Here is a 57671-nt window from a genome sequence, read left to right on the forward strand (position 1 = left end):
AGTCAAGAATTGCAAATTACTCATCGGCGTTTTGCTCGGACTCAACAAGTTCACACCAGTATCTGTCGCTAACGACCAGTTGTTGTGTTTTCCAGAACCGTTTACTCCTTTAAATGGCTTTTCGTGAAACAACACTTTTAAGTCATGACGTTCGGCAATTTTTTGCATAATGTCCATCAATAAACAGTTGTGATCCACTGCTAAGTTGGTTTCTTCAAAAATAGGAGCCAATTCAAATTGATTTGGCGCTACTTCGTTATGTCTTGTTTTTACTGGAATTCCCAGTAACATACACTCTTGTTCCAAGTCTCTCATATACGTCAAAGCACGAGTGGGAATTGAGCCAAAATAGTGATCGTCTAATTGTTGTCCTTTGGCAGAAGTATGACCCAATAGCGTTCGACCGGTCATCATTAAATCGGGACGGCTTTGCGCTAGTGACTTGTCAATCAAAAAATATTCTTGTTCCCAACCTAAAGTTGCGGTTACTTTTTTTACATTTTTATCAAAATATTTACAAACCTCCGTTGCAGCATCGTCAATTGCTGATAAAGCACGCAATAGCGGAATTTTATTATCCAAAGCTTCTCCCGTGTAAGAAATAAAAACAGTTGGAATGCATAAGGTAGTTCCAAAAATAAATGCTGGCGAAGTTGGATCCCAAGCCGTATAACCTCTTGCTTCAAATGTATTTCTAATTCCACCATTAGGGAAACTAGAAGCATCTGGTTCTTGTTGTACCAATTGCGCGCCACCAAATTTTTCTACAGGATCTGATCCATCATAAAAAGTTTCAAAAAAAGCATCGTGTTTTTCGGCAGTGATTCCCGTAAGTGGTTGAAACCAGTGCGTATAATGGGTTACTCCTTTAGCCATCGCCCATTCTTTCATTCCCATTGCTATATAATCGGCTAACTTTCGGTCAATTTTACTACCGTGTCGTATCGAATCTCTAACTCCTTTAAAAGCATCTGAAGTTAAATACTGTTTCATTGTTTTCTCATTGAAGACATTGGAGCCGAATAATTCCGATTTTTTTCCTATTTCTTCAAATTGTACAGGAGTTCTATTTGAGGCTTCTCTTAGTGCTTGAAAACGTAATGTCGACATTATTTATTTTTTTAATTAATACTTCTCGAGTTTCGAGTTTTACAAATATAAAGAATAAATATACATTTAAATGGAGATATAGGTCGCTTACAAAACAGTATCAGCAACTAAAGTTGATTTTAGTGAACAAAAATGCATTCAGATCACAATAATTTAACAAATTTTAATCTTTTACAGTTCAACTCTAACGATACAACAAAAATGAAACTATTTTTGACCATCGGTTTTTTTAGCAGATTATTTAAAAAACGTCTTATTTATATCAAATTTATTATCGCACCCCCCTTCAAATTACGGTGTTCCTAAAAATAAAGATTAATAAGTAAATCGTACCCCCTAATTTAATCTAATAAAAAAAATAAATTTATATTTGTCGTGTTGAAACAGCACACTAAAAATCAATCAATTCAATATTGTTATGGCTAAAATAAAATTAGAATACCTGTGGTTAGACGGATACCAACCAACTCAAAATCTTAGAAGTAAAACTAAGGTAGAAGATCATGAAAATTTTGAAGGCACTTTGCAAGAAATTGGAAATTGGTCTTTTGACGGTTCGTCTACAAAGCAAGCTGAAGGCGGTTCTTCTGATTGTCTTTTAGTTCCTGTAGCTATTTATCCAGATCCTACTCGCATTAATGGCTATTTAGTGATGTGCGAAGTAATGCATGCAGATGGAACGCCACACCAATCGAATGGCAGAGCAACGATTGATGATAATAATGATGATTTTTGGTTTGGTTTTGAGCAAGAATATTTCATCATGGACAATAAAACACAATTGCCTTTAGGTTTTCCTGTTGGAGGATATCCAGCGCCACAAGGTATGTACTACTGCTCTGTTGGTGGAAAAAATACCCACGGAAGAAAATTGGTCGAAGAGCACGCGGACTTGTGTATTGCTGCTGGACTTAATTTTGAAGGCATCAATCAAGAAGTTGCTTGCGGACAATGGGAATACCAGTTGTTTGCAAAAGGTGCTAAAAAAGCAGGTGATGAAATTTGGGTTTCTAGATATTTATTAGATCGTTTAACCGAAAAATACGGTTATTATATTGAATACCATCCAAAACCTTTAGGGGACACGGATTGGAATGGCTCTGGAATGCATGCTAACTTTTCTAACGAAGTATTGAGAACTTGTGGCTCTCAAGAAATTTTTGAAAAAATATGTGAAGCATTCCGTCCAGTAACTGCCGAGCACATGGAAGTTTATGGCGCTTATAACGACCAACGTTTGACAGGCAGACACGAAACGGCTTCTATTCATGATTTCTCTTATGGCGTTTCAGATAGAGGATGTTCGATTAGAATTCCGTTAATGGCGGTTCAAAAAGGTTGGAAAGGTTGGCTGGAAGATAGAAGACCAGCATCAAACGGTGATCCATACAAAATTGCAGCACGAATTATTAAGACAGTTAAGTCGGTTTTGTAATGCAACACTATATTTCATTTTTAAAAGTGTCTTCAGTATTTGAAGGCACTTTTTTTATGCATTAGGGTTAAAAAATAAATTTCAAAAATAAAATGCATCGACTATCTTTGTTAAAACCGTAAATAAAAAATCATGATAGTCTGGATTCTCTTTTTTGTCTTAATAGTAGCAATTCTCGCATTGGATTTAGGTGTTTTTAATAAAAATCCACATATTATTAGTACAAAAGAAGCTAGTAAATGGACGCTTATTTGGGTTACATTATCTTTTTTATTTTCGGGAGTAATTTATTGGTTGTACACTACCGATTTTATAGACAATCCAGACCATTTAAAACCAATGGCAGCTTCGATGAAGTTCATTACTGGTTATTTAATCGAATTGTCTTTAAGTGTTGACAACATATTTGTGATCGCCATTATTTTTGCATCGTTTAAAATTCCGCAAAAATACCAGCATCGTGTTTTATTTTGGGGAATTTTGGGAGCTGTTTTTTTTAGAGGAATAATGATTTTCTTCGGAGTATTATTGATCAACAAATTTACTTGGACCACTTATGTTTTTGGAGCTTTTTTACTATTCACGGCGATAAAAATGTTGTTTTCTGAAGAAGATGAAGATTTTCATCCAAAGGATTCTTTTGTTTACAAAGCGTTGGGCAAAATAATACCCATTACCTCTGAAACGGATAAAGAGAAATTTTTTATTATAAATCATAAAGGAACAAGAGCGGCAACACCTTTGTTTGTGGCCTTAATTGTTATTGAAGTTATGGATGTTTTGTTTGCTGTAGACAGCGTTCCCGCAATTTTAGCCATTACCTCTGATCCTTTTTTAGTTTTTAGTTCGAATATTTTCGCTATTTTAGGTTTGCGTTCGATGTATTTCTTCTTAGCTAATATGCTACAAAAATTCGGTTATCTAGAATACAGTTTGATTGCAATTTTGAGTTTTGTAGGTTTAAAAATGCTTTTGCATGATTATATTGAAATTCCAGAATGGGGTTCTTTAGCCTTCATTGCATTATCCCTAAGCGTTGGAATTATTGTTTCGTTGAAATTTAGCACGGATACTTCAAAGTAAAAATATTAAAAACAAAAAAAGGAAATCTTTCGATTTCCTTTTTTATATATTCTAATTTTTAAATCTAGAATTGAATATTTTGTACTTTACTTTCATTCAAATTCAAAGCTTTTATAACTTCCAAGTAACTACTATTTTTCAACGTTGACGAAAAGTATCCTGGAACAATTACAATTCTAAAAACCTGATTCGATCTGTACTCGCCAGTAACAGAATTTAAGTCATCACCCAACATATAAACACTTATGTTATTTTTACTAAATTCAAAATTATAACTGAAACTTAAAGTACCATCATCATAATAATAAGTATGAGGTACTGGAGTCCATATTGGATTACCATTTAATTGTCCCGACAATCTGTAAACTAGTACTACATCAGAATCAAATATTGCTTCTTTCAGGTTTATCATAGTTTCAAATCCATTTCCAGAATTAAAAGAAACATTCTTTACCTCGAAAACTTCACTGATTGTATCCGTATCTGTGTCTACATAATTTGAATCATCATTCGTTGTACAACCTTGCACAACCAACATTCCAACAACTGCAAAAAGGGTAAGTATCTTTTTCATAATATTTATTTTTTAAGGTTTATAAAGGTATTCCAAAAACCAAACCAAAAAAATAGAATTTTAATTAATTCTCTAAAAATTTATTTAAAACGCTATTTATCAGTACAATTTTTTTTTATTTCTATTTTAATTTATTCAAAATTTTGCTAAAAAACAACAGTTGATACGGTAGTGCATTTTCCCAGTACGTCCAAGTATGCGCTCCAGGTCGTTCGGTGTAATCATGAGGAATTTTTGCATATACCAATCGGCGGTGCAATTCTCGATTGGACTCTATTAAAAAATCATCCACTCCGCAATCTATAATTAAAGATATGTTATTAATTTTCATTCTCCCAACCATTTGAAGAACCGCATGTTTCTCACACAACTCTTGTGTTACTCCATTTGCACCAAAAACCGGCTCGAACAATTTTATAATATCTGCTTTCGGTTCTCTGTTCAACATTGTTCCCATATCGACTGCACCACTCATACTTCCTGCCGCGCAAAACAACTCTGGATGTTTGGTCGATAAATACAATGCGCCATGTCCTCCCATGGACAGACCAGAAATGACACGACCTCTTTTTTCTGCAATTGTACGATACGTTTGATCAATTTTCTCAACGACTTCTTGCGTAATATAAGTCTCAAACTGACTTCCTTTGTTAACAGGACTGTCCAAATAAAAGCTAAACGTTTCTCCTTCGGGCATGACGATTATAATATCGTACTGATCTGATAAATTTTTAACTAGGTTTTTGTTTGGTGTATTTTTTAACCAATCTCCAAAATGACCGTATGCGCCATGCAGTAAATATAAAACAGGATAAGTAGTTTTGCTTTTTGCATACGAATTAGGTAAAACCACCGCTGCCTTGTATGTTTTATGCATTGCTGCACTTGCAATCTGCAGGGTATCAACTTTGGCCGCTTGTGCGCAAATAGAGAACAATACAAATAAAAGTAGAAGTTGTCTTTTCATTACTTTCTCATTTAGTTCAGATTATAAATTTAGTAGAAATACTAGAACTAAAGTACGAAATAAAAAACCCACAGTATGCATTACAATACTGTGGGTTTTAAAAATTTATTAGAAAGTGTTAATCGAATAACTCATTCAACCAGTGTTTTTTCTTTTGTTCTCTATAATACCCTTGCTGTGGCTGGCTGCCAAAAGATTGTTGCGTTGGCTGATAAGTACTTTTTGGCTCATTTACCGACCGTTCTATTATTTTATCAAGTTCGCCTCTATCTAGCCAAATACCGCGACATTCAGGACAATAATCAATTTCAATTCCTTGTCTATCTGACATTACTAATGGAACTTTACAAGTGGGACAATTCATCGTTTATATTTTTATTTATTAATTAAATTTTCATTTTTTGGAAAAGCAACAGAAAGTAGCACCGAGATAAAAAGTATACCGGTAATTACTAGTAATGAATAGACAATCGGAATTTTAAAGAGATCGACAATCGCCATCTTTACCCCTACAAAAACTAATATTGCAGACAATCCGTATTGTAAATAATGAAAGTATTTAGTAATTCCTGCCAAAGCAAAATATAAAGATCGTAAACCTAATATTGCAAAAACGTTAGACGTAAAAATGATAAAGGTATCGTCTGTTATAGCAAGAATTGCCGGTATGGAATCGACGGCAAAAATTAAATCGGTGAATTCGACAATAAGCAGTACCACAAATAATGGTGTTGCCATCGTTTTACCATTTAATTTCACAAAGAATTTACCTCCATGCGTCTCTTCGGTAACTGGAAAAAATTTCTTAAACAAGCGTACTAATGGATTCTTATCTGGTTCAATATTTTCATCTTTATGAAATAACATTTTAATACCAGTAAAAATCAGTAATGCGCCAAATACATAAATAATCCAATGAAATTTATTGATGAGCGCAACACCTGCAAATATAAAAATGGCTCGCATTACTAAAGCCCCTAAAATCCCCCAAAACAAAATTTTGTGTTGGTACTTGGTTTCTACATTAAAATAGGTAAAAAGCATAATAATTACAAACAGATTATCGACGCTTAAAGATTTTTCGAGAACATAACCCGTTAAAAACTCCACAGCTTTTTCATTACCCATAAAAACGTAAATTCCGTAATTGAAGAGTAACGCAAGCCCAATCCAAACCGCGCTCCAAATTAGCGCTTCTTTAATTTTAACCTCATGCGACTTACGGTGAAAAACCCCTAAATCTAATGCTAACATTGCTAGGATAAAGCCCAAAAAGCATATCCACACAAAACTATCTACTACCATATAATTTTAAATTATTTATTTGATTGAAACGAAATCACTCGAGATTTGACGCAATGATTTCAAAAGTTTAAGTATATAAAATACTCTGAAAAACATTCTAAAAGATTTGAAAAATGACCATGGCATAAATCACAAATCGCACATATCTGAATAACGCCCACAAGAGATAGTGCTTAAAATTGTACTTGATGAGTCCACAAGCCAAACTAACAATGGAATGTGGCAGCGGCAACATGGCTCCGATAAAAACAAAAAGCCCGCCCCATCTTCGCAAATTTGAAATGTGCAGTGCTATTTTATTCTCTATATGATTTTTAACAGCCGGTATCAAAAACAAACGATTCCCAATAAAGTAAGTGATGATACCACCAACATATGACATCGTTGCTAATGTGAATAAGAACAACCAAGGAGTTCCTGCTTTCGACGCCCATGCTATAAAAATTTCTGGTGGCACCAATCCTAAAACGGTCTCTGACAACAAGAAAAAAGAGAAGATTATTTTTGGTGAATAAGTTGCTACTAGCGTATTAAGAAGGGAATTAAAATCTAAGAAAAAGTATTCTAACGCCAGCAATACTGCAACGAAAATCACGATAACAATTCCGCCTTTAATCGCCGTACTCTTTAAAAAAGAATAAAAATGTGTTATTTTATAATACCTATTCAGTACTGACAACTTTGTAATTCCGCTTTGATTCGTGATTGCTTTGTTATTTTGAGCCATTGCTTATTTCGTTTATAAAATTTATGTTGAAATCCACGATCTTGATACTAGTTAGAATTTGAACTCCTCTTTTATAATTTGTTCATTTTCATTAAAAGATATCAAAACCCATCAGTAAGAATTTTAGTTATTGAGCACGATTTTTCAGTAATACGAAATTGTACCACAGTTAAGACCATGAAAAAATTCAAGCACTACATATAAATTAGAATGTACTAACTAAGTTCAGGCGGTTGCCAAACTGAAAAGCAAGGTCGAGCTGACCTATTGGTAAAGTGAAAATGGTTGTGAACAGTAAGTTTTTCTACTACTGCTAATAATTCAATTGAAAAGGTAATTTGATGTTCTTCAGTAAGGTCTAAATCAGGATCAACAGCATCCAAACTTGGAGTGTTTTCGGCGTTTAATTCTGTTAATAAAGAAGTGTCCTTTTGTTGCACACAAACATCAACAAATAATAACAAACCCAATACGAGTATGATACAACTGATGATATTATTTCGGCTACGTTTCATGTCGCGAAAATAATTAAAAACTAATCCATCTGATGTACTGAAGCGAATAATTTTGATTTATTTAACAGCCATTAAGCATCTTATGAAAGTAAACTGCTTTTACATCTGAATTTGTCTTCAATTCCGATCTTAATTTAATGAAAAAAAAAGCAGCTCTCGGATTGGAGCTGCTCTTTTAGAGGATTACTTATTTTACATATTTCTTCGATACTGACCTCCTACTTCAAACAAAGCTGAAGTAATTTGCCCTAACGAACATACTTTAGAGGCTTCCATCAAATGTTCAAACATGTTCTCATTTTTGATTGCTGCTTCTTGCAGAATATTAAGATGGTTTTCTACTTTGTCTTTATTTCCTTCGTGTAAATTCTGCAGCATCTCAATCTGGTACTGTTTTTCGGTTTCAGTAGCGCGAATCACTTCGGCAGGAATCACCGTTGGAGAACCTTTGGAACTTAAAAAAGTATTCACGCCAATAATAGGAAAATCACCATTGTGTTTCAAGGTTTCATAGTACAAACTTTCTTCTTGAATTTTAGAACGTTGGTACATGGTTTCCATCGCACCAAGTACGCCGCCACGCTCTGTAATTCGATCAAATTCTTGTAAAACGGCTGCTTCAACCAAATCGGTTAATTCTTCAATTATAAACGAACCTTGAATCGGATTTTCGTTTTTTGCTAAACCTAATTCCTTATTAATAATCAGCTGAATCGCCATTGCACGTCGTACCGATTCTTCGGTTGGAGTGGTAATTGCTTCATCATATGCATTGGTATGCAATGAATTACAGTTGTCGTAAATCGCATATAAGGCTTGCAAGGTGGTGCGAATATCATTAAAGTCAATTTCTTGAGCGTGTAACGAGCGCCCTGAAGTCTGAATATGGTATTTCAACATTTGTGCGCGTTCGTTGGCTCCATATTTATTTTTTAAAGCTTTTGACCAAATTCTACGAGCCACACGACCTATTACTGCATATTCTGGATCAACTCCATTCGAGAAAAAGAACGATAAATTAGGTCCAAAATCATTGATACTCATGCCTCGACTCAAATAATATTCCACGTAAGTGAAACCATTTGAAAGCGTGAACGCCAATTGTGTAATCGGATTTGCTCCAGCTTCGGCAATGTGATAGCCCGAAATAGAAACCGAATAAAAGTTACGTACGTTTTTAGTAATAAAATATTCTTGAACGTCGCCCATCAATCGAAGCGCAAATTCTGTAGAAAAAATACAAGTATTTTGTGCTTGATCTTCTTTTAAAATATCTGCTTGAACGGTTCCACGAACTTGCGATAATGTTCTTACTTTAATGTCATCATACACATCTAGTGGTAAAACTTGATCACCAGTAACGCCAAGTAAAAATAAACCTAAACCATTATTTCCTGCGGGTAAATCGCCCTGATAATGTGGTCTTTTAACGCCTTTTGCTACATATATCTTTGCAATTTTCGCTTGTACTTCTTGCTCTAATCCATTTTCTTTAATGTAATGCTCGCATTGTTGATCTATGGCAGCATTCATAAAAAAGCCAAGCAACATTGGTGCTGGTCCATTTATCGTCATACTAACCGAAGTCAACGCATGCACTAAATCAAAACCAGAATATAATTTTTTAGCATCGTCTAAACAGCAAATAGATACTCCCGCATTACCAATTTTTCCGTAAATATCTGGACGCAAATCGGGATCGTTTCCATACAAGGTAACGCTATCAAAGGCGGTAGATAAACGTTTGGCTGGCATTCCTGCACTCACATAATGAAAACGTTTGTTGGTGCGTTCTGGCCCTCCTTCTCCCGCAAACATGCGCGATGGATCTTCACCTTCTCTTTTAAATGGATACAATCCAGAAGTAAACGGAAATTCTCCAGGAACATTTTCTTGCAAACACCAGCGCAAAATATCACCCCAAGCTTGGTACTTTGGTAAGGCAATTTTCGGAATTTGCTGATGTGATAAACTTTCTGAATGCGTAGCAATTTTTATTTCTTTATCGCGCACTTTGAAGCTGTAAACCGGATTTTTATATTTGTTTACTTTTTCATCCCAAGTCAAAATCATCTCCCAGTTGTATGGATCCATGTCCATTTTTACTTTGTCAAACTGGTTTAAAAGTAAATTTAAGAAAATTTTATTTTGGTTGTCTTCTTCGATCGCGCTAGGGAAAACCGTATCTTCATCAATTCCTGCTTTATTTATTTGCGGAATTTTTCCTGAAACCGACTCTATCGTTTTAAATATTCCGTATAATTTTTGAGCTACGTCTTGTTGTGTTATTGCTGTTGCATCGTACAAACGGTTGCTTTCAGCAATTTCAGACAAATAGCGCGTTCTATGTGGCGGAATTACGAAGATCTTTTCACTCATTTCGCGCGTAATTTCAAAGGTAGATTGCAGATCCGATTCCGTTTTCTCCACGATCGTATCCATAATCGCTTTGTACAAGGTGTTCATTCCTGGGTCGTTAAACTGCGAAGCAATTGTACCAAAAACAGGCATATCGTCTGGCTTTTTATCCCATAAATTATGATTGCGTTGGTATTGTTTTTTTACGTCACGAATGGCATCGAGAGCACCGCGCTTGTCAAATTTATTTAGCGCTACTAAGTCAGCAAAATCAAGCATGTCAATTTTTTCCAACTGAGTGGCCGCACCAAATTCAGGCGTCATCACATACAATGAAACATCGGAATGGTCCATAATTTCGGTGTCAGATTGCCCAATTCCTGAAGTTTCTAAAATTATAATATCATATTTAGCTGCTTTTAAAACCTGAATGGCTTCGGCAACATATTTTGACAACGCTAAATTAGATTGACGCGTCGCCAGCGAGCGCATATAAACTCTCGGATTATTAATAGCGTTCATACGAATTCTATCGCCTAACAAAGCACCGCCTGTTTTTCTTTTGGATGGATCTACCGATATAATTCCGATTGTTTTTTCGGGAAAATCAATTAAAAAGCGACGTACTAATTCATCCACTAAAGATGATTTACCTGCACCTCCTGTTCCAGTAATTCCTAAAACCGGAATTTTAGAATCTTTATTTAGGGTATGAATTTGATCAAAAACTGGTTTGGCGATTTCTGGAAAATTCTCTGCTGCCGAAATTAATCGAGCTATTGCTCTTGGATTTTTATCTTCAATACCTTCAAGCTCTCCATTCAATTTATCTCCAATTGCATAATCTGATTGTTGTACCAAATCGTTTATCATTCCTTGTAAACCTAACGAACGACCGTCATCTGGCGAATAAATACGTGTAATACCGTACTCTTGCAATTCTTTAATTTCAGAAGGAAGAATAACACCACCACCACCACCAAAGATCTTAATGTGCCCTGCTCCTTTTTCTTTAAGCAAATCATACATGTATTTAAAATATTCGTTGTGACCTCCTTGATACGAGGTCAAAGCAATAGCATTTGCATCTTCTTGAATTGCGGTATTAACCACTTCTTCTACGCTTCGATCGTGTCCCAGATGAATTACCTCTACGCCTGTAGATTGAATAATTCGGCGCATAATATTAATTGCGGCATCGTGACCATCAAAAAGAGAGGCTGCAGTTACAATTCTTACTTTATATTTAGGAATATACGGTTTTTGTGGTTCCATTTTATGAATATGATAATTTTACAGGTGCAATTTACAAAATATTTTAATAATTCATTACTTCCGGCCGTTCCCTTAAATAAAAAAATTAAATTCTTTATAATGTGGCTCAGTTTTTGGCATATATCAATTTAATTGTAAAAACAGATCGCCTACTCTTAAAGATACGCTACTTTTTACTGAAAGCAAAAAATAATATGATGAAGCAAATGACATTCTATTTTCTACTACTTTTTATTTGTAGTTCAAACATACCTTTCGAATTATCAACAGCAACAACTATTGCTGACGAAAGAGACAAAATTATTTGGTCTAGCAATCGAAAATTAATCTGGAACGATTTTCAGGGAAGACGGAGAGATGCAAACTCCAATAAAGTTGCTGAAACTTCGTCGAATATCAAAATAAGCTATCAATATTCTAAAAATAGAATTAGTAATTACACCGTTGAAGCTGCCTTTTCCAAACAAAATTCTTGGACTAAAACCGACAAAAAAGCTGTTTTAGCGCACGAGCAACTTCATTTTAATATTACAGAGTTATATGCCAGAAAAATTAGAAAGGCGTTTGACAGCTTGGCTGCTAGAAATGACAATTCGGTACAGAACTACAATAAAGTTTATGATGTAAATACTAGGGCTTGGAAAAAAATGCAAGTAGACTATGACAACCAAGTTTACGGCAATACTGAATCACAAGAACAGTGGATTAGACAAATTGAACAAGAATTGAATAATTTGGAGAACTACAAGTCGCGTTAAAAAGCGCAAATGATCAAAATGTAACAGACGAATCAGTGCTACTGAAACATTTTAAAATAAGTAAATAAAAGTACAAAACCCCAGACTTAGACCTGATTGAAACGGCATCCCGCGCTTTTTTTTGCGCGGATATAGTGTACAGCGAGACAACTAATAGTAAAAACACAAATAATTCTGCTCTTGTTGTAATTCGTGTGCTTTTATTTTGAATAAATAGTAAATTTGAAACTCTTATAAATAATCTAGAATGAAAAAAATTATCTTTTTGATGTTGGGCTTTACGATTGCATCTTGCGCCCAAACATACCCAACATTGACACAAATACGAGAATTAGCACAGGTAAAAAGTGCGTCCGGCATTGACATCGGATCTGGCTTAAAAGAAGCCTTGAATAAAGGAATTACTCAACAAGTCACTAAGTTAACTGCCGTTGATGGCTTTTATAAAAATGATTTAGTAAAAATTTTGATGCCCGAAGAATTACAAAAAGTCGATGCGACCTTGCGCAAATTTGGTTTGAGTTCTTTGGCAGACGAAGGCATTAAAGTGATGAATCGTGCGGCTGAAGACGCGGTTAAAGAAGCTACGCCGATTTTTGTGGATGCTGTTAAAAAAATGACATTTACGGATGCCAAAAATATTTTATTGGGGAATGATTCTGCGGCGACTGCCTATTTGCAAGGAACTACCTCTACAGTATTGTACAGCAAATTTAGTCCTGTGGTACAAAACTCTTTTAGTAAAGTAGGTGCTGATAAAATTTGGAAGAACATAATTACCAAATACAACAGTTTACCGCTGACGAAAGATGTTAATCCAGATTTGACAGATTATGTGACCAGTCAAGCGATGACTGGTGTTTTTAAGATGATTTCTGTAGAAGAAAAAAACATTCGAACCAACTTAAATGCAAGAACTTCACCTTTATTAAAGCAAGTTTTTGCCATGCAGGATCGCAAATAAACCAAAAAACTATAAATTACACAAACCACCGCAATGCAAAAAATAACAATACTAATTCATTGTAAAGATCAAAAAGGAATTATTGCAGCCGTTACCAATTACATCTTAAAAATTGCAGGAAATATTACCTACATTGATCAGCATGTAGATCACGAGCAAAATGTGTTTTTTATGCGTTTGGAATGCGAATTAACAAACGTTAAAAACACACTTGAAACGATTAAACCTGATTTTGGCCAAACCATTGCTGCTGATTTTGGAATGCAATGGGAAATGTACAACCAAGAACAAAAACCTAAAATGGCTTTGTTCGTCAGTAAGTACGACCATTGCTTATTTGATATTTTAGGGCGATACAGCGCGGAAGAGTTGAATGTTGAAATTCCACTAATTATTAGCAATCACAATGATTTGCGAACGGTTGCTGAGCGTTTCGACATTCCGTTTCATTATGTTCCGTTTACGCAAGAAACGAAAGAAGAAGGAGAAAGATTGCAGTTGGAATTGTTAGAACGCTACCAGATTAATTTTATCGTTTTGGCACGTTACATGCAAATTATTACACCTACAATTATCAATAAATTCACTAATAAAATAATAAACATTCACCATTCGTTTTTACCTGCATTTCAGGGTGCAAAGCCCTATCACGCGGCTTTTAAACGTGGTGTTAAAATTATTGGAGCAACCAGTCACTATGTTACCGAGGAGTTGGATGAAGGTCCGATTATCGAGCAAGATATTACTCGCGTATCTCACATTCATTCGGTAGAAGATTTTATTATGAAAGGTCGCGATTTAGAACGGATTGTTTTGGCGAGAGCTATCAAACTACATGCGCAGCGAAAAACAATGGTCTATAGCAATAAGACCGTGGTTTTTTCGTAATATTTTCAATTGCAAAATTTCACATATATCTATGTTTTCGTTTTATAATTTTAAAAAATATCAAACGAAAAATTAGTCCACAAAAAAAGCCTCTCATTTCTGAGAGGCTTTTGCTTTCTGGGTGGAAGACGGGGCTCGAACCCGCGACCCTCGGTACCACAAACCGATGCTCTAACCAACTGAGCTACAACCACCATTTGCCTTAGCGGTTGCAAATATACAACTAATGTTTACTTTTGCAAACAAAAAATCAAAAAAAGTATCGTCTTTTTAGATCAAATCATCTAAGCTGTTGACAGCCAAATATCTTTCGACTGTAAAACCTTCGGCAAAATCGACACCTACCAGTCTTCCTAGGTCTTGCGCGCGATAATTTAAGCTTTCTAAAAAGTTTTTACTGGTAATTGGCGTTGCTGGCTCGTCTGAATTTTTATCATAAAACTGAGTTTGATACGCCAAAACAGCTTCAATTTTTTTTTCCTCAAAACCAGTAATATCAACAACAAAATCAGGCTTGATATCCTTCCATTGAATGTAATGATATACCACTTTTGGTCTCCAGTGCTGTTGCTTTTGTCCATCCAATTCGGTTTCAATTCGCATTAAGCCCGACAAAAAACAAGCATCCGATACTAATTTACTTGCTTTTCCGTGGTCAATGTGTCTGTCGTCGATAGCATTGCACAAAACCGTTTCAGGCTTGTATTTTCGTATCATTTTAATAATCTCCAATTGGTGTTGCTCATCATTTGTAAAAAAACCATCGCGGAATTGCAAATTCTCACGCACCTGCACACCCATAATCGCAGCGGCAGCAGCAGCTTCTTCATCCCTAATTTCCGCCGAACCACGAGTTCCTAGTTCCCCACGAGTCAAGTCAACGATTCCCACTTTTTTACCTAATGAAACTTCTTTCAAAATTGTCCCTGCACAACCCAATTCCACGTCATCTGGATGTGCACCAAAAGCTAATATGTCTAATTTCATTCTTTTTATATTTAAGTATGGTAAAATTGAGGGTAAAAATTAATTCATGAATTCCCCAATTTTCCACTATATTATTTTTCTTGTTTTTCTTTCCTATCTATTTCTTAATTACTCCTGCGTATTGTCGTCTGCATTTCAAATCTTGCTTCTTGGCGCTAATCTCTCTGCCTTCCACAAAACCTTCTTCATTGTCATGGATTTATTCACGCTTTCTTCCCACTCTTTTTCGGGAATACTTTCTTTAGTAATCCCGCAACCCATGTATAGCATCGCGCTATCATTCTCTATTTGCATGCATCTAAGATTCACAAACAAATCAGAACTTTTTGTTACTGAAGTTAAACTACTGTTCAGTTCGCCTAAAAACCCAGTATAAAACGTCCGAATATAATTTTCATTGGCAACAATAAATTCCATTGCCTTATCCTTTGGCAGTCCACAAACCGCCGGCGTTGGATGTAACAAATCAACCACTTCTTTCAAACTAGAATCTTCTTTTAAAACGCCCGAAATATCGGTTTTAATGTGCCAAATTGCACCTGCTTTTAAACTGTATGGCTTCGTAACAGTTATTTGCGATGCCACATTTTGCAAGCGTTTTACAATAAAATCGGTTACATACTGTTGTTCGTCTTTCTCTTTTTGTTGCCAAACTATTTCAGTCGAAGTATCATTTGCTTGCTGTGTTCCCGCCAAAGCTGTAGTTTCAAAAGTGTTTTCTGATGCTTTAAGCAATTGCTCTGGCGTGGCTCCCATCCAAAAACCAACCTTAGGATGATAAAAGCAATAGGTAAAAGTTGCAGGATACAATTGAATCAGGTTCTGAAAAGTATCAATACAATCGAAATCAGTCAACAAAACTGCTTCTTTTCGAGATAAAACTACTTTTTTAAATGCTCCAGCACCGATTGCTTTTATTCCTTTTTCAACCAAAATTTCAAACGGAATTTTAGCCGATTCATCTGTGCCAGAATCTTTGCTTGGAATGGTGAAATTTGTTTTCTTATTGAATAGCGTCGTAAGTATTTCAGATTCGTTTTCTGGAATTAAAATCATTTTACTTTTATCAAAAGAAGCAAAAACAAAGCCTTTTTCTGAAAAATCGTTCACTTCAAAAAGTGCATTGTTATTTTGCAAAAGTCCACAAACAGTATCCGAATTGGGTTTACTGTACATCACAAAAGGCAAGTTTTTTGCTTTGTGTGTTTTTATTTTTTCAAAAAAATCATTCATCTGCTCGTATTACTTTAGCTTTTTATCCAAAACCATATTGGTCAATTTGCAAAGCGAAATTAAATTTCCAGATTCATCTGTAATTTTAATTTCCCAAAGATGCAATGATCTTCCTTTATGAATAATTTTTGCGGTTCCAAAAACAACTCCTTCTCGAATACTTTTTAGATGATTGGCCGAAATTTCGATTCCGCGAATTTCTTGCTTTTCTGGATTGATAAAAAAATGAGAAGCTGCACTACCCACACTTTCTGCCAAAGCAACCGAAGCACCTCCGTGTAAAATTCCCATCGGTTGATGAACCGCTGGAGTGACCGGCATTTTAGCCACCAAAAAATCTTCGCCTGCATCTATATATTCAATTTGTAGAGTTTGCATCAACGTGTTTTTTGAAAACTGATTGCAAAATTCTAAAATTTGCTCTTTACTAAATATCATTGAGTTTGTTTTTAGAAACGTAAAATTACTAAAAGATAATCGAGCAAAGTCTAAATGTATTTCTAAAATTAAATCAAAACGTACTGCAATTAGTTTTTTTCTATTTTTACATAAACTTTACAACAATGCGGACCCTTTTTCTTTTTCTCGCAATCCTACTTCTTAGCTGTATTAGCTCATGTCGAAGTGATTTCGAAACTGTACCGAGTTCAGGCGACTTGTTTTTTTCAAGAGACACGGTTTATTTGGATACCGTTTTTAAAAACATCGGTTCAAGTACGTATCAACTGAAAGTGTATAATAAGAGTAAAAAAGACATTTCCATTCCGACTATTCAGTTTAAAAATGGACTGAATTCAAAATATCGAATGAGCGTTGACGGCATGTCTGGCACGAACGGAAGGGTCTTCAGCAATGTTACATTACTTGCCAAAGACAGTCTCTTTATTTTCATAGAAACCACGGCTGATATAAGTGATGCGGACCCTAAATCTTTTTTGTATACCGATAAAATTCTATTTGACACTGGCCCGAATCAGCAAGTGGTCGATTTGGTGACTTTAATTAAAGATGCCATTTTTTTATATCCATCTAAAAATGCAGATGGAAGTAAAGAAACCATTACTATCGAAGATAAAAATATAGAAGGTTTTTATCTGAACGAAAATGATCCAGAAAACGGGAACGAACTGATTTTTACCAAGCAAAAACCGTATGTTATTTACGGATATGCATCGGTTCCCGAACATAAAACGGTTCAATTTCAAGCGGGAACTCGTGTATATTTTCATGCCAATTCTGGTATTTATGTGGGAAAAAATGCTACTTTACAGATCAATGGCTTTGTTTCTACAACTGAATTTTTAGAACACGAAATTATTTTTGAAGGCGACCGGTTAGAATCCAATTACGATGACATTGCTGGACAATGGGGAAAAATTTGGTTAGGAAAGGGAAGTCTAAACAATTCCATCAATCATCTGACCCTAAAAAATGCAACCGAAGGATTGTACATTCAAAACACCAATAAAACAATAACCTTAATTAAAAACACACAAATTTATAATTGCGTCAATTATGGCATTTTAGCTGAGAATGCAAAAATTAAAGGTTCTAATATTGCCATTAATAATTCAGGAAAAGCGAACTTATTTTGTTCTTTTGGCGGTAATTATGAATTTACGCACTGCACTTTTAATAACAATTGGAATAACTATAACCAAGTGGCAGTTTCCATTAGTAATTTAAAAGAGAACACTTCAAATGATACAAATGATTTACTTGAAGCTGCTTTCAACAATTGCATCATTTATAGTACTTATGCTGATGCATTGCGACTTAATAAAGCCGCTAATGTGACATTTAACTATAAATTCACTAACTGTCTATTAAAATCTTCCAATAAAGAAATCGGTGCTGATAGTGAGCATTATGCAAATATAATTTTGAATGAAAGTCCGCAATTCTTAAACGTGACAAAAAACCAGTTGTACATCGATAGAACCTCTAGCGCTTTCGCGAAAGGATATCCAGCTTATTTAATTTCGGCTGATATTTTGGGCAACACAAGAACACTTCCTCCCGATTTGGGTGCGTATCAAAGTAGAGATTTTCCAGAAAAAAAGAAATAGTTTCACAATTGTATCGCAAAAAAAGATAAAAAATCAGTAATTCAAAGTACACAAAAAAGTTCATTTAAGCTTTTTACTATTTACCAAACTAAACAATTAGCAAAGAAATGATTAGAAGAGTATTTTTATTGATTTTTATTACACATCTAATCTTCAGCTGTGCGAAACACGATGAAAAAAACAAACAATTTTATCGTGCTATTGCGAATCAAGATACTGCCTATTTATCTATTATTCGTCTAGAAAATAAATTTTATGGTCAATATGAAATTCGGTATAATGGAAAAGCTTTTATTGATTCAGGAGATGTAACGGGTATAATTAAAAAAGATACACTTCGCGGTACTTTTCACTTTAAACCTTACGGCGGCGGCGAATGGCGGAGAAAACCAATTATTTTTTTAGAAGAAAATGGTAAATTACTTTTAGGAAAAGGCTTTGTTCATAGTTTTTTAAAAATTGCTTATTTTGATGAGACGGTTCCTTTTGACTTTAGCAAACCAGACTTTGTTTTCGATGAGATTACGGAATAGTTGAGTGTGTATCCAATTGATTCCGAGAGAGAAAAGATTAAAAATCAGGAGATTCAATTCTATATTTTAATCGAAATGAATAAATCACCAATTAAATTTTAAAAGGCGTAAAAGCTTCGCGTCTACTGAGCTAATCTTTTCGAAAGCAGCAATAAAGCAAAGATAAACCCACGAATCACAACTAAAAAACTGCACACATAACTTTGCTGTTTTTGGCCTTTGTGAGATTGAAAAAATAACGTAAATTTGCACCGAAATACAACAAACTTCACAACGATGATTCATTTCTTTGAAAACCAAAGCAAAACTGTTTTTGCCGTACATACGGAAAACGAAATTTCAGCTCAAGACATTTCAAAATTGAACTGGCTTTTTGCCGACGCACATAAAATTGAAAAATCCGCATTGACGGATTTTTTTGTTGGACCTCGCGCCGCAATGATTACTCCTTGGAGTACTAATGCTGTTGAAATTACGCAAAATATGGCCATTTCGGGCATCATTAGAATAGAGGAATTTTTCTATGTTACAGAAGATTTTACTGATTTCGATCCCATGCTTTCTCAAAAGTACAGCGCGTTGAATCAGGAAATTTTTAGCATCCACATTCAACCCGAACCTATTTTAGAAATTGATGATATCGCTGCTTACAACAAACAAGAAGGTTTGGCTTTAAGCACTGAGGAAGAAGATTATTTGAACAATTTATCGACTAAATTAGGTCGCAAATTAACAGATTCTGAAATATTTGCTTTTTCACAAGCAAATTCAGAGCACTGTCGTCACAAAATTTTCAACGGAACTTTTGTAATTGATGGTGTAGAGAAAGAAACTTCTTTATTCAAATTAATCAAAAAAACTTCCCAAGAAAATCCAAACGGAATCGTTTCAGCATACAAAGACAATGTGGCTTTTGTAAAAGGACCAAGAGTTGAACAATTTGCGCCAAAAACAGCCGACAAAGCTGACTTTTACGAAATAAAAGAATTTGATTCGGTTATTTCATTAAAGGCAGAAACACATAATTTTCCAACAACGGTAGAGCCTTTTAACGGAGCTGCAACTGGTGCTGGAGGAGAAATCAGAGATCGTTTGGCTGGTGGGCAAGGATCTTTGCCATTAGCAGGAACAGCGGTTTATATGACTTCTTACTCTCGTTTGACCGAAGGTAGAAAGTGGGAAGACGCCATGGAAGAAAGAAAATGGTTGTACCAAACCCCAATGGATATTTTAATCAAAGGGTCTAACGGTGCTTCTGATTTCGGAAATAAATTTGGCCAACCATTAATTACTGGTTCTGTTTTAACCTTCGAACATGAAGAAAACAATCGCAAAATTGGTTACGACAAAGTGATCATGCAAGCAGGTGGAATTGGTTACGGAAAATTAGACCAAGCAATTAAGAAAAAACCACAAGAAGGCGACAAAATCGTCATTTTAGGTGGAGAAAATTATAGAATCGGAATGGGTGGTGCTGCGGTTTCGTCTGCAGATACTGGCGCTTTCGGTTCAGGAATAGAGTTGAATGCCATTCAGCGTTCGAATCCAGAAATGCAAAAACGTGCTGCCAATGCCATTCGTGGTTTGGTAGAAAGCGATCACAATCCTATTGTTTCGATTCACGATCACGGCGCAGGTGGACACTTAAACTGTCTGTCTGAGTTGGTCGAAGAAACTGGTGGTTTAATCGATTTAGATAAATTGCCTGTTGGAGATCCAACATTATCTGCCAAAGAAATTATTGGTAACGAATCTCAAGAAAGAATGGGATTGGTTATTGGCACCAAAGATTTGGGTATTTTACACCGAATTGCCGATAGAGAGCGTTCACCTATTTATGAAGTGGGCGATGTTACAAGCGATCATCGTTTTACTTTTGAGTCTAAATCTACTGGCGAGAAACCAATGGATTATGCGCTGGAAGATTTCTTCGGGAGTTCGCCAAAAACGATAATGAACGACAAAACTATTGTTTACAATTATCCGGCTTTAGAGTACAGCGTTCGAAACATAGCAACTTATTTAGAAGATGTTTTGCAGTTAGAAGCTGTCGCTTGTAAAGACTGGTTAACGAACAAAGTAGACCGTTGTGTAGGCGGAAAAGTAGCCAAACAACAAACAGCTGGACCGCTACAATTGCCTTTGAACAATGTAGGTGTAATGGCTTTGGATTACCAAGGAAAAGAGGGAATTGCTACTTCAATTGGGCATGCTCCTATCTCAGCTTTAATTGATCCTGTTGCAGGAAGTAGAAATGCGATTGCCGAATCATTATCTAATATTGTTTGGGCGCCAATTAAAGACGGAATGGACGGAATTTCACTTTCGGCCAACTGGATGTGGGCTTGTAAAAACGAAGGCGAAGATGCACGTTTGTACGCTGCAGTTGAAGCTTGCTCAGAATTTGCAATCCAATTGGGAATCAATATTCCAACCGGAAAAGATTCGCTTTCAATGAAACAAAAATATCCAAATGACGAAGTAATTGCGCCAGGAACGGTTATTATTTCAGCAGGCGGAAACTGTACTGATATTAGAAAAGTTGTAGAACCCGTTTTACAAAAAGACGGCGGTTCTATTTATTACATCAATTTATCGCAAGATGATTTCAAATTAGGAGGTTCGTCTTTTGCACAGACTTTAAATGCCATTGGTAACGAAACACCAACTATCAAAGATGCTGCTTTCTTCAAAAAAGCCTTCAATACCGTTCAAGAATTAATTTTAGACGATCAAATTTTAGCAGGACACGATATTGGTAGCGGTGGTTTAATCACGACTTTATTAGAAATGTGTTTTGCAGATGTAAACTTGGGTGCAAAAATAAATTTCTCTGTTTTTGAAGAGAAAGACATTATCAAATATTTATTTTCAGAAAACATCGGAATCGTTTTCCAAGCCAAAGAAGATGCACATTTAGAAACTGTATTAAACGCTAAAGGAGTTTCTTTTTATAAATTAGGACATGTCACTACCGATGCGTCTTTGGACTTTGGACCTTGCAAATTAGACATTGCGAGATACAGAGACATTTGGTTTAAAACTTCGTTTTTATTAGACCAAAAACAATCTAAAAACGGAATGGCGCAAAAGCGTTTCGACAATTATAAAAATCAACCGTTACAGTATACTTTTCCAACACATTTTACGGGAAAAAAACCAGAAATCGATCCTACAAAACCAAGACCAATTGCCGCTATTCTTCGTGAGAAAGGAAGTAATTCTGAACGTGAAATGGCAAATGCCATGTATTTAGCTGGTTTTGATGTCAAAGACATTCACATGACCGATTTAATCTCAGGACGTGAAAATCTAGAAGACATTCAGTTCATCGGAGCAGTTGGAGGTTTCTCTAACTCAGACGTTTTAGGCTCTGCCAAAGGTTGGGCAGGTGCATTCAAATACAACGAAAAAGCACATACGGCCTTAAACAACTTCTTCAAAAGAGAAGACACTTTATCAGTCGGAATTTGCAACGGCTGTCAATTGTTCGTCGAATTGGAACTGATCCACTCAGAGCACGAACAAATGCCAAAAATGTTGTACAACGACAGCAACAAACACGAAAGTATCTTTACCTCGGTAAAAGTGCAGCAAAACAACTCAGTAATGTTGTCTAGCTTGGCTGGAACCACCTTGGGAGTTTGGGTTTCACACGGAGAAGGAAAATTCGAATTGCCATTGGGCGAAGAGCGCTACCACATTGTTGGTAAATATGCTTACGAAGGTTATCCTGCCAATCCAAACGGCTCACACTACGATGTAGCCATGCTTTGCGACCTTACAGGACGCCATTTGGTAACGATGCCGCACATTGAGCGCTCCACTTACCAGTGGAACTGGGCGCATTATCCAAAAGACAGAAACGACGAAGTTTCTCCTTGGCATGAAGCGTTTGTAAATGCAAGAAAATGGCTTGAAAACAAATAATTTTCAGCATAATAAACACGATACAAAAAGCGGTAAATTTATATTTGCCGCTTTTTTTTATAGTATAATTATAATTTGGGCGTGCCACCATGGCTTAAAAAGAGCCATCTACTTTGCGGTGAGGCGCTCTTTTTTAGCCATGCTGTCGGGCTGTACACTATATCTTTTTGTCCCGATAAAAATCGGCACAAAAAGGATATCGCTTCCATCCCTCACGCAAACCAACTGTACACTGCTGTTTATTTTCACTACTATAAATGAAATGAAATGAAAAAACAACTTTTATCTCATCCAGTCATTAACTTGACTAAACGAAACAGCAAAGGAAATTAAGAAGATATAGTGCAAATCTCTACGTATACTTTTGCAACCCTAGATTATGGCAAATTCTAATTGCTATTCTTTTTTATAAAATCGCTTATCTCATCAAAGCGATGGCTCCACGGAAAAAAATATTGCACAACCATCGGAATGTGTTTTTTATTCAAATAAACTGGACTCACTTCGGGTTGAAACGGTTGCAAAGCTTTCAAAAAATTAGCATTTCCTTCTTTAATAGAAGTATAGGTTTTCTTGCCAACATAAATGAAGAGCGTCGGCGTGTTTTTATCAATAAAATAAATAGGCGAAGCGTCTTTCCAATTTTCAGGATTGGCAGTCCAAGTAGCCAAATAATCGTTCTCTTTCGTCGGCGGAATTTTCGTTAAGTAACTCTCCATATCCAATCCTGCAGCATCATTTAAAATTATTCCCGAAACTGTTTGCGGATCAATTCCGTATTTCGAATTCATAACTGCTAGCGCTCCTAATTGACCTCCTGCAGAATGTCCCGATATAAAAATGTGTTTAGCATTCCCTTTGTATTCTTTACTATGCGCTTGCGTCCACTTAATTACAGCAGCAATTTGTTCGGTCATTTCGTTATAGTTAGCCGCGGGACTTAACGTATAATCTGGAATAACAGTAATAATACCTTTTTTTGCAAAATTTCTACCCAGTAAATTGTAAGTGCTCCTTTTTCCGCTATTCCAATTCCCGCCATGAACAAAGATTAAAACTGGAGCATCAAACTTAATATTCTTCGGAACAAAAATATTCAACTTCGGTGTCGATGTTTCTTGAGGTATGGGAGCAGTAAAATACGGCTGACCTGTAATTTTTGTAGAACTACAGCCAACCATTGTAAGAGCAAAGGTCACTATCAAAAGATAAAAAAAGTAACGCATATTTTTTTTATAAATGTATTAAATAAATTCTTGAGCATGATTCGCAAAATCAAGAGAAACGCATAAACGAAATAATTTTATAGTAATTTTTTTATAGTCGTTTTTTAATAAAATTAGATAAACAAGTGCTAATCTTTCAAGAATTACTTTTCTGTAATACAACTTTCACTAGTGTTATTAAGAAAAAAAAACATACAACTCTTACAAAAATAAAGATCACGAATCGACCTTTATTTTTTAACGCACTCACCATTAATCTTATAAAAAGCTGTTGCACAATTCCGCGTCGCTTTTGGTTAGCCGTTTAATCTTATTTTACTAGATTTGCGTTCCTAAAAAAATTGATAACAAACAAATATTTAATACCAAACCCCATCTAACCTACATTTTATGACTCTTAGAAAATTACTTTTTTCACTTCTTATCTTAGTGGCTACTTCTACTTTTGCACAAATCAAAGTCGATCAAATCGAAGTGAACAATAAAACACGCTTTATTACTACAGTTATTGGATATCCTATTTCGGGCACGTATCTTTTTAACAATAAAAAAGAACCTGTAATTCAACTTAACGAAAATGGAAGTGGAATCTTTCAGTTGCACGACAAACCACAAACTGCTATGACTTGGGGAATTGAATGTTCAAACATCGGTATTCCGCATATTACCGAAGGATTTAATAGTGCCGTCTATCCGCTTTGGTACAAAAATGATGGAGAAGACAACTGGAATGAGGTGCAATATTCGATACATTTTAGTAAGATGAAAATGTTTATCTTGGGAGAACGGGTAAAAAGCTACACAGAAGAAGAGTTGAACGCGAATACAGCGAACCTAAAAAACAAATTAAAGTAGCAATCTGATTTAAAAAACCTTCAGAATTTTATCTCATCAACAAATAATTAACTTTAAATTCGATAGTTTTTGGTACTTTTTGCCAATGCCGCTAAATTTTTCTTTTTATTGTTAGAAAAATAACAATTATCGTTAATTTTATTTAATTTGCAATCCAAATCTAATACTTCATGCTATGGTTACAATTACAAGACTTTTTGATTTCCCATATTATCAAAAAGAAAAATACAACAAACAAGACGCCTTAGTAACCAAACAGAATGGAGTTTGGGAGAAAACATCTACCGACGAATATATTGCACAAGCAAACGCTATATCTAGAGGTTTGCTTAAAATGGGCGTGCAAAAAGATCAAAAAATTGCTTTAATTACCTCAAATAACAGAACTGAATGGCATATTATGGACATTGGAGTGCTTCAAACAGGAGCGCAAACGGTGCCGATTTATCCAACAATTTCTGCCGACGATTACGAATACATTTTAAATCATAGCGAAAGTTCGTATGTATTTGTTTCTGATGAAGAAGTGTTTAACAAAGTGATGGAAATTAAAGACAAAGTTTCTTCTTTAAAAGAAGTTTATTCCTTTAACAAAATTGCTGGTTGTAAAAACTGGACAGAAGTAGTAGACTTAGGTAAAGATGAAAGCAACCAACCAGAAGTAGAAGCATTGAAAGACAGTATTAAAACTGATGATATGGCTACTATTATTTATACTTCTGGAACAACAGGACGCCCAAAAGGTGTCATGTTGTCGCACCAAAATATCGTTAGTAATGTACTAAATAGCGCCACTAGAATTCCGTTTGAAGCTGGTAATAGTGTCGCATTGAGTTTCTTACCTATTTGTCATATTTTTGAACGCATGATTTTATATTTATACCAATATTATGGTGTATCTGTTTATTTTGGTGAATCTATCGAAAAGATTAGCGACAACTTAAAAGAAGTTCGTCCGACTGTGATGACAGCAGTACCAAGACTTTTAGAAAAAGTATACGACAAAATATATACGAAAGGAGCTGAGTTAACTGGTATCAAGAAAAAATTATTCTTTTGGGCTATCGACTTAGGATTAAGATATGAACCTTACGGAGCAAATGGTGCTTGGTATGAATTTCAACTTTCCATTGCACGTAAACTTATTTTCAGTAAATGGAAAGAAGGTTTGGGTGGAAACCTAGATTTAATGGTCTCTGGTAGTGCCGCTCTGCAAACTCGTTTGTCTCGCGTTTTTGCTGCAGCCGAAATTCCAGTTATGGAGGGCTACGGTTTATCTGAAACTTCTCCAGTAATTGCGGTAAACGATCAAAGGAACAAAGGTTTTAGAGTGGGAACCGTTGGTAAAATTATTCCGAATGTAGAAGTTAAAATTGCTGCTGATGGAGAAATTTTATGCAAAGGACCAAACGTCATGTTGGGCTACTTTAAAGATCCCGAAAAAACTGCTGAAGCAATTATAGACGGCTACTTTCACACGGGAGACATAGGAGAAATAGATAAAGATGGTTTCTTAAAAATTACCGATCGTAAAAAGGAAATGTTTAAAACTTCGGGTGGAAAATATATTGCGCCTCAGATGATTGAAAATATGATGAAACAATCTCGTTTCATTGAGCAAATTATGGTTATTGGTGAAGGTGAAAAAATGCCAGCGGCTTTTATTCAACCTAATTTTGAGTTCGTAAAAGAATGGGCTAAAATTCATAAAATTCAAGTGGGTAAAACCAATGAAGAAATAGTTACGAATGAAAAAGTTATCGAACGAATTCAAGAAGAAATCAACGAAATAAATAAAAAATTCGGACATTGGGAGCAAATAAAACGTTTTGAATTGACGCCAGATGTTTGGTCTATTGAAGGCGGTCACTTGACTCCTACTTTAAAATTGAAGCGTAAAATCGTAAAAGAAATCTACAAAGCGCTGTACGACAAAATTTACATTCATAATTAAAAGTACTTGGTTGATATTAATACAAAAGGCTGTCCTATAAAGACAGCCTTTTTCTATGCCTAAATTTTTTTGAGAGAGAAGCAATTTTAAAAAATAATCATGCAACTTCTTAAAAATAGATTTAACAATTATCTAACTGAAGGAATGCTCGATAATCGAAAAATAAATGCTAAATTTCACTAAATTTCACACTTAAAATATTGAAAATCATTTTTTTTTCAACAAAACAAAAATTTTAAGTATTTTTATTATGCATGCATAGTATTTATTTAGTATATTTGAAATCGATATAGTTGATTAAGCACTATAACGATCAAATAAGGTATAAACGAGTCCTTAAATTGTGATACCTAACGATAATACGTGCATAGATGAAAGAAAAAACAATAGACTATATACTGAGAGCAACTTGGCAAGCAGTTTCCCGGATGTACAATGAAGAAGCTTCAAAGTATGAAGCAACTATGGCCACAGGATTTGCATTGTTAAGTATTGACAAAGAAGTTGGGACACCTTCAACCGCCCTTGGACCACGCATGGGAATGGAAGCAACTAGTTTAACACGGACTTTAAAATCAATGGAAGACAAAGGTTTAATTGTACGTAAAAAAAATCCAACCGACGGAAGAGGTGTTTTAATATACTTAACGGAATTTGGAAAAGAAAAAAGAGAGTTATCTAAAAATACAGTTCTAAAATTTAATGAAACCATCAAACAAAATGTATCTCCTGAAAAATTGGAGCATTTTTTTGAAGTAGCAGAAATTATAAATGAACTGATCGCAGAGAAAAATATATTTACTCAGAAAGACAACGAAAGTGCCGCAATTGAATAAAATTGAGTAAAGCACTTTTTCCAATACAAAAAAATTAAAAAATACTTATGAAACGCACAATTAAAAAAGTTGCCGTAGTAGGATCCGGAATCATGGGTTCAGGAATCGCTTGCCATTTTGCAAACATTGGTGTGGAAGTTTTATTATTAGACATTATTCCGCGCGAATTAACAGATGCTGAAACTAAAAAAGGATTAACATTAGAAGATAAAGTAGTTCGCAATCGTTTAGTGAATGACCATTTAATGACGGCCTTAAAATCGAAGCCCTCTCCTATTTACAGTCAAAAATTTGCAAGCAGAATTACTACTGGAAATACAACTGATGACATGGCAAAGATTGCTGGTGTAGATTGGATTATTGAAGTAGTAGTTGAGCGATTGGATATTAAAAAATTGGTTTTTGACCAAATTGAGCAGTTCCGCAAGCCTGGAACCTTAATTACTTCAAATACTTCGGGAATTCCGATTCATTTTATGAGCGAAGGAAGAAGCGAAGATTTTCAAAAACACTTCTGCGGAACTCACTTTTTTAACCCAGCACGTTACTTAAAATTATTCGAAATAATTCCCGGACCACAAACTGCAACTGGAGTACTGGACTTTCTTACCATATACGGTGAAAAATTCTTAGGAAAAACGTCGGTTGTGGCTAAAGATACTCCAGCTTTTATTGGAAATAGAATTGGTATTTACGGCATTCAGAGTTTGTTTCATTTGGTAAAAGAGATGGGATTAACGATTGAAGAAGTGGATAAATTGACTGGTCCAGTAATTGGTCGACCAAAATCGGCTACTTTCCGTACGGTTGATGTGGTAGGTTTAGATACTTTGGTACATGTTGCCAACGGTATTTACGAAAACTGTCCGAACGACGAGCAACACGACTTATTTAAACTTCCTGATTTTGTAAACAAAATGATGGAAAATATATGGTTGGGTAGTAAAAGCGGACAAGGTTTTTATAAAAAAGAAGGAAAAGAAATTCTTACCCTAGACTTAGATACTCTAGAATACCGTTCGGCTAAAAAAGCTTCTTTTGCAACTTTAGAATTAACTAAAACTATTGATAAACCAATTGATCGTTTTAAAGTTTTGGTTAAAGGAAAAGACAAAGCAGGTGAATTTTACCGCAAGAGCTTCGCTGGAATGTTTGCTTATGTTTCTAATAGAATTCCTGAAATTTCAGACGAAGTATATAAAATTGACGATGCCATGAAAGCGGGTTTTGGATGGGAAAATGGTCCATTTGAAATCTGGGATGCTATTGGTGTTGAAGAGGGAATAGAAATGATGCAAGCAGAAGGTTTAGAGCCTGCCGCGTGGGTAACTGAAATGTTGGCTGCTGGTAATACAAGTTTTTACACCATCAAAGGAGGCGCAACTTATTTTTATAATATTCCTACGAAATCGCAAACTAAAGTTCCCGGACAAGATGCATTTATCATCTTGAACAACATTCGCGAAAGCAAAAAAGTGTGGAGCAATAGCGGTGCAATTATACAAGATTTAGGAGATGGAATTTTGAATTTAGAATTCCAATCTAAAATGAATACCATTGGTGGCGATGTTTTACAAGCCATTAACAAAGCAATCGATTTATCTGAAAAAGAATACCAAGGTTTAGTAATTGGGAATCAAGCAGCCAATTTCTCTGTTGGAGCCAACATTGGAATGATTTTTATGATGGCTGTTGAGCAAGAATACGATGAATTAAATATGGCGATCAAAATGTTCCAAGACACTATGATGCGCGTTCGTTACTCAGGAATTCCTGTTGTTGTAGCGCCACACGGAATGACCTTTGGTGGTGGTTGCGAAATGAGCTTGCATGCTGACAAAGTTATTGCAGCTGCAGAAACGTATATGGGATTGGTTGAGTTTGGAGTTGGTGTGATTCCTGGTGGTGGTGGTTCAAAAGAACTAGCATTAAGAGCGTCTGACTTGTTTCATAAAAATGACGTGGAATTGAACGTTTTGCAAGAGTATTTCTTAACAATTGCAATGGCTAAGGTGTCGACTTCTGGTTATGAAGCTTTTGACACTGGACTTTTGCAACACGGTAAAGATTTAATTGTGGTTAACAAAGACCGTCAGATCGCTGAAGCTAAAAAGCACGCTTTGATTATGGCTGAAGCTGGTTACACACAACCAATTCGCAGAACGGATGTAAAGGTTTTAGGAAAACAAGCATTGGGAATGTTCTTAGTAGGAACAGACCAAATGGAAGCTGGAAAATACATCTCTGAACATGATAAAAAAATTGCCAATAAACTAGCCTATGTCATGGCTGGTGGTGATTTATCTGAGGCGTCATTTGTTTCTGAGCAATACTTATTAGACCTAGAACGCGAAGCATTCTTGAGTTTGTGTACAGAAAGAAAAACATTAGAAAGAATTCAGCACATGTTAACGAAAGGGAAACCGTTGAGAAATTAATTATTTTAAATTATAAATGATGAATTTTAAATGATTTCGTATTACTTAAAATTCAACAAAATTTAAAATTTAAAATTCAAAATTTAAAATAGAAAAAATGAAAACAGCCTATATAGTAAAAGCATACAGAACAGCCGTGGGTAAAGCACCTAAAGGTGTGTTTAGATTCAAAAGACCTGATGAATTAGCTGCAGAAACCATTCAATACATGATGAATGAATTGCCTGATTTTGACAAAACAAGAATTGATGATGTCATGGTGGGTAACGCTATGCCTGAAGCAGAACAAGGTTTGAATGTCGCTCGTTTGATCTCGCTAATGGGATTGAAGATTGACGATGTTCCTGGTGTGACTGTAAACCGTTACTGCGCCTCTGGTTTAGAAACTATTGGTATGGCAACGGCAAAAATTCAATCAGGAATGGCGCATTGTATCATTGCTGGTGGTGCAGAAAGCATGAGTTATATTCCGATGGGTGGTTACAAACCAACACCAGATTATAAAGTTGCAAAAGCAGGAAATGAAGACTATTACTGGGGAATGGGTTTAACTGCTGAAGCAGTTGCTACGCAGTATAACGTGTCAAGAGAAGATCAAGATGAGTTTGCGTTCAACTCTCAAATGAAAGCGTTAAAAGCACAAGCAGATGGTAAATTTGACAAACAAATTGTTCCTATTACTGTAGAGCAAACTTTTATCAATGCAAATGGTAAAAAAGAAACCAAATCATACGTAGTCAGCAAAGACGAAGGTCCGAGATTAGGAACTACGCTTGAAGGTTTAGCTGGATTGCGTGCCGTATTTGCTGACGGTGGAAGTGTAACTGCTGGTAATTCTTCACAAATGAGTGATGGTGCTGCTTTCGTTTTGGTGATGAGTGAAGAAATGGTAAAAGAATTGAATCTTGAACCAATTGCGCGCTTGGTCAACTTTGCATCTTCAGGTGTAGAGCCAAGAATTATGGGTATCGGTCCTGTAAAAGCAATTCCGAAAGTATTGAAACAAGCTGGAATGTCTTTGAATGATATCGAATTATTTGAATTGAACGAAGCCTTTGCCTCACAATCTTTAGCTGTTATTCGTGAATTAGGGTTAAATCCTGATATCGTAAACGTAAACGGTGGAGCAATTGCGTTAGGACATCCATTAGGATGTACTGGAGCGAAACTTTCGGTTCAATTATTTGATGAAATGAAACGCAGAGGAAATAAATACGGAATTGTAACTATGTGCGTAGGAACTGGACAAGGAGCTGCAGGGATTTATGAGGTTCTTTAAAATTATTTTGAATTTTAAATTTTAAATTTCAAATTAAGATGAAGGAAAACATAATTGCTACCAAGACATTTGATTTTGCACTTTCAATTGTAAATCTTTTTATTCTTCTTAAAAAGGAAAATGAATTTATAATCTCAAAGCAAATTTTAAGATCAGCAACAAGTATTGGTGCCAATGTCGAAGAAGCTATCGCTGCTCAATCGAGAAACGATTTTATTCATAAAATGTCAATTGCTTCCAAAGAAGCACGAGAAACAAAATACTGGTTACGACTTTTAGATAAATCTGAACTTACATCAATTGAAATGAATATATATATTATTGAAATTGAACATATTATAAATATTATTACCAAAATAATTAAAACATCACAAGAGTCCAAATAATTTAAAATTTAAAATTCAAAATTTAAAAAAATAAGGCAATGAGCGATAATAAAACCAGAGGAGGACAATTCCTTGTAAAAGAAACCAAATGCGAAGATGTCTTCACTCCTGAAGATTTTTCTGAAGAGCAATTAATGATGCGTGACTCTGTAAAAGAGTTTGTTGACAAAGAACTATGGGCACACAAAGATCGTTTTGAGAAAAAGGATTACGCTTATACACAAGAATGTATGAAAAAAGCAGGCGAACTTGGTTTGCTAGGTGTTGCCGTTCCTGAAGCTTATGGTGGATTAGGAATGGGATTTGTATCTACCATGTTAGTATGCGATTATATTTCTGGTGCAACTGGATCGTTCTCGACTGCTTTCGGTGCGCACACAGGAATTGGTACCATGCCAATTACGTTGTACGGAACCGAGGAGCAAAAGCAAAAATATGTACCTAAATTAGCAACAGGCGAATGGTTTGGAGCGTATTGTTTAACAGAACCAGGTGCGGGATCTGATGCTAATTCTGGAAAGACCAAAGCAGTATTATCAGAGGATGGAAAATCTTACTCAATCTCTGGTCAAAAAATGTGGATTTCGAATGCAGGTTTCTGTAGTCTATTTATCGTTTTTGCACGTATCGGAGATGACAAAAATATTACTGGTTTCATCGTTGAAAATGATCCTAGTAATGGAATAACAATGAACGAAGAAGAGCATAAATTAGGAATTCGTGCTTCATCTACGCGTCAAGTTTTCTTTAATGACACGGTAGTTCCTGTAGAGAATATGTTGTCTGAAAGAGGAAATGGTTTTAAAATTGCGATGAATGCGTTAAATGTGGGTCGTATCAAATTGGCTGCTGCTTGTCTGGATGCTCAAAGAAGAGTAATCACAGAATCGGTTAAGTATGCGAATGAAAGACAACAATTTAATACACCAATCTCTCAGTTTGGTGCTATTCGCTCTAAGTTAGCCGAAATGGCAACTAGTGCATACGCAGGCGAAAGCGCTTCTTATAGAGCTGCAAAAAACATCGAAGACAGAATTGCTGATCGTGAAGCTGCTGGCGAAACGCATCAAGATGCAGAATTGAAAGGTGTGGAAGAATATGCTATCGAATGCTCTATATTAAAAGTAGCAGTTTCTGAAGACATTCAAAACTGTTCTGATGAAGGAATTCAGATCTTTGGTGGAATGGGATTCTCTGAAGACACACCAATGGAAAGTGCTTGGAGAGATGCTCGTATTGCACGTATTTACGAAGGTACAAACGAAATCAACAGAATGCTTTCTGTAGGAATGTTGATTAAAAAAGCAATGAAAGGTCACGTGGATTTGTTAGGGCCTGCTACAAAAGTAGGTGAAGAATTAATGGGAATTCCATCTTTTGACACGCCTGATTACTCTGAATTATTTGCAGAAGAAAAAGAGATGATCACAAAATTGAAAAAAGTCTTTTTAATGGTTGCTGGTAGTGCGGTACAAAAATACGGTACAGAATTAGATTCGCACCAACAAATATTAATGGCTGCTTCTGATATTTTGATCGAAATCTACATGGCAGAAAGTACTATTCTTAGAACTGAAAAACTAGCCAAAAAAGACGGCGAAGCAAAAGTGAAAGAACAAATCGCAATGGCTCAATTGTACTTGTACGAAGCAGTTGATATCATCACACAAAAAGGTAAAGAAGCAATTGTTTCTTTTGCTGAAGGTGATGAACAACGCATGATGCTAATGGGATTAAAACGTTTTACTAAATATGCCAATATGCCAAACGTAGTTGGTTTACGAGAAATTATTACATCAAAATTAGTTGCAGAAAATACATACTGTTTCTAACGTTAAAGATAGTTTTTAGCTAATTTTAATTTGTTTAAAACCGCATTGTCCCGAAAACAATGCGGTTTTTTTGCACCTACACCTTTGTAATGCGGCTAAATACATTAAAAACACCTATATTTAAGGTTCTAAAAACTAAAAACTCTTAAAAAATGAAAAATTGCAAAAAAATTGCATTGGTGTTCTTCTGCTTATTTTTGGGACAAGCGTATGCCCAAAAAACCAAATCTATTGATGTTATTGCTTACTATACAGGCGACGACAAAGTAATCGAACAGTATGATGTTACTAAACTAACTCACATCATTTTTAGTTTCTGTCATTTAAAAGACGGCAAACTAAGCGTTGATTCTCCAAAGGACTCAATTACTATCAAACACTTGGTTGGATTAAAAGCTAAAAATCCAAATTTAAAGATCATGCTATCTCTTGGTGGTTGGGCTGGTTGTGAACCGTGCTCTGAAGCTTTTTCTACAGCTGAAGGACGCAGTCTTTTTGCCAAATCGGTAAAAGAAGTAAATGATTATTTTAAAACGGATGGTATTGATTTAGATTGGGAATATCCTGCTATCGAAGGAATGCCTGGACATCCCTTTAAAGCGGACGATCGTACCAATTTCACTGAATTAGTTAAAATATTGCGTACAACATTAGGAAATACAAACGAACTAAGTTTTGCAGCGGGCGGTTTTCAAAAGTTCCTGAATGAATCTGTAGAATGGAAAATTATAATGCCATTACTAGATCGCGTTAATATTATGAGTTACGATTTAGTGAACGGCTATGCAACCGTAACAGGACACCAAGCTCCCTTATATAGTGGAAATAAAACAGCTGAATCTACAAATAAAGCTGTAGAATATTTACTGAAATTAGGAATTCCTTCTGACAAATTAGTTATTGGTGGTGCTTTTTACACTCGAATTTGGGAAAATGTAGCCAACGTAAATAATGGTTTATATCAAGCTGGAAATCATGTTGCCGGTATAACTTTTAAAAATTATGCTACGACGTTCACAGAAGCTAATGGTTGGAAATACTTTTGGGATAAAAATGCTAAGGCAGGATATTGGTATAACGCAAATGAGAAAAAGTTTGCAACTGGAGACGATATTTCTTCGATAATTGAAAAAACAGCTTACGCTAAAAAGAAAAAATTAGGCGGGATCATGTTTTGGGAATTGGCCTTAGATAGTCCACAAGACGGGATGCTGGATGCTATTTATAAAGAAAAAGTAAAAAAGTAACGTAAAAAAAAATCCGAATCGCAGGCGATTCGGATTTTTTTTTATTTTTATTTCCAATAAAGAAGTAGTATTTCTATCTGACAACTACTCCGACTTCGATAAAGCTTGAATCTCACCAGTGTAACTTATCGTGCTTCGATTATTACTGCTAACAACAAGAGTGGCACTACCTTCAAAATAAACAGATAAAGTAAGTCTGAATGTATCGTTCTCTCCTTTTACCGTAGTACTAATTAAGTAATACTTTTTCTTTTTTTCGACTGTATAGCTTTCAGATTTTCCTTTAAATTTTAAACCTCCATCTCCGCCATATCCAATGCTATACGCTCGTCCAAAATACGGCAAATAACTCTCAACCAAATCTGTTGTGTAATTCACCGTATAATTTTCACCTTCGACATTGATATGTCTACTTGCCATAGGCTCCACAAAGCGAGCATAAAAAACAAAGTTTTGTGAATTAATTAAATCTGTTATTTGATTGACTGTAATTCCTCTTTGTTCGTCTTTCAGTACTCTCTTTGTTTTCTCTTGCGCGTTGTTTGAATTAATCAAAATAAAAAACACGAAAACTAACAGTCGAAATTTATTTTTCATCAGCAAATAATTCTAAAGAAATTACTTTTTGGTAAAGCGCATCATCGCCATATCTCCTGTTTTAAAAGTCAAAGTTTTTCCATCAGCAGAAACCTCATAATGGTCAATTTTATTAATCGTACTCATAAAAAGTTGTTGCCCTTCTTGACCTTCCATACACATTTTTTTGGTCATAGCCATTGGACCTGTAAAATCAATTGCGCTTGCTTTTAATTTCAATTCACTGCTAAATAAATTACAACTGTCATTACCCGAAACTAGATTTTGCTTCGTATCAAAAAACACTTCTGGTTTTTGCTCAGGATATAAACCTTGAAAAGCAATTCTTGGACCTGTAATGTAATTAAGTTCCCAAGTTCCATCTAACTGTGTAACTGGTTTAGCATCTGAACTTGTGCTTTTAGTACTTGTACAAGAAGCCAATACTACACATAACAATATCATTCTAAGGATGTTTTTTAACATAATAAAAAAAATTAAATATTTAATAAATCGTCTTCTTCGTCGAAAACCTAATCTAAATTACACATAATATATTGGGTTAATTGTAAAATAAACTTAAAAATTTTAAATACTATTTGGACACATTATTTATTTTTTTGCGTCAACTCTTGTAAAAATTTTAAACTAACTTTACCTATTATTCATTTTTTAAACTTGTAATTATGAGAAAAATATTAGTTTCGATTGCTATTTTAGGGGCATTTATGACTGGCTGTAAGACCAGTACAAAATCTAATGACACCAAAAAACTAACAATAGCGCTAGAACCAAAAAGTAATAGTATCGTTACTGGTACTGCTATTTTTACAGAAAAAGACGGAAAAGTTACTTTTGAAGCAAACATTTCGGGATTAACACCTGGTGTTCACGCTATTCATATACACGAAAAATCTGACTGTTCTGCGGCCGACGGAAGTTCTGCTGGCGGACATTGGAACCCAACTTTTCAAAATCATGGAAAATGGGGATCTGATTCTTACCATAAAGGTGACATAGGAAACTTTACTGCTGACGCAAATGGAAACGGAAAGATAACTCTAGTTACAGACGAATGGTGTATTGGTTGCGGGGATGAGAAAAAAGACATATTAGGTAAAGGTCTAATTGTACATGAAGAACAAGATGATTTTACATCGCAGCCTGCAGGTAACGCAGGAGCGAGAGTAGCTTGTTCGGCAATCATAAAATAAATTATAATTTTAACCGTTTTATTTCTCAAAAATAAAACGGTTATTTATTTTAGTTGAATTGCAAAACAATAAAATATTATAACTTTGTAGTCTTAAATTAAAATTAATGATTAACCCTTCTAATTTTGGCTGGATTGACAAATTTTTTAGTGAACAAAAGTTTACTGCAGATTTTCTCAAGGAAACGCCGCTCTCTTACTACCTAAAAGTTAGAAGTACGGGTTTTATTTACGGACACATTATTGGTTTTGAAACCCCTAAACCGATAATTGCAAAAGGTTGGTTTAAAACTGAAATCTCTAAAATAGCGTTATTAAATACGTTGTTCGGAATGTATGCGCTGACAGAAAAAAGCGTTGACCATAAAGATTTTATCACAAAAGCATTGCATTTTTATCAGCAGATGAATCCCGAAGGATTTAATTTGTTCAAACTTATTTTACCCAAGAATTCGGATGCATTAACTTTAGAGAATATTATTAATGAGCGCGTTCAAACCAATGATAGTTTAATTAATAAAAGTTTCTCACACTTGGTGACTAATGCCTTATTATTTATTGATGTGTTGGCATTTCGTTCTTATTTAATTCATGGCGAACTACCCGAAAAATATTTTAAGAAAATAGAAGAAACAGTAATGAGCTTAGTCGCCATTGCTTTAAAAACAAAAACAATAAAATCAATTCATGATGATTTATTGATTAAATTATTTGAAGCGTCTATTCGATACAGCAAATTTTCTAAAGCAACAGTAGAAACAATAGAAACGTTGCAGTTCGATTATTTTACTAATGAATTAGAATATTATTATTTTATAGACATGGCCGGAATGGCGTTATGGAGCGATGGAAAAGTAGAAAACGAAGAAGCTTACTTTTTATATTCCTTAGCAAAAGTTATACAGGTATCTGACGAATTTGCAGCTATAAGTATCACGGATACCGACGCTTTTATAACAGAGCATCGCAAAAAAATTCCATATTTTAATTATTCGAATCCAGTTAAACACTTTTACGATCAAACCACCAAAAATGTTATTACGCTGGTAACACGCAATAAAAATCGTTTAGTAAAAGAAGTTATGGAAAGTAAAGAACTTATGGTGCTTCTTGCTTACTCTACAGTTCGCGATCTGGATCCCAAAGAAAAGAAAAAAGTGAGAAGACAATTGCTTGACATTTGCAAAACAATTCCCTCACTCACCATATTTTTATTACCAGGCGGGAGTTTATTACTACCGATTTTAATAAAATTTATTCCGCAGCTATTACCGTCTTCTTTCAATGAAAACCTAGACGATTCAGAATAAAAAAATCGCCGATTGGCGATTTTTCTATTTATAATTTTAGCTGATACACTTCATCTAGTTCGTCGTTTGAACTAATATTTACTTCTAAATCGGTTACATAACCTGAATTTAATCCGTAAACCCAACCGTGCAACATCAAATCTTGCCCATTCTTCCAAGCGTTTTGCACAATTGAAGTTTTGGCCAAATCAAAAACTTGCTCTTTTGCGTTTACTTCTACAAACGCATTAAATCGTTCAGCCTCATCTACTATAGCATCTAAAAACTTATCATGCAAACGATATACAGTTTTAATATGGCGGATCCAGTTGTCAATAATGCCAATAGATTGATTTCCCATAGCAGCTTTTACGCCACCGCAACCATAGTGACCGCATACAATAACGTGCTTTACTTTTAAAACATTAACCGCATAATCTAACACACTCAACATATTCATATCGGTATGTATCACCATATTGGCAATGTTTCGGTGTACAAAAACTTCTCCCGATTTAGCTCCGATAATTTCGTTGGCAGGAACGCGACTGTCCGAGCATCCAATCCACAATAAGGGTGGCGTTTGTCCTTTTGCTAAATGCGAAAAAAAATCAGGATCCTTTTCAAGTGTTTCTAAAACCCACTGTTTATTGTTATCTAACATTTTCTTATAAAAATCGATCATTGGCTCAGTTGATTATTTATTTTTAATTGAAGTTTTATCTTGTATCAATAGGACTTATAAAAGGACAAAATAAAAAGAAAAAACATATACATTTTTATATTCTCCTTTTTCTAAAGAAATCGTCGATTAGTAATTTAGCCCTGTTGCAAAAATAATACTTATTACAACATCACACCGTGCTTATTTTTAGAAATCTGTAACAACAATAGCAATAAGAGTTACTAAAAAAGACATACATACCAATTATTTTTATCTAATTAATTTTTAAAGTTGTTGTATTATTACTGATTGACAGAAAAAAAGTTCTGCAAAATTATGGTTATTATGCAAAAAAAACTCGACTAATATATTTTATATCAGTCGAGTTTTTTTTTTTTGGAAATTTTACAAATCTTTTTCCAACCAAGCGTTCATCATCCAAACTGTTTTTTCTTGTTCAGCAATAAAATCACTCATCATAGAGTTCGTTCCTTCGTCGTTAATTTCGTTCGATTTATTTAATATTGTTCGTTCTATCTTCAATAAGTCAGTTAGAGAGTCAACAATTAACTGCACTGCCTTTTCGTCTTGAGATATATTTTTACCTACTGCCATTTTGTTGTTTGACATATAATCTTCAAACGTATGCAACGGCGTTCCGCCTACAGTGAGTACACGCTCTGCGACCATATCAATTTTTAGTTGCGCATCACCGTATAATTCTTCAAACTTTACATGTAACTCAAAGAAGCGTTTCCCTCTAATATTCCAATGAATTCCTCTTAAATTTTGATAATACACTTGAAAATTAGCTAAAAGCACATTTAGCTCTTTTACCATTTCTTCTGATTCTTTAACGGGTAACCCTAAAATATTGGTTTTCATAGTATTTCACTTATTTTGAATTAATAATAGTAAATTTAACGAAACCCCTTGTGAAAAACTATAAATAAAAGTTATATTTTCTTATTTTTGTATCACAAAATACTATCAAAATGACTATTACACAATTACAATATGTATTAGCTGTTGCTGAACATAGAAATTTTACGTTGGCTGCCGAAAAATGTTTCGTTACACAACCGACATTGAGTATGCAAATACAAAAAATCGAAGAAGAGCTAAGTATCTTAATTTTTGATCGAAGTAAAAAGCCCATTCAAGTAACCGAGATCGGGGAGAAAATTGTAAATCAGGCGAAGAAGATAGTTAGTGAAGCCGATCGAATTAAAGATATTGTAGAACAACAAAAAGGTTTTATTGGTGGTGACTTCCGGCTAGGAATAATTCCAACAATCATGCCTACACTGCTACCGATGTTTCTAAGTAATTTTGTAAAAAAGTATCCGAAGGTAAAACTCTTAATCGAAGAATTAAATACCGACGAAATAATTCTAAAACTTAAAAACGGACATTTGGACGCTGCAATAGCAGCCACACCGTTAGAAGATGAAAAGATCAAAGAAATTGTATTGTATTTTGAACCATTTGTAGCTTACATACCAGAAAATCATTCAAACTTTCAGAAAAAAGAAATTACCATTAATGATTTAGATGTAAGCGAAATTTTGCTGCTGCAAGATGGACATTGTTTTAGAGACGGTATTTTAAATTTATGCAAAAATGCATCTGCAAACGAAAAAAGTTCTTTTCAAATTGAAAGCGGAAGTTTTGAAACTTTAATAAAATTAGCAGACGAAGGTTTAGGAACCACGTTGTTACCGTATTTACATACATTAGACCTGAAGGAAAAAGACAAATTAAAACTCCGCCATTTTGCAGAGCCAAAACCTGCAAGAGAAGTAAGTTTAATTTATCCTAAAAGTGAATTAAAAATGCACATTATTGATGCTTTACGAAGTACAATTGCTGGCGTGGTTAAAGGTGCGATTGTATTTCAAAATGTTCAAATCATTAGTCCCTTGCCGAAGAAAAACTAAATTATTTATTCATACCATTTATAAAATAATAAACCCGATAATCCTAAAATTATCGGGTTCGCTATTAAATGTAGAGCTGTAATTTTTAGTTTTACATCTCCAAATAGTAACTCTTTACAACTATAATCTTGGATCTGTAAAGTTATTAACCTCATCCATGGTCATTTCTAACGCTTTTGCAACGCCTTCACCATAAGCAGGATCGGCTTTACAACAGTTTCTGATATGACGTATTTGAATGAATTTTTGTGCATTTCCAACTTGATTGGCTGTATTGTGAAATAACAATTGTTTTTTCTCTTCTGTTAACAAACGAAATAACAAACCAGGTTGTGTAAAATAATCAGCATCATCTTCACGGAAGTTGTACGCGTACGCATCTCCACTTAGTTCTAATGGCGGCTCTTTGTGCTCTGGCTGTTCGTTCCACAATCCAAAACTATTAGGCTCGTAATGTTTTTTAGCTCCTTGATTTCCATCTACTCTCATGGCTCCATCGCGATGAAAAGTATTGTACGGACATTTAGGTGCATTTACTGGAATTTGGTAATTATTAACTCCTAATCGATAACGCTGTGCATCTCCGTATGAAAACAAACGTCCTTGTAGCATTTTATCAGGAGAGAAACCAATACCAGGAACAATATGTGCGGGATTAAAAGCGGCTTGTTCTACTTCGGCAAAATAATTTTGCGGGTTTCTGTTCAATTCAAATTCACCAACCGGAATTAAAGGAAAATCAGATTTTAACCAAACCTTAGTTAAGTCAAAAGGATGAAACTTATACGTTTTCGCTTCTTCTTCGGTCATGATTTGAACAAACATTTTCCATTTTGGAAAATTTTCTTTATCAATTGCTTCAAATAAATCTCTTTGATGGCTTTCGCGATCACTACCCACTAACTTTGCAGCTTCCTCATCCGAATAATTTTCAATTCCTTGTTGTGATCTAAAATGAAATTTTACCCAGTGTCTCTCGTTTTGTGCATTTATAAAGCTAAACGTGTGACTTCCAAAACCATGCATTTGACGGTAGGATTTCGGAATACCACGATCACTCATTACAATAGTAACCTGATGCAGAGCTTCGGGCAACAAAGTCCAGAAATCCCAGTTATTGTCGGCACTTCTTAAATTAGTTTGTGGATCTCTTTTAACTGCGTGATTCAAATCGGGAAATTTCATTGGATCTCTAAAAAAGAAAACTGGTGTGTTATTTCCAACCAAATCCCAATTACCTTCTTCGGTATAAAATTTCATAGAAAAACCACGAATGTCACGTTCGGCATCTGCCGCTCCACGCTCTCCTGCTACGGTAGAAAAACGAGTAAACATTTCGGTCTTTTTACCAATCTCCGAAAATATCTTTGCCTTAGTATATTTGGTAATATCATGAGTAACGGTAAAAGTACCATACGCACCAGAACCTTTGGCATGCATGCGTCGCTCAGGTATAACCTCACGATCAAAATGAGCCATTTTCTCTAGAAACCAAAAGTCTTGTAACATAACTGGTCCACGAGGCCCAGCAGTCATCGTATTTTGATTGTCAGGAACAGGCGTTCCTGTTGCTGTAGTAAGTTTGTCGTTCGTATCCATAATATTGATTTTTTACTGTTGTATCAAATGTAGTTAGATATTTGATCGCTATTAATAAATAAAATTGATTATTATTATATTTTGATAGTAAAAATTTATTGTTGCTCGTGTATAAGTATTTAATCATCAAATTATAATTGTTAACGAATCTTCAACAAACTAATAACATAACCTTAACAGCAAGACATATATAATAGTTAGATATTTGCAGTGTAATAAACTGGTTATTTATTATTTTGGTTTTGGTTAGTTAAATGATTGCCCGCAAATCTTCACAGAATTGCGGGCTTTTTTTTGGTGAAAACCCCAACATTTAAGCTTCTAGTCCCAGTCGCCGGTGCATTTGCTTAAAGTATGGAAATGCTTTTACTAAACGACTCCCAAACCAAGAGAACATTTCTCCATCTACAAATATAGTTTTGGCGTGATGCGTAAAGCGTCCAATTTCTATAGCATCTTCTTCCTTAAATGGATACGGTTCTGACGAAAGTAAAATAACTGCAGGATCACCTTCTTTCTCCATTTTTTCGAGATCTATTTCAGGATATCTGCCTTTGTTCTCGTAAATATTAGTAAAGTGATTTAATTTTAGTAATTCAGTAATATAATTAGAAGAACCTGCGACCATGTACGGCTGTTTCCAAATAAAATAAGCAGATCTTCGAATTGGAAAGTCTTCAATGAATTTCTTAAAATCTTCTAATCCGTACGCAATTTTATCATTCCACTTTTGCGCTTCGGTCCTTCTATTAAATATTTGACCAAAATCACTGATCATCTGAAAATTATCTTCGATAGTCAAAACATCGGTTACCCAAACGATGCAAATTTCTCTCAGACTTTCAACAATTTCCTTGGTATTTTCTTCTTTGTTACAAATGATGATGTCAGGCTGTAGCAATCTGATTTTTTCTAAATGTATTTTTTTTGTTCCACCAACGCTTTTCTTGGTCGATTTAAGGTGATAGGGATGTACACAGAACTTAGTAATGCCGACAATTTGATCTTCTAAACCTAAATCATACAACAGCTCTGTCTGAGAAGGAACCAATGATATAATTCGTTTTGGCGTCTTATCGAAAGTATGTAAAGTACCGATTTGATCTGTTAATTCTTTCAAGAGTATTTTTTAATTTTATCTGTAATTTAAATTTTGATTTTAAAACCAATATTTAATCTATCTATAATTCATGATCATTTCCATTTCCTGCTGCACTTTCAATGCCTCTTCTCTTGCTTTTTGTGCAAAATCAGTTCCATTTGAAGCATATATAATCGCTCGCGCTGAATTAACTAATAAGCCAATTTTATCAGTCATTCCGTATTTACACACTTCAGCCAAGCTTCCGCCTTGAGCGCCAATTCCTGGAACTAATAAAAAACTATCGGGAACAATTTTTCTAATTTCTGCAAAATATTCTGCTTTGGTTGCACCAACGACATACATTAAATTTTGACTGTTATTCCATGTTTTAGAGGTTTCCAACACATGTTTATACAGTTCTTTTCCGTCAATAAGTTTCGTCTGAAAATCAAATGCTCCTTCGTTTGAAGTCAATGCCAACATAATTGTATGTTTATCTTGAAATGCCAAGAAAGGTTCTACAGAATCTTTACCCATATAAGGTGCGACCGTAACGCTATCAAAACTTAGATCTTCAAAAAATGCTTTGGCATACATACTTGATGTATTGCCAATATCACCACGTTTGGCGTCGGCAATGGTAAAAATAGTAGGATAATTTTCGTTGATATAGGTAATCGTCTTTTGCAAAGACATCCAACCTTTTAACCCATACGCTTCAAAAAACGCAGTGTTGGGTTTGTAGGCTACTGCTAGATCATGCGTCGCATCGATTATCGCTTTGTTGAATTCGAAAATAGGATCTTCTGTACGTAATAAATGAGCTGGAAGCTTAGCTAAATCAGGATCTAATCCAACACATAAAAATGATTTTTTTTGAAGTATTTGTTCGTGAAGTTGTTGTGTAGTCATGTTTTACTATAAAAAATTGTTTAGCAAAATTACAAAAATATAAGCAATGAAAAAGGATCAATATTGAATTCCTATAACATCTAGATTGAATTGTGTAAAGCATTAAGTGCTATGTATTTCTACCTTTGAAAAACAACATTCAAACAATAAATATTATGAAACCAAATATTGGAATAGCACCAAAAGATCTTAAAAAAAGTGCATCACATTTAACTGTATTATTATCAAACGAAATGACATTATATGTAAAAACAAGAAAATTTCACTGGAACATTTCAGGAAATAGTTTTATGGAAATACATAAATTGTTTGAAGGACAATACGGCCAATTAGAAAAGGTGATTGATGAAGTTGCAGAACGAATTAATCAATTAGGTGAAAAAACAATTGGTACAATGAAAGAGTTTGCGGATAATGCAACTTTAAAAGAATCACCAAACGTTTATCCTTCGCAAAAAGAAATGCTTGCTGAATTGCTAGACAACCACGAACATATAATTACTGAAATCAGAGAATCTCTTCCTGTTTATGAAGATGAAGCGAATGATGCAGGTACAACAGATTTCGTTACTGGAATCATGCAGCAGCACGAAATGATGGCTTGGATTATTAGACGTTATTTAAGCTAAATGCAAATCTTACAATCTATTATTAAAATAATGTAACGCTCTTCAACTTCTCAATGAGTAGCTTTACTGTATCAATTAACACTAAATATATATTATCATGAATACTACAGGAATCAAAGGAAACTGGAATGAATTGAAAGGAAAATTAAAACAACAATATGCAGATCTTACAGATGATGATTTATTGTACGCTGAAGGAAAAGAAGATGAATTATACGGAAGACTTCAGCAAAAATTAGGAAAATCTAAAGACGAAGTACAAAAGCTGATTTCAGATTTGTAGGCCTTTTTTGTTCCAATAAAATACCGTCTGGTTTAAATATCCCAGGCGGTATTTTATTGTTTTTTTTTTTAAATACCTGAAAATTAATCCCTTTGAGAAGTATAATACTTCTTATAAATTCATTAACACTATTCTAAAAAATATTTTAATTATCTTTATCCATATTTGTACACTATGAAGCTATTTATAAAGTTTGATATTAACACGATTTGCTCACTTTTCTTAAAGGAAAAGTTAGAACAAATTAACGTGGATTTTTCTACAATTGGTTTTGGCGAGATTGAACTTAATCAATCTGTCTCAATTGAACAACTTGATACTATTAAAAAACAATTGGAGCCTTTTGGTTTTGAAGTAGTAGAGAATCAAAAAAGTGTTTTGGTTCAAAAAATAAAAGATGCCATTATAGAGATGGTGTTTATGGATGAAAATGAGAACAACTTAAAAAGTTCCGTATATTTGTCTGAAAAATTAAACCACAGTTATGGGTATTTGTCTAATGTGTTTTCCGAAGTAACCTATTCTTCGATAGAAAATTTTATTATTATTCAAAAAATTGAGCGTTCCAAACATCTTATTTTAATTGGCGAAATGAGTTTAACAGAAATAGCGTTTTTACTAAACTATTCGAGCGTTGCTCATTTAAGTACTCAATTTAAAAATACCACTGGAATAACACCATCGGCTTTTCAACGAATTATCAAGAAACGTCGCGAAAATTTAAACTAACTTAATTTTATATTAGATGCAAAAGGACGCATTACACATTTTACTTGCTGATGATGACGAAGACGATCGTTTGTTTTTCAAGGACGCTTTTGAGGATATAAAAGTGCAAACAAAAGTAAATTTTGTTCACGACGGTTTACAATTAATGGAGCATTTACTACAGCCAGATGTGGTCTTGCCCGACGTATTATTTCTGGATTTGAACATGCCTAAAAAAACAGGAAAAGAATGTTTAATCGAGATCAAGAAAACACCTCATTTAAAGCATCTGATTATTGCCATCTACTCTACTTCGTCTTCTGAAGAAGATATTGAAGACACATTTGTACAAGGCGCCAACATTTACATTAAAAAACCAAGTGATTTTAATACACTAAAAAAATTGATCAACGAGGTAATTACTCTAAACTGGCATTATCACACGTCGGGATTGAACCGTGATAATTTTTTGTTACGTTTAAAATAATTTAGCTTATTAAAATCTGACTTACCAATGAGACGCATACTCAATTTTAATTCCTTCAATTTGCTGCGAGTTATTTTTGTAATAGCCGTTTTCATTTTGTTATTCATCTCTTCAATTTCGTACAAACACAATCGCGATACGCATGAGTCAAGTAAATTGCTCATGCACGCGTACGAAGTAAACATTCAGTTAGAGCGTTTAATCTCTAATGTTAAAGATGCCGAAACTGGACAAAGAGGTTTTATTATTACCAAAAATGAGCGTTACCTTGCTCCGTACAACTTCTCCAGAGATAAAGTCAATAGAACCTTTATCGAATTACAAAAGCTTAATACCGACAATGCCACACAAGAACGAAATCTAAAAAATCTTTTTGTGCTGATCAATAAGCGTTACGATTGTTTTGAAGAAACACTAAAATATAACAGCGTCGAAAACTTTGATAAACGACGACTTGAAAATTCTCTTTTTAAAGGACGAATTTTAATGGAAAACATTCGTTTTCAAGTAGATTCCATGAAGGACATCGAAAAGAAATTTTTAGAGCAGAGCCAAAAGAATTACGATAACGAAATTTCCCTCACACCTCTCTTTTCTATTTCTGTATTTCTGGTAGCACTTGTTTTAATAATACTTTCGTACCGACAAATCAATCGCGACATCGAACGCTTGAAAGTGTCGAACAAGAAATTGCTAATTTCTACTCGCTTAATGGACGATGCCGAGAAAATTGGTAATTTTGGCACATGGCAGTGGGACCTTAAGAGTGATCGAGTTCACTATTCTGACAATCAGTTTAGATTATTGGGGTTTAAACCGTGCGCTTTTGTGCCCGAAAAAACAACGTTTATTCAATTTGTGCACCAAGACGACAAGCAAGCGGTGCAAGCATCGATGATTGAAATTGTTAAAAAGAAAAAATTACCCTTACTATATTATAAGGTTGTACGTCAAGACGGAGCCATAAGACATTTTAAATCTATTGGTAGACTTTTGGTAGAAAATGAAGAAGGTCAAATACTTCTTGGAATCTCGTTTGATATAACTGATGAACATGATCAGAATATTGAATTATACCAACGCAATAAAGAATTAGAAGCTAGTAATCAAGAATTAGCCTCCTTTAACCATGTTGCCAGCCACGATTTGCAAGAACCTCTACGTAAAATTCAAACTTTTATATCCCGCTTTTCCGAAGAAGACAAGGCTGCTTTATCAGCTAGAGCAAATGAATATCTCAGCAAAATTGATTCTTCTTCTAAAAGAATGCGTGTACTTATAGATGATTTGCTTTTATTCTCAAGAACCAACACTACCAAGAAAGAATTTATAAAAACCAATTTGAATCTAGTACTAAAAAATGCAAAGGCAGAGCTTGCAGAGGTAATTGACGAAAAGAAGGCAACTATATCTTCAGAAAAATTGCCGAAGTTAAAAGTCATACCTTATCAAATAGAACAATTGTTTATTAATATGATTGGAAACTCGTTAAAGTATAATAAAGCTGAAATAGATCCTGTTATTTCAATTTCATATACAAAAACAAACTCCAGTGATTATCCCAATTTCCTAAATCATAGTATCAAGAAGTATCATAAAATTACTTTTACCGATAACGGAATGGGATTTGACCCACAATTTAAACACAGCATCTTTGTTTTATTTAAACGACTGCATACTAAAAACGATTATCCTGGAACTGGAATTGGTTTAGCAATTTGTAAAAAAATAGTTGACAACCACAACGGTCACATTACGGCCGATAGTAAACTAGGCGAAGGCGCGTCATTTACGGTATTTCTGCCCGAATAAAGGCTTATTTTAAGGTCTTTCAAAATCTTCTCAAAACGTTATATAAAACCCACAATGGAAATTATATAACGTTTCTTTTTTATGCTGTAAAGGAATTCTTCCCTTCTCTTCGCATCTTTGTAATGTAATAATCAACAAAGCAAAAGAGAATGTCATTAGCTAATAAACAATCTCAAAAAATATTGATTTCGCAGTTTGTCTTTACAGTTCTTATTTGTTTAAGTTCTTGTAAAAAGGAAGAAACTAAAACCGCTGACATAAAAAGGCATGTTCAAAATTTTAGAAATTCAAAATCAGCTGATGCAAGTAATTTGGTAGAATTGGCGCGAATAAGTAAACAAACACTCGAGACAAATAAAGAGTTAGGTTTAGAGAGTTCAAATAATAGAGTAATTAATTTTAGTACGGTGATTATAAAAAACCAAACTGAATTTTTAGAAGAGATTACAAAAACAGCCAGTTCAAAATTAATTATTATAAACGGCATTTTTAAGAAGGAAAAAAGTACAGATACATTAAATAAAGATGCTTTGTATTTCGATTTGATCGAAAGAAATATAGAAAAAGAAATTTCGCTTTTACAAACGATAAAACGAGAAACAACAGACAAGGAAATCAGTTTATTTGCTTTTACGAGTTTAAAAAAACAGAATAGAATTTTAGAAATTATAAGACGATTTAAATTAATAATATTAAACAACGAGAATACGCAAATTAAATAAATACTATAAAATAATTATCATTATGAAAAACAGAAACATTAAATATGCGTTAGCAGCTCTATTATCTTTGAATTTAGGAGTAGTTATGGCTCAAAGTTATGATAGCGGAAATCCAGAATTTGGTATCAAAGGGGGAATCAATGCTTCAAATCTATATTCTACAGACGCTGACGATGAAAACATGTTAGTCGGTTTTAATGCTGGTTTATATGCAAGATTGCCTATTACAGATAATATCGCTTTTCAACCAGAATTGCTTTATACAACTAAAGGATCAAAAGTTGAATACAACAATGCTTTTGCTAGTGGAGATGTAAAATTAAAATTAGATTACATTGAATTACCATTGCTTTTTAAATTCAATTTAACTGAAAACTTTAATATTCAAGCAGGTGGATATGCTTCATACCTGGTAAACTCGAAAGTTAAAGGTGAAGGAGCAGTTAACTTTGAAAGAGATGTAACTGATAATTTACAAAAATTTGATGCAGGTTTAGCTGCAGGAGTTGGAGTTGACTTTAATCCAGTAAGTGTAGGATTACGTTATAACTACGGATTAACAGCTATTGGTAAAGAAAGCAACACTGCAATACCAAATGCATTTCAAGACGCAAAAAATAGTAGTTTTAGCTTATATGTAGCATATAAACTATAATTAACAATTCAATAAATATTAATTAAAAACATAACATCATGTCAAACTTATTATACACAGTAGCAGTAATCCTAATTATTCTATGGGCTCTTGGGTTCTTTGTTTATAGCTTAGGAAGTATTATTCATATCTTATTAGTTATTGCAATTATTGCAATCCTATTCAGATTGATTAAAGGACGCGAAATCTAAAAAATAGAAAAAACAATAATAAAAATTTAATAACAATCACTAAATAAATACATTATGAAAACAAGTAACACATTATTAGGAATATTAGGAGCAGCAGCAGTTGGAGCAGTAGTAGGAGTTTTGTTTGCACCTGAAAAAGGATCAAAAACAAGAAAAAAAATCGCTGATAAAAGTAAAGGTTGCTCAGAAGATTTGAAAGAAAAATTGAACGAATTTGTAGGTTCACTTTCAGAAAATGGAAAAGAAATGCTAGCTAGCGGAAAAGCAAAATATAATGAATTAAAAAGTGACGTTCGTCAAGACATCAGCGATGCAAGATCTGATATCAAAAACGCTACGAACTAATTGATTACAAAATAAGAACTATCATTAAAATGCACAAAAATGGAAACTAACACTTCAAGAACGGAATTGCTTTTTGACAAGGCAGAAACATATGCCAAAACAAGTTTAGAATTAATTAAACTTAAATTGGTGTCTAAATCTGCTGATGCACTGTCATCATTGACTTCTCATATTGCCATTGGCGTTCTTGCAGTGTTTTTTAGTTTCTTTTTGAGCATTGGTTTAAGTTTATGGATAGGAAAAGAATTGGGAGAACCCTTTTTAGGATTCCTAGTTGTAGGAGGTTTTTATTTTTTAATTACTGTTTTGCTTTTTCTAAATAGAAGAGCTTGGTTGCGAGTTCCAATCGGACAGCTAATCTTATCTATTTTATTGAAAGAAGATCAAGAGGAAAAGTAATATTTTTTTTAAAACTAAAAAGTGAAAACTATGAGACCAAATTATTCAATAGACGATTTAAATATTGATATTAAACTTTTAGAATTGCGCCAAGGACAAGAATGGGACGAACTAAAAGATCAAATTCAACTGACCAAAGAAAGCCTTAAACCAATGCGTTTAATTAAAAAAGGTCTAGGTGAATTTAATATTAAAAGTAGTGGAAGCAAAGATATTTTAAGCACAGTGCTAAGTATCGGAGCGGGATATTTGAGCAGCAAACTTGTTGTTGGCAAAACCCAAAGTACTTTTAAACGCTTTTTAGGAAGCATGGTTCAATTAGCCGTTGCTAATTTTGTTACCAAAAAGACAGCTGTAGACCACTAAAAGGAGCTCTGTTAGCTAGTTATCAACCAATAAAACAACAGTCATGAAATCTATTAATGAAATAGTAATCAAAAGTGGCGTCGCTATATATTCAAATTATTTTAACTTTTTTGAATTCACACGAGTATTTTTAGGTATCTAATGCCATCATACGTTCTTTTTAAAACGGTTGGTGCGTTAATAACCTTCACTATATAATTTTTAATACTTGAAAAGTAGTATTAAAATCAGTCTCAAAAAAAGGGGCAATTTTCAAATGAAAATTGCCCCTTTTATATTAGGAAAAACTACTTATAATTTTGGTATACCGGAATTTTTAAGCCAACATACATATTAAAAGCTTTAGAATTATTCGAAAGTAAGTTCGAAATAATAGAACCAGATCCTATAAATAATGGCCCAGCTCTAAATCCAGTACCTACTTGCGTTCCGCTGTATTCCATCCAAGTAATTGGAACATAAAAGCTAAATTGTCTAATTTCAAACCGAGGCGTAAAACTAACTGAATTTCCTAAAGTTGTACCATTTAATTTTTCAGCATCTACTAAGTCAAAATCACCGCTCAGATTCAAGTAAAATTTGTTGTTAATATTCCAATCGAAATTGGTATGAAAAGCAGTAGGTAAATTGGCCTTTACCCCTTTTCTAGTTGCTACCTTGGTATAATATGAGTCAAAAAATTTAAAGATATCATCTGACTCATCAATATCATCTTGCGTAATTCTTCCGGTTAGATCATAACTATTTTCAACAGCATTTTTATAATTTAATTTTCCAATATCAGTTACTGACATAGCTGCTTTAAATTTATATCTGTTCCCTTTACACGTGTGACAGAAGGTACGGTATTCATAAGTAAACCCCAAGTCTAAACCAATTCCTGCCGAAGAAGCGTCAAATTTAGGATCGTCACCATTGTCATAATCATAACTCGCAGCTGTTTTTAAAGTTCCTGTCGAATAAAACTCGCTTAAACTTGGATTAACTTCATTTTTATTAAAAGCCACTTCTATTTCATTTCCTTGAATGTAGCCGTTGATTCCTGCCATTAAATATTTTAAAGTTAAACCTCCTTTAATGAAGTGATCTTCTTTATCTAAAAGAACAGTAGCATAGCTTGCACCAATTTCGGCCCAAGAGTTCGTTACCGCATTGGGACTTCCGCCTTGAATTAGGAAGTTATTAGAAAATTCGATGTCGTTATTCAGTTCATCAATAAGTTCTCCGTTAACATTGATAAAATTGGTAACCGAGCGTACTCTCGAAAACAAAGCGACACTATGCAAAGGTGTGATATTCATCATAAAAGATGGCCCCATTACATCTAGGTTAATCACCGCGTTATTAGTGAATTTAATGTTTGTACTCGCTTGATTTTCAAAATCATAATCACCGCCAATTACGTCAGCAAATTGCACACCATACAAATCATTAGATCCGCTCCCACTAACCGAAAAAAGGGTAATATCCGACCTATACTTAGAATCAACAATAGCCGAAGGATTGAACAATGCTGCCTGTATTCCGGCATAACCGTCATCTCTAAATCCAAAGTACGATTGTGCTTGTGCAGCGAAACAGCTTCCTACGAAGCACATTAGTAGTAAAGTTCTTTTCATGTGTTAGGTTTAAATTGGTTTATAATGGTTGTTATTGTATTGTATTTTAAATGCACTTAAAATTATAAGGCATAAAAAAAATCTTAATTAATGTGTACTAATTAAGATTTTTTAATGATTCAAAAGCGATGTTTTTAAAATACTTCGCTAGCTTCTTTTAATTTTTCGGTATTGTTCACCAACTGAAGTTCGCTTACAATTTTATGAATATCACCATTCATGATATTTCCCAAATCGTATAAGGTTAATCCAATGCGGTGATCCGTTACACGACCTTGCGCATAATTATAGGTACGAATTTTTGCAGAACGGTCACCCGAGCTAACTTGCGACGTTCTTTTGGTCGCATCTTCTGCTTCTTTTTTGGCCAATTCCTGCTCGTACAAACGAGAACGCAAAACGCCTAAAGCTTTGTCTTTATTTTTATGTTGCGATTTTTGATCTTGACATTGCGCCACTAAACCAGTCGGAATGTGCGTTAAACGAACCGCCGATTTGGTTGTATTCACCGATTGTCCACCAGGACCTGACGAACAGAAAAAGTCAACACGAACATCGTTCATGTCAATCTGTATATCAAACTCTTCTGCTTCTGGCAAAACCATTACAGTAGCCGCCGAGGTATGCACACGACCTTGCGTTTCGGTTTGCGGTACACGCTGCACGCGGTGAACTCCTGCCTCAAACTTTAAAGTTCCGTAAACATCTTCACCAGTAACTTCAAAAATAACCTCTTTAAAGCCACCTGAAGTTCCTTCATTCATGTCTACCACGGAGGTTCTCCAACCTTGGTTTTCGCAATATTTTGTATACATACGAAACAAATCTCCTGCAAAAATACTTGCTTCATCCCCACCTGTTCCGGCGCGAATTTCAACCATAACATTTTTTGCATCCTCTGGATCCTTCGGAATCAACAAAAACTTTATTTCCTCTTCCAATTCTGGCAATCGATCTTTGGCTTCATCCATCTGCATTTTGGCCATCTCCACCATATCAGCATCACTACCATCTGAAATTATTTCGTTTGCCTCCTCAATATTTGCCATTAATAGCACATATTCATCGCGCTTTCCAGCCAATGCTTTCAAGTTTTTATATTCTTGGTTCAACTGTACGTAACGTTTTTGATCTGAAATAACATCGGGCTGAATAATCAAATCCGAAATTTCGTCAAAACGTTGCTTTACTATCTGAAGTCTATCTAACATCTTTATTTCCTTTATTGGAGTGCAAAATTACAAAATTTTTATTAAAAGATTTAAGTTTCAAGTTTCCAATTTTTTAGGAGCTAGATCCTGCTATCCACTTGTATCTTTTTATTCGCAAAAAAAACGAATAAAAAGGATACCGTTGCTATCAGGGCTATAGGTCTTTCTTAAAGTTGAGGGTTTTTAAATGCTATAAAAGAACTATTTTATCAAGTAGTATTTTGATTTATAACTATCCTAATCAGCAATAGAAAACGTATTTCTAAACAAATAGATACCTAATATTTTAACTATAACGCTATAATTAACAAGTAATTATACTTAAAATTCAGTACGTCATTTTTCGAAAATAAATATAAAAATAACGGAACGACTTATACTACCTTTGACATCCTTTTAAAAATTGTTTCTATGTCTAAAATGAATGCTATTGATACTGATACTAACGATAATCAGGCTGCTGAATTACTAATTGCTAATAAAAATTTAGCATTACAAATTATTGAGACAAAAAAGCGAGAAGCAGAATTAGTTATCGCTAATGCTGAACTTGCGTTGCAAAATAGCGAAAAAGAAAATCGCGCCGCTGAATTGATCATTGCCAATAAAGAGTTAGCCTATCAAAATCAAGAAAAGCAGAAAAGAGCTGAAGAATTAATTGTAGCAAACACCGAAATAAAATTTCAAAATAAAGAAAAGGAAAAGCGCGCAGCCGAATTAATCATTGCAAATCAAGAATTAGCCTTCCAAAATCAGGAAAAGCAAAAACGTGCAGAAGAATTAATTGTAGCGAATACCGAACTCAAGTTACAAAACCGAGAGAAGGAAAATCGTGCAGCCGAATTAATCATTGCAAACCAAGAACTAGCCTACCAAAATGAAGAAAAGCAAAGGCGAGCAGAAGAATTAATTGTAGCTAACACGGAACTGGAATTTCAAAATAAAGAAAAGGAAAATCGTGCAGCCGAGTTAATCATTGCGAATCAAGAGCTAGCCTACCAAAATCAGGAAAAGCAAAAACGCGCAGAAGAATTAATTGTAGCAAATACTGAGCTTGAGTTTCAAAATAAAGAAAAGGAAAATCGGGCAGCCGAATTACTCATTGCAAACCAAGAGTTGGCTTACCAAAATCAAGAAAAGCAAAAACGCGCAGAAGAATTAATTGTTGCGAACACGGAACTGGAATTTCAAAACAAAGAAAAGGAAAATCGTGCAGCGGAATTAATCATTGCAAATAAAGAATTAGCCTACCAAAATCAAGAAAAGCAAAAACGTGCAGAAGAATTAATTGTCGCTAACACTGAACTTGAGTTTCAAAACAACGAAAAGGAAAATCGTGCAGCTGAACTAGTCATTGCAAATAAAGAACTAGCATTTCAAAATCAAGAAAAAGAAAAACGCGCCGCTGAATTGATCATTGCAAATCAAGAACTAGCTTATCAAAATCAAGAAAAGCAACAGCGAGCTAACGAATTAGCTATTGCCAATAAAGAACTTAAGTTTCAAAATAAGGAGAAAGAAAAAAGAGCGAACGAATTGTTAATTGCACATAAAGAAATTCAATCCTTTACCTATATCTCTAGCCACGATTTACAAGAGCCGTTGCGAAAAATTCAATCTTTCTCTGGAAGAATTTTTGTCGAAGAATATGATAATTTATCTGCCATGGGTAAATATTATGTCGAAAGAACAAAACTTTCTGCATTGCATATGCAAACACTCATCAATGACCTACTTGCCTATTCTAGAACCAATACAACGCAACGAAAATTTATCGTTAGTGATCTAAACGAAGTAGTGCGTGAAGCGCTAGAAATGTTAAAAGAAGACTTACTTGATAAAGACGCCGACATAGACATTCAAAACTTGTGCGAGGTAAATATCATTCCGTTTCAGTTTCGCCAATTGGTCCAAAATTTAGTTAGCAATTCACTCAAATTTTCTATTCCAGGACAAAAGCCGCAAATAGCTATTAAAAGCAATTTTATCAAATACGACACCAACAGTAATTCTGATTTTAAACTAAAGGCAGACCATTACCACATTACGATAAGCGACAATGGAATTGGATTTGAAAATCAATATCAAGACAGAATTTTTGAAATTTTTCAGCGTCTGCACGATAAGAAAGAATATCCTGGAACTGGAATTGGACTAACTATCGCAAGAAAAATAGTTGAAAATCATAATGGAATTATTACTGGTGAAGGACAAACAAATCAGGGCGCAAAATTTGATATTTATATTCCTGCACAACAGTAATTTTTTACAAAAAATTATCAAATTTAATCTGGTTGTACTGGTACAGTTATTTTTTAAATGTATACTTCTTGATCGTTGTTTTTACTAAATATTTGATTCTACAATAATCAAATATTTAAATTTTAAATGCCTTGCAAAGTCTTCTAACTTTGCAAGGCATTTATAAATAAGTTTTAAAAATTGATATTATAAGTAACGTTGTCAATCTACTCCGAGATATTTCTGCGTGGTCGAGAATGATAGAGATAAGGCATTGCATTTGCTGCCTTATTTACTACTATTTTACACCCTTAAAACTGTAATTCTTTCGCCCTTTTGTTATCATTTACTTTTAAAGCTAAATAACATTTCCCCTCTCAACAAAAGTTTCCATACCAATTTCTAAATTCTTAATTTGCAACTTCAAATTTAAACGAAAAAAATGAAGGTCTGTATTGCCGAAAAACCAAGTGTAGCACGCGAAATTGCATCCGTTTTGGGCGCAAATACCAAACACGATGGCTATTACGAAGGCAACGGTTATGTAGTTACCTATACTTTTGGACATTTGTGTACCCTTAAGGAACCGAATGATTACAAGCCACATTGGAAAAGCTGGGATTTGAATAACTTACCCATGCTTCCAGAAAAATTTGAAACCAAAGTGGTTCCAAATGCAGGCATCGAAAAGCAATTTAAAATTATCAAAAAGCTATTTGACAAAGCAGATTTGGTCATCAACTGCGGGGATGCTGGACAAGAAGGAGAACTCATCCAAAGATGGGTGATGAACGAAGCCAAATACAAAGGAGAAGTGCAACGCTTGTGGATCTCTTCGCTAACAACTGAAGCGATAAAGGAAGGTTTTCAAAACTTAAAACCATCGGCCAATTACGATAATCTATACTACGCCGGTTTTTCTAGAGCGATCGGCGACTGGCTATTGGGTATGAATGCCACGCGTTTGTACACGGTCAAACATGGCGGTTACAAACAAGTGCTGTCTATTGGTCGCGTTCAGACACCAACGCTCGCGATGGTGGTGGAACGTTTCAAGGAAATCGAAAATTTTAGACCCCAACCCTATTGGGAATTACAAACTTTATATAGAGAAACACTTTTTAGCTATGAAGAAGGTCGTTTTTTAAATAAAGAAGACGGCGCTCTTTTGGCCAATAAAGTCAAAGAAAGTGAATTCGAAATTATTTCCGTTGACAAAAAAAACGGAAATGAATATGCACCTAAGTTATTTGATTTAACTGGATTACAAGTGTATTGCAATACCAAATTTGGATTCTCTGCAGATGAAACACTTAAAATTGTACAAACATTATATGAACAAAAAGTGGTCACTTATCCCAGAGTAGATACCACATTTTTACCCAATGATGTGTATCCCAAAGTTGCTGGTATTCTGAAAAATTTGACTAATTATGCCCAACTTACAGCACCGCTTTTACAGAAAAAAATAAAAAAATCTGCGAAGGTTTTTAATGATAAAAAAGTAACGGATCACCACGCGATTATTCCAACGGGTGTGCAAAGTAATTTGCAGTACAATCAGCAGCAAGTTTATGATATAATCACAAAACGCTTTATTGCAGTTTTTTACGATGATTGTTTGGTCGCAAATACTACTGTAATTGGTAAAGCTGCCGATGTTACTTTTAAAACTACAGGAAAAGAAATCTTAAAAAAAGGATTCCGTGTCGTTTTTGAAGATCCAAACGCCAAAGAAAAAGAAGCCGATTTGCTACCCAGTTTTGTTGTCGGAGAGAAAGGTCCTCACGAACCATCGTTTTTAGAAAAAGAAACCAAACCACCGAATCAGTTTACAGAAGCGACCTTATTGCGTGCTATGGAAACGGCTGGAAAACAAATCGACGATGAAGATTTGCGTGAGTTAATGAAAGAAAATGGCATTGGTCGTCCGTCAACTCGAGCGAATATAATAGAAACGCT

General features: G+C 34.5%; 53 protein-coding genes and 1 tRNA gene (2 of these 54 running past the window's edge). 32 read left to right on the forward strand and 22 right to left on the reverse strand.

Annotation, left to right across the window (positions count from 1 at the left end; genetic code table 11):
* A protein-coding gene (locus ACRASX_RS00510) for a glutamine synthetase III (RefSeq protein ID WP_066309698.1) crosses the window boundary here: on the reverse strand, window positions 1-1110 show its 5' portion. It extends 1080 nt beyond the left edge of the window; the window shows 1110 of its 2190 coding nt (coding positions 1-1110); it begins with the start codon at window positions 1108-1110; the stop codon falls past the left edge of the window.
* Window positions 1111-1528: 418 nt separating this feature from the next.
* Here ACRASX_RS00510 and ACRASX_RS00515 point away from each other — a divergent pair, with 418 nt between their 5' ends.
* Both ACRASX_RS00515 and ACRASX_RS00520 read left to right on the forward strand, forming a co-directional pair.
* On the forward strand, window positions 1529-2545 hold the full coding sequence (locus tag ACRASX_RS00515) for a glutamine synthetase beta-grasp domain-containing protein (RefSeq protein WP_066309701.1): 1017 nt from the start codon (window positions 1529-1531) through the stop codon (window positions 2543-2545).
* 132 nt (window positions 2546-2677) lie between these two features.
* Entirely contained in the window at window positions 2678-3628 is a 951-nt protein-coding gene (locus ACRASX_RS00520) for a TerC family protein (protein WP_432222058.1), read from the forward strand.
* Window positions 3629-3692: 64 nt separating this feature from the next.
* On the opposite strand, the gene ACRASX_RS00525 is transcribed toward ACRASX_RS00520, so the two are convergent.
* From ACRASX_RS00525 to ACRASX_RS00555, 7 genes are all read right to left on the reverse strand, one after another.
* On the reverse strand, window positions 3693-4202 hold the full coding sequence (locus tag ACRASX_RS00525; protein WP_066309706.1) for a hypothetical protein: 510 nt from the start codon (window positions 4200-4202) through the stop codon (window positions 3693-3695).
* Window positions 4203-4323: 121 nt separating this feature from the next.
* Window positions 4324-5169 (reverse strand): alpha/beta hydrolase, encoded by an 846-nt coding sequence (locus ACRASX_RS00530; RefSeq protein ID WP_432222059.1) that lies wholly within the window; start codon window positions 5167-5169, stop codon window positions 4324-4326.
* Between the two features lie 118 nt (window positions 5170-5287).
* The gene (locus ACRASX_RS00535; protein WP_432222060.1) at window positions 5288-5500 is read right to left on the reverse strand and encodes a zf-TFIIB domain-containing protein; all 213 of its coding nucleotides are present in this window, start codon (window positions 5498-5500) and stop codon (window positions 5288-5290) included.
* Between the two features lie 44 nt (window positions 5501-5544).
* Entirely contained in the window at window positions 5545-6474 is a 930-nt protein-coding gene (locus ACRASX_RS00540; protein ID WP_066309715.1) for a TerC family protein, read from the reverse strand.
* Window positions 6475-6571: 97 nt separating this feature from the next.
* Window positions 6572-7201, reverse strand: coding sequence for a YqaA family protein (locus tag ACRASX_RS00545; protein WP_432222061.1), 630 nt, complete (start codon window positions 7199-7201; stop codon window positions 6572-6574).
* A gap of 215 nt (window positions 7202-7416) precedes the next feature.
* Window positions 7417-7716 carry a hypothetical protein gene (locus ACRASX_RS00550; RefSeq protein ID WP_432222062.1) on the reverse strand — a complete coding sequence of 100 codons (300 nt, stop codon included), beginning with the start codon at window positions 7714-7716 and terminating at the stop codon, window positions 7417-7419.
* A 192-nt stretch (window positions 7717-7908) separates the two neighbouring features.
* Complete coding sequence (locus ACRASX_RS00555; protein WP_432222063.1) at window positions 7909-11349, reverse strand: methylmalonyl-CoA mutase family protein; 3441 nt, start codon at window positions 11347-11349, stop codon at window positions 7909-7911.
* 113 nt (window positions 11350-11462) lie between these two features.
* Here ACRASX_RS00555 and ACRASX_RS00560 point away from each other — a divergent pair, with 113 nt between their 5' ends.
* From ACRASX_RS00560 to purU, 3 genes are all read left to right on the forward strand, one after another.
* On the forward strand, window positions 11463-12107 hold the full coding sequence (locus ACRASX_RS00560; RefSeq protein ID WP_432222064.1) for a DUF922 domain-containing protein: 645 nt from the start codon (window positions 11463-11465) through the stop codon (window positions 12105-12107).
* 247 nt (window positions 12108-12354) lie between these two features.
* Entirely contained in the window at window positions 12355-13071 is a 717-nt protein-coding gene (locus tag ACRASX_RS00565; RefSeq protein ID WP_432222065.1) for a DUF4197 domain-containing protein, read from the forward strand.
* A gap of 33 nt (window positions 13072-13104) precedes the next feature.
* Window positions 13105-13959, forward strand: coding sequence for a formyltetrahydrofolate deformylase (purU, locus tag ACRASX_RS00570; protein ID WP_432222066.1), 855 nt, complete (start codon window positions 13105-13107; stop codon window positions 13957-13959).
* 119 nt (window positions 13960-14078) lie between these two features.
* On the opposite strand, the gene ACRASX_RS00575 is transcribed toward purU, so the two are convergent.
* The 4 genes from ACRASX_RS00575 to ACRASX_RS00590 all read right to left on the reverse strand — a co-directional run bounded on the left by ACRASX_RS00575 (window position 14079) and on the right by ACRASX_RS00590 (window position 16617).
* Window positions 14079-14154 (reverse strand) — tRNA-His (locus ACRASX_RS00575).
* A gap of 75 nt (window positions 14155-14229) precedes the next feature.
* Entirely contained in the window at window positions 14230-14946 is a 717-nt protein-coding gene (gene bshB1 / locus ACRASX_RS00580; RefSeq protein WP_432222067.1) for a bacillithiol biosynthesis deacetylase BshB1, read from the reverse strand.
* A gap of 135 nt (window positions 14947-15081) precedes the next feature.
* Window positions 15082-16179, reverse strand: coding sequence for a chorismate-binding protein (locus tag ACRASX_RS00585; protein WP_432222068.1), 1098 nt, complete (start codon window positions 16177-16179; stop codon window positions 15082-15084).
* A 9-nt stretch (window positions 16180-16188) separates the two neighbouring features.
* Entirely contained in the window at window positions 16189-16617 is a 429-nt protein-coding gene (locus tag ACRASX_RS00590; protein ID WP_432222069.1) for a PaaI family thioesterase, read from the reverse strand.
* A 218-nt stretch (window positions 16618-16835) separates the two neighbouring features.
* On the opposite strand from ACRASX_RS00590, the gene ACRASX_RS00595 reads away from it, so the two are divergent.
* The 3 genes from ACRASX_RS00595 (at window position 16836) to purL (ending at window position 22711) form a co-directional block, all read left to right on the forward strand.
* Entirely contained in the window at window positions 16836-18248 is a 1413-nt protein-coding gene (locus ACRASX_RS00595; protein WP_432222070.1) for a hypothetical protein, read from the forward strand.
* A 107-nt stretch (window positions 18249-18355) separates the two neighbouring features.
* On the forward strand, window positions 18356-18781 hold the full coding sequence (locus ACRASX_RS00600) for a hypothetical protein (protein WP_432222071.1): 426 nt from the start codon (window positions 18356-18358) through the stop codon (window positions 18779-18781).
* Window positions 18782-19057: 276 nt separating this feature from the next.
* Entirely contained in the window at window positions 19058-22711 is a 3654-nt protein-coding gene (purL, locus tag ACRASX_RS00605; protein WP_432222072.1) for a phosphoribosylformylglycinamidine synthase, read from the forward strand.
* A gap of 389 nt (window positions 22712-23100) precedes the next feature.
* On the opposite strand, the gene ACRASX_RS00610 is transcribed toward purL, so the two are convergent.
* Window positions 23101-23937: an alpha/beta hydrolase gene (locus ACRASX_RS00610; RefSeq protein WP_432222073.1), complete on the reverse strand. Its 837-nt coding sequence runs from the start codon at window positions 23935-23937 to the stop codon at window positions 23101-23103.
* Window positions 23938-24327: 390 nt separating this feature from the next.
* Here ACRASX_RS00610 and ACRASX_RS00615 point away from each other — a divergent pair, with 390 nt between their 5' ends.
* From ACRASX_RS00615 to ACRASX_RS00650, 8 genes are all read left to right on the forward strand, one after another.
* Complete coding sequence (locus ACRASX_RS00615; protein WP_066309762.1) at window positions 24328-24792, forward strand: hypothetical protein; 465 nt, start codon at window positions 24328-24330, stop codon at window positions 24790-24792.
* Between the two features lie 175 nt (window positions 24793-24967).
* A complete protein-coding gene (locus tag ACRASX_RS00620; RefSeq protein WP_432222074.1) occupies window positions 24968-26746 on the forward strand; it encodes an AMP-dependent synthetase/ligase in 1779 nt (592 codons plus the stop codon).
* A gap of 371 nt (window positions 26747-27117) precedes the next feature.
* A complete protein-coding gene (locus ACRASX_RS00625; RefSeq protein ID WP_066309767.1) occupies window positions 27118-27582 on the forward strand; it encodes a MarR family winged helix-turn-helix transcriptional regulator in 465 nt (154 codons plus the stop codon).
* A gap of 47 nt (window positions 27583-27629) precedes the next feature.
* Window positions 27630-30020: a 3-hydroxyacyl-CoA dehydrogenase NAD-binding domain-containing protein gene (locus tag ACRASX_RS00630; protein ID WP_432222075.1), complete on the forward strand. Its 2391-nt coding sequence runs from the start codon at window positions 27630-27632 to the stop codon at window positions 30018-30020.
* Window positions 30021-30117: 97 nt separating this feature from the next.
* Entirely contained in the window at window positions 30118-31299 is a 1182-nt protein-coding gene (locus tag ACRASX_RS00635; protein ID WP_066309771.1) for an acetyl-CoA C-acyltransferase, read from the forward strand.
* Between the two features lie 38 nt (window positions 31300-31337).
* On the forward strand, window positions 31338-31685 hold the full coding sequence (locus ACRASX_RS00640; protein ID WP_066309774.1) for a four helix bundle protein: 348 nt from the start codon (window positions 31338-31340) through the stop codon (window positions 31683-31685).
* A 38-nt stretch (window positions 31686-31723) separates the two neighbouring features.
* Window positions 31724-33517, forward strand: a complete 1794-nt coding sequence (locus ACRASX_RS00645; protein ID WP_432222076.1) for an acyl-CoA dehydrogenase family protein — start codon at window positions 31724-31726, stop codon at window positions 33515-33517.
* A gap of 152 nt (window positions 33518-33669) precedes the next feature.
* A complete protein-coding gene (locus tag ACRASX_RS00650; RefSeq protein ID WP_432222077.1) occupies window positions 33670-34764 on the forward strand; it encodes a glycoside hydrolase family 18 protein in 1095 nt (364 codons plus the stop codon).
* An 84-nt stretch (window positions 34765-34848) separates the two neighbouring features.
* Here ACRASX_RS00650 and ACRASX_RS00655 read toward each other — a convergent pair whose 3' ends face one another.
* A complete protein-coding gene (locus ACRASX_RS00655; RefSeq protein ID WP_432222078.1) occupies window positions 34849-35361 on the reverse strand; it encodes a DUF4251 domain-containing protein in 513 nt (170 codons plus the stop codon).
* A 21-nt stretch (window positions 35362-35382) separates the two neighbouring features.
* Window positions 35383-35805, reverse strand: a complete 423-nt coding sequence (locus ACRASX_RS00660; RefSeq protein ID WP_432222079.1) for an META domain-containing protein — start codon at window positions 35803-35805, stop codon at window positions 35383-35385.
* Between the two features lie 221 nt (window positions 35806-36026).
* Between ACRASX_RS00660 and ACRASX_RS00665 the strand changes: the two genes are divergently transcribed.
* Complete coding sequence (locus ACRASX_RS00665) at window positions 36027-36554, forward strand: superoxide dismutase family protein (protein ID WP_432222080.1); 528 nt, start codon at window positions 36027-36029, stop codon at window positions 36552-36554.
* Between the two features lie 106 nt (window positions 36555-36660).
* A complete protein-coding gene (locus ACRASX_RS00670; protein ID WP_066309791.1) occupies window positions 36661-37863 on the forward strand; it encodes an LETM1-related biofilm-associated protein in 1203 nt (400 codons plus the stop codon).
* A 28-nt stretch (window positions 37864-37891) separates the two neighbouring features.
* On the opposite strand, the gene can is transcribed toward ACRASX_RS00670, so the two are convergent.
* Window positions 37892-38527, reverse strand: coding sequence for a carbonate dehydratase (can, locus tag ACRASX_RS00675; RefSeq protein WP_432222081.1), 636 nt, complete (start codon window positions 38525-38527; stop codon window positions 37892-37894).
* 384 nt (window positions 38528-38911) lie between these two features.
* Window positions 38912-39391, reverse strand: a complete 480-nt coding sequence (locus tag ACRASX_RS00680) for a Dps family protein (RefSeq protein WP_432222082.1) — start codon at window positions 39389-39391, stop codon at window positions 38912-38914.
* Window positions 39392-39501: 110 nt separating this feature from the next.
* Between ACRASX_RS00680 and ACRASX_RS00685 the strand changes: the two genes are divergently transcribed.
* On the forward strand, window positions 39502-40446 hold the full coding sequence (locus ACRASX_RS00685; protein ID WP_066309799.1) for a LysR substrate-binding domain-containing protein: 945 nt from the start codon (window positions 39502-39504) through the stop codon (window positions 40444-40446).
* Between the two features lie 120 nt (window positions 40447-40566).
* Here the strand turns inward: ACRASX_RS00685 and ACRASX_RS00690 are convergent, their stop codons facing one another.
* From ACRASX_RS00690 to pyrF, 3 genes are all read right to left on the reverse strand, one after another.
* The gene (locus ACRASX_RS00690; protein ID WP_432222083.1) at window positions 40567-42045 is read right to left on the reverse strand and encodes a catalase; all 1479 of its coding nucleotides are present in this window, start codon (window positions 42043-42045) and stop codon (window positions 40567-40569) included.
* A 313-nt stretch (window positions 42046-42358) separates the two neighbouring features.
* Window positions 42359-43165 carry an ABC transporter substrate-binding protein gene (locus ACRASX_RS00695; RefSeq protein WP_432222084.1) on the reverse strand — a complete coding sequence of 269 codons (807 nt, stop codon included), beginning with the start codon at window positions 43163-43165 and terminating at the stop codon, window positions 42359-42361.
* Between the two features lie 57 nt (window positions 43166-43222).
* On the reverse strand, window positions 43223-44041 hold the full coding sequence (gene pyrF / locus ACRASX_RS00700) for an orotidine-5'-phosphate decarboxylase (RefSeq protein ID WP_432222085.1): 819 nt from the start codon (window positions 44039-44041) through the stop codon (window positions 43223-43225).
* A 155-nt stretch (window positions 44042-44196) separates the two neighbouring features.
* Here pyrF and ACRASX_RS00705 point away from each other — a divergent pair, with 155 nt between their 5' ends.
* The 11 genes from ACRASX_RS00705 to ACRASX_RS00755 all read left to right on the forward strand — a co-directional run bounded on the left by ACRASX_RS00705 (window position 44197) and on the right by ACRASX_RS00755 (window position 50638).
* Entirely contained in the window at window positions 44197-44670 is a 474-nt protein-coding gene (locus ACRASX_RS00705) for a Dps family protein (protein WP_066309808.1), read from the forward strand.
* Between the two features lie 97 nt (window positions 44671-44767).
* Entirely contained in the window at window positions 44768-44953 is a 186-nt protein-coding gene (locus ACRASX_RS00710) for a CsbD family protein (protein ID WP_066309810.1), read from the forward strand.
* A gap of 174 nt (window positions 44954-45127) precedes the next feature.
* Complete coding sequence (locus ACRASX_RS00715) at window positions 45128-45682, forward strand: helix-turn-helix domain-containing protein (protein ID WP_432222086.1); 555 nt, start codon at window positions 45128-45130, stop codon at window positions 45680-45682.
* Window positions 45683-45698: 16 nt separating this feature from the next.
* Entirely contained in the window at window positions 45699-46148 is a 450-nt protein-coding gene (locus ACRASX_RS00720; protein ID WP_066309816.1) for a response regulator, read from the forward strand.
* Window positions 46149-46175: 27 nt separating this feature from the next.
* Window positions 46176-47960 (forward strand): sensor histidine kinase, encoded by a 1785-nt coding sequence (locus ACRASX_RS00725; protein WP_432222087.1) that lies wholly within the window; start codon window positions 46176-46178, stop codon window positions 47958-47960.
* A gap of 149 nt (window positions 47961-48109) precedes the next feature.
* On the forward strand, window positions 48110-48682 hold the full coding sequence (locus ACRASX_RS00730; protein WP_432222088.1) for a hypothetical protein: 573 nt from the start codon (window positions 48110-48112) through the stop codon (window positions 48680-48682).
* A gap of 22 nt (window positions 48683-48704) precedes the next feature.
* The gene (locus tag ACRASX_RS00735; protein WP_066309822.1) at window positions 48705-49337 is read left to right on the forward strand and encodes a porin family protein; all 633 of its coding nucleotides are present in this window, start codon (window positions 48705-48707) and stop codon (window positions 49335-49337) included.
* 38 nt (window positions 49338-49375) lie between these two features.
* Window positions 49376-49528 (forward strand): lmo0937 family membrane protein, encoded by a 153-nt coding sequence (locus ACRASX_RS00740; protein ID WP_157492675.1) that lies wholly within the window; start codon window positions 49376-49378, stop codon window positions 49526-49528.
* A 54-nt stretch (window positions 49529-49582) separates the two neighbouring features.
* Window positions 49583-49873: a YtxH domain-containing protein gene (locus ACRASX_RS00745; protein WP_432222089.1), complete on the forward strand. Its 291-nt coding sequence runs from the start codon at window positions 49583-49585 to the stop codon at window positions 49871-49873.
* A gap of 39 nt (window positions 49874-49912) precedes the next feature.
* Complete coding sequence (locus ACRASX_RS00750) at window positions 49913-50272, forward strand: phage holin family protein (protein ID WP_066309826.1); 360 nt, start codon at window positions 49913-49915, stop codon at window positions 50270-50272.
* Window positions 50273-50302: 30 nt separating this feature from the next.
* Window positions 50303-50638 carry a hypothetical protein gene (locus ACRASX_RS00755; RefSeq protein ID WP_066309828.1) on the forward strand — a complete coding sequence of 112 codons (336 nt, stop codon included), beginning with the start codon at window positions 50303-50305 and terminating at the stop codon, window positions 50636-50638.
* Between the two features lie 287 nt (window positions 50639-50925).
* Here the strand turns inward: ACRASX_RS00755 and ACRASX_RS00760 are convergent, their stop codons facing one another.
* Both ACRASX_RS00760 and prfA read right to left on the reverse strand, forming a co-directional pair.
* Window positions 50926-52257, reverse strand: coding sequence for a DUF5723 family protein (locus tag ACRASX_RS00760; protein WP_432222090.1), 1332 nt, complete (start codon window positions 52255-52257; stop codon window positions 50926-50928).
* Window positions 52258-52391: 134 nt separating this feature from the next.
* Window positions 52392-53468 carry a peptide chain release factor 1 gene (prfA, locus tag ACRASX_RS00765; RefSeq protein ID WP_432222091.1) on the reverse strand — a complete coding sequence of 359 codons (1077 nt, stop codon included), beginning with the start codon at window positions 53466-53468 and terminating at the stop codon, window positions 52392-52394.
* Between the two features lie 411 nt (window positions 53469-53879).
* Between prfA and ACRASX_RS00770 the strand changes: the two genes are divergently transcribed.
* Window positions 53880-55730, forward strand: a complete 1851-nt coding sequence (locus tag ACRASX_RS00770) for an ATP-binding protein (protein ID WP_432222092.1) — start codon at window positions 53880-53882, stop codon at window positions 55728-55730.
* 421 nt (window positions 55731-56151) lie between these two features.
* Window positions 56152-57671 carry the 5' portion of a DNA topoisomerase 3 gene (locus ACRASX_RS00775; RefSeq protein WP_432222093.1) on the forward strand. Its footprint extends 772 nt past the window's final position, so only the first 1520 of its 2292 coding nucleotides appear in the window; the start codon lies at window positions 56152-56154; the stop codon falls past the right edge of the window.

Origin of the sequence: Flavobacterium sp. TMP13 (assembly GCF_050847115.1) — a bacterium.
Classification (GTDB): Bacteria; Bacteroidota; Bacteroidia; order Flavobacteriales; family Flavobacteriaceae; genus Flavobacterium.

What these genes read in the sequence shown, in the direction of transcription:
- ACRASX_RS00515 (WP_066309701.1), top strand. Translation starts at nt 1,529, where the DNA reads ATGGCTAAAATAAAATTAGAATACCTGTGGTTAGACGGATACCAACCA.
- ACRASX_RS00520 (WP_432222058.1), top strand. Translation starts at nt 2,678, where the DNA reads ATGATAGTCTGGATTCTCTTTTTTGTCTTAATAGTAGCAATTCTCGCA.
- ACRASX_RS00525 (WP_066309706.1), bottom strand. Translation starts at nt 4,202, where the DNA reads ATGAAAAAGATACTTACCCTTTTTGCAGTTGTTGGAATGTTGGTTGTG.
- ACRASX_RS00530 (WP_432222059.1), bottom strand. Translation starts at nt 5,169, where the DNA reads ATGAAAAGACAACTTCTACTTTTATTTGTATTGTTCTCTATTTGCGCA.
- ACRASX_RS00535 (WP_432222060.1), bottom strand. Translation starts at nt 5,500, where the DNA reads ATGTCAGATAGACAAGGAATTGAAATTGATTATTGTCCTGAATGTCGC.
- ACRASX_RS00540 (WP_066309715.1), bottom strand. Translation starts at nt 6,474, where the DNA reads ATGGTAGTAGATAGTTTTGTGTGGATATGCTTTTTGGGCTTTATCCTA.
- ACRASX_RS00545 (WP_432222061.1), bottom strand. Translation starts at nt 7,201, where the DNA reads ATGGCTCAAAATAACAAAGCAATCACGAATCAAAGCGGAATTACAAAG.
- ACRASX_RS00550 (WP_432222062.1), bottom strand. Translation starts at nt 7,716, where the DNA reads ATGAAACGTAGCCGAAATAATATCATCAGTTGTATCATACTCGTATTG.
- ACRASX_RS00555 (WP_432222063.1), bottom strand. Translation starts at nt 11,349, where the DNA reads ATGGAACCACAAAAACCGTATATTCCTAAATATAAAGTAAGAATTGTA.
- ACRASX_RS00565 (WP_432222065.1), top strand. Translation starts at nt 12,355, where the DNA reads ATGAAAAAAATTATCTTTTTGATGTTGGGCTTTACGATTGCATCTTGC.
- purU (WP_432222066.1), top strand. Translation starts at nt 13,105, where the DNA reads ATGCAAAAAATAACAATACTAATTCATTGTAAAGATCAAAAAGGAATT.
- bshB1 (WP_432222067.1), bottom strand. Translation starts at nt 14,946, where the DNA reads ATGAAATTAGACATATTAGCTTTTGGTGCACATCCAGATGACGTGGAA.
- ACRASX_RS00585 (WP_432222068.1), bottom strand. Translation starts at nt 16,179, where the DNA reads ATGAATGATTTTTTTGAAAAAATAAAAACACACAAAGCAAAAAACTTG.
- ACRASX_RS00590 (WP_432222069.1), bottom strand. Translation starts at nt 16,617, where the DNA reads ATGATATTTAGTAAAGAGCAAATTTTAGAATTTTGCAATCAGTTTTCA.
- ACRASX_RS00600 (WP_432222071.1), top strand. Translation starts at nt 18,356, where the DNA reads ATGATTAGAAGAGTATTTTTATTGATTTTTATTACACATCTAATCTTC.
- purL (WP_432222072.1), top strand. Translation starts at nt 19,058, where the DNA reads ATGATTCATTTCTTTGAAAACCAAAGCAAAACTGTTTTTGCCGTACAT.
- ACRASX_RS00610 (WP_432222073.1), bottom strand. Translation starts at nt 23,937, where the DNA reads ATGCGTTACTTTTTTTATCTTTTGATAGTGACCTTTGCTCTTACAATG.
- ACRASX_RS00615 (WP_066309762.1), top strand. Translation starts at nt 24,328, where the DNA reads ATGACTCTTAGAAAATTACTTTTTTCACTTCTTATCTTAGTGGCTACT.
- ACRASX_RS00620 (WP_432222074.1), top strand. Translation starts at nt 24,968, where the DNA reads ATGGTTACAATTACAAGACTTTTTGATTTCCCATATTATCAAAAAGAA.
- ACRASX_RS00625 (WP_066309767.1), top strand. Translation starts at nt 27,118, where the DNA reads ATGAAAGAAAAAACAATAGACTATATACTGAGAGCAACTTGGCAAGCA.
- ACRASX_RS00630 (WP_432222075.1), top strand. Translation starts at nt 27,630, where the DNA reads ATGAAACGCACAATTAAAAAAGTTGCCGTAGTAGGATCCGGAATCATG.
- ACRASX_RS00635 (WP_066309771.1), top strand. Translation starts at nt 30,118, where the DNA reads ATGAAAACAGCCTATATAGTAAAAGCATACAGAACAGCCGTGGGTAAA.
- ACRASX_RS00640 (WP_066309774.1), top strand. Translation starts at nt 31,338, where the DNA reads ATGAAGGAAAACATAATTGCTACCAAGACATTTGATTTTGCACTTTCA.
- ACRASX_RS00645 (WP_432222076.1), top strand. Translation starts at nt 31,724, where the DNA reads ATGAGCGATAATAAAACCAGAGGAGGACAATTCCTTGTAAAAGAAACC.
- ACRASX_RS00650 (WP_432222077.1), top strand. Translation starts at nt 33,670, where the DNA reads ATGAAAAATTGCAAAAAAATTGCATTGGTGTTCTTCTGCTTATTTTTG.
- ACRASX_RS00655 (WP_432222078.1), bottom strand. Translation starts at nt 35,361, where the DNA reads ATGAAAAATAAATTTCGACTGTTAGTTTTCGTGTTTTTTATTTTGATT.
- ACRASX_RS00660 (WP_432222079.1), bottom strand. Translation starts at nt 35,805, where the DNA reads ATGATATTGTTATGTGTAGTATTGGCTTCTTGTACAAGTACTAAAAGC.
- ACRASX_RS00665 (WP_432222080.1), top strand. Translation starts at nt 36,027, where the DNA reads ATGAGAAAAATATTAGTTTCGATTGCTATTTTAGGGGCATTTATGACT.
- ACRASX_RS00670 (WP_066309791.1), top strand. Translation starts at nt 36,661, where the DNA reads ATGATTAACCCTTCTAATTTTGGCTGGATTGACAAATTTTTTAGTGAA.
- can (WP_432222081.1), bottom strand. Translation starts at nt 38,527, where the DNA reads ATGATCGATTTTTATAAGAAAATGTTAGATAACAATAAACAGTGGGTT.
- ACRASX_RS00680 (WP_432222082.1), bottom strand. Translation starts at nt 39,391, where the DNA reads ATGAAAACCAATATTTTAGGGTTACCCGTTAAAGAATCAGAAGAAATG.
- ACRASX_RS00685 (WP_066309799.1), top strand. Translation starts at nt 39,502, where the DNA reads ATGACTATTACACAATTACAATATGTATTAGCTGTTGCTGAACATAGA.
- ACRASX_RS00690 (WP_432222083.1), bottom strand. Translation starts at nt 42,045, where the DNA reads ATGGATACGAACGACAAACTTACTACAGCAACAGGAACGCCTGTTCCT.
- pyrF (WP_432222085.1), bottom strand. Translation starts at nt 44,041, where the DNA reads ATGACTACACAACAACTTCACGAACAAATACTTCAAAAAAAATCATTT.
- ACRASX_RS00705 (WP_066309808.1), top strand. Translation starts at nt 44,197, where the DNA reads ATGAAACCAAATATTGGAATAGCACCAAAAGATCTTAAAAAAAGTGCA.
- ACRASX_RS00710 (WP_066309810.1), top strand. Translation starts at nt 44,768, where the DNA reads ATGAATACTACAGGAATCAAAGGAAACTGGAATGAATTGAAAGGAAAA.
- ACRASX_RS00715 (WP_432222086.1), top strand. Translation starts at nt 45,128, where the DNA reads ATGAAGCTATTTATAAAGTTTGATATTAACACGATTTGCTCACTTTTC.
- ACRASX_RS00720 (WP_066309816.1), top strand. Translation starts at nt 45,699, where the DNA reads ATGCAAAAGGACGCATTACACATTTTACTTGCTGATGATGACGAAGAC.
- ACRASX_RS00725 (WP_432222087.1), top strand. Translation starts at nt 46,176, where the DNA reads ATGAGACGCATACTCAATTTTAATTCCTTCAATTTGCTGCGAGTTATT.
- ACRASX_RS00730 (WP_432222088.1), top strand. Translation starts at nt 48,110, where the DNA reads ATGTCATTAGCTAATAAACAATCTCAAAAAATATTGATTTCGCAGTTT.
- ACRASX_RS00735 (WP_066309822.1), top strand. Translation starts at nt 48,705, where the DNA reads ATGAAAAACAGAAACATTAAATATGCGTTAGCAGCTCTATTATCTTTG.
- ACRASX_RS00740 (WP_157492675.1), top strand. Translation starts at nt 49,376, where the DNA reads ATGTCAAACTTATTATACACAGTAGCAGTAATCCTAATTATTCTATGG.
- ACRASX_RS00745 (WP_432222089.1), top strand. Translation starts at nt 49,583, where the DNA reads ATGAAAACAAGTAACACATTATTAGGAATATTAGGAGCAGCAGCAGTT.
- ACRASX_RS00750 (WP_066309826.1), top strand. Translation starts at nt 49,913, where the DNA reads ATGGAAACTAACACTTCAAGAACGGAATTGCTTTTTGACAAGGCAGAA.
- ACRASX_RS00755 (WP_066309828.1), top strand. Translation starts at nt 50,303, where the DNA reads ATGAGACCAAATTATTCAATAGACGATTTAAATATTGATATTAAACTT.
- ACRASX_RS00760 (WP_432222090.1), bottom strand. Translation starts at nt 52,257, where the DNA reads ATGAAAAGAACTTTACTACTAATGTGCTTCGTAGGAAGCTGTTTCGCT.
- prfA (WP_432222091.1), bottom strand. Translation starts at nt 53,468, where the DNA reads ATGTTAGATAGACTTCAGATAGTAAAGCAACGTTTTGACGAAATTTCG.
- ACRASX_RS00770 (WP_432222092.1), top strand. Translation starts at nt 53,880, where the DNA reads ATGTCTAAAATGAATGCTATTGATACTGATACTAACGATAATCAGGCT.